Consider the following 43,767-nt stretch of genomic DNA (forward strand, 5'->3'; position numbering starts at 1 on the left):
GTAACCGAGTAGAGTGCATTTGCGATAACAACCATTTATCGCCCACTTTTGATACAACGGCACTTTCTAACCAATAAATATCAATACTTCTTTCGGTGTTTTTAATATTGGCTTTATTCCAGTAATTAATAAAAGCAACATCACCCACTACACGCGAATTTATAACACTAAAATAATTAGTTCTTATAAAGTCAGAAGGCTTAACAACATTTATAAAGTCATTAATAGTCCACACTTCACCGTGCTCTAAAAGTAAAAATGAATCATCAACGGCTGCACGCATTTGCGTGTGATCAACGTTAGAAACAGCCAAAAAAAGATCGCTCACCGGCGTGAATATGTTGTTATCTTTTGCATGTATCGATGTCGAAAATATCAGGAATGTAATAAAGGTAAGTACTTGTTTCATTGTTTTTATAATGTGTAGTTTGCTCAATAATAATGAGTGTATTTTAATAGAGCAGTATTAACAATTGAAATAAACCGAATGTAACTACCTAACAATGTTACCCATAGAGCAAAAAAGCACTCTATAAGAGTGCTTTAATTTAATTTTTTCAATCAAGCTATTCATCTAGCCAATCTATGGCTGCGGTAGCATTTTCAAAGTATTGAACCTCACCCGATATGAACCAGTTACCTATTTTTGCCATTCGAGCTTGCCACTCTTTATTACCGTAAATAGCTACTTTTTTAAATTCTTTAGAGTGCTTAACACCTAACTTTAAGTCATCCCACGCTGCGCGTAGTTCCCAGCCTTCAAGTTCGCTAACATCTATTAAGGCGTTCACGACTGGGTGCTTAACTTCGCCAAGAGCTGAGTTTATCATTGGGGTAATTATTTTGTAGTCGTCGTGAGTAAGCGTACCAACGGCTTTAAGTTTTAAAAAAAACTCTCTTCCTGCACGTTCAAGACCAATCGATAAACCATGTGTTGTGTGTACCATTACTGCTCTCCTTAAATAGGCTGAGTAGTAAAAGTACACCTTCTAAAATTAATTAGTCCTGAACTAGATCATTAAATAATCTCAAATAAACGACTCAATTACGCATTTTGTACGCGAGATATCTGGTTTTCTACATCAGTTAAATGGCCCGTTTTAAGCCATACTTTTGCACCATTACTTCCCGCTTTAACGTTAACAGAGCTGTTAATAGGCACTCTTAACCAACTGTTTTTTACAAAGGTATCGGCTTGCTCATCAAATGAGCCTTCAAGTACTAGCAGCTCTGCTCCTCCTTTTGCGTTTATAACCATGCAGGCGCTGGGCTTAAAGTCCAACAAGCTTACGTCTTCAAAGCTGTCTTTGTATAAAGGGGTTACGGCTACATTTTTAAAACTAGGGTGCGCCGTACTTTGCATCAAGTCCGTTTGTAAACGCACGTGGGTTCGATCATCTGGCTGAAACTGCCATAACTTTACAAATATAACGCAGCCATTTTCAGACCCCGGTTTGTGCTTTGATTGCGGTGGGTTACGGATATAAGAACCTGCCACAAAGTCACCATGTTCATCTTGAAATACCCCTTCAAGCACAACAAACTCTTCACCGCCTGTATGAACATGCGGCGAAAATTCACTGCCAGGTGCATAACGAACAATAGTCGTTGCGCGAGCAACTTCGTCGCCCACACGGTCCAGTACTCGTCTATCAACACCCGCCATTGGCGATGCAACCCACGGTAGCGTTTCGCTATGTACCACAACTCGTTTACTAAAATCGGCAGCAATTTTCATATTTGGCTCCTAACCGTAACTCCACTTAAATTTTAAACTAACAACCTAATTAAGCCGCAACACTTGGGCGTTTTGCTACTTTTTCTTGCCATGCAACTAAATGGGTTAACTCATTCGGGATTGCTATTTGTGCAAATCCAGCAAATACCAGACCAGCATACAATGTAATATCAGCAATACTAAACTGCTCACCAGCAACAAACGCCGATTGCGCTAGTACATCATTAAAATAGCTAAACCCTTGGCGTGCTTTTTCGCCTTGTTTTTCACCCCAAGCCACATTTTGATACGTTTCAAGCTCTGGACCTAAGCCATCAGTTGCATGATGAAAGTAAGTTGCCACAGCGTCAAGCACCATAGATTCTGCGCGTTTTTGCATCATGTTAATTACTGCACGCTCTTTTGCGGTTTCACCCATTAAAGATGGGCCTTCAAATGCGGTATCAATATACTCAGTAATAGCGGTACTTTCTGATATAAACGTGCCGTCATCTAGCTCTAATACGGGCACACCTGCTAATGGATTTTTAGCTAAGAAGGCTTCTGTTCTGTGCTCACCATTTAATAAATCAACAGGTACAAACTCAACATTTGCAGTGGCATTTTTTTCAGCTAAAGCGATACGAACACGAAGTGGGTTTGGAAAGTTTTCTACATCATAAATTTTCATAGCAATCTCTATCTTTATTGTTTAAAAGTGAATTAATGGCAGCAACCTACCTACCGATAGGTAACTTATAATATTAAACTAAATTTAAGTCAACGTTTAAATTTTTCTGATTTATAGGATTTAACTTAATTAATAATAAAATTAGGGGGTTGCTTAAAAATAAAAACGCTTGTAAATAACTACCTACTGGTCGATAATTTTGCTATACCAATTGCATTAAATAAGTGATCTATTATTGCGCTAAGAAAGTAGCGCAATAACAAGGCGAAAATTATGACATCTAGTTATTCTATATGAATAATTTTTAACGCAGTTAGTGAGTTGTTTAATGCGATACAATGATCATGTTTTAATAAAATTGGTATTACTGCAGATAGGAAAATATTAAAAGTGAGTAAAAAAGAAGCGTTATTAAAAGCAGCTGAAAACAAGGTGCGCCTTGGCGGGTACAGTAATTTTAGTTTTAGAGAGCTCGCCAGCGAAGTTGGAATTAAGAGCGCCAGTGTGCACTATCACTTTCCGACTAAGGCCGATTTAGGTGCTGAGCTTGCTCATCAATATACTAATTCTTTTTTAGCTGCGTTAGGCGAGCCAAGCGAGCTTAAAGCAAGCGGTAAAAATCCTATTGATGTGTACACTCAGCTTTTTAGAAGTGCATTAGTAACCGATAAAAAAATGTGTTTATGTGGTTTGCTAGGAGCCGAAAGCGATAGCCTTCCAGATAAAGTACGCCTTGAAGTAAAACGCTTTTTTAATCAAAATTTAACATGGCTTAGCGCTGCGCATTTAGCTAATGGTGAACTCAACCCTACTAAAGCGGCTATTCAAACAGTGAGCTTGCTTGAGGGCGCTATGATGATAAGCAAAACGCTCGACGATAACAGTTACTTTGAACTTGCAACTCAGTAATACCTAAATTTAGTACACAAAAAAAGCGGGCTATTCATAATGAATAGCCCGCTTTTTTAATGCTTGAAATAACTTATGTGATTATTAAACCGCTGTTGGTTTAACTTTATGCTTAGAGTGCACAATAGCTAAAACAATTAAGCCAATCACTGTTACTACAGCACCAATAGGTTTACCTAAATCACTTGATAAGTTAAGACCAATTGCGGCAGTACCAATATAAGAAACCGTTACCGCAGTTGCTATAACAGCAGGAACACTCGCAATCCAATGGAATGTACCACGGTCAAACAAGTACTTAGTGGCAAGCCATAATACGCTTGTAGAAAGCAGCATGTTTGAAAATGCAAAGTAGCGCCAAATTAATGAGAAATCGAGCTTCGTCATAAAGTAAGCAATAGTAAGTATAGGTACAGCCACTAATAAGCGGTTACGTAAACTTTGCGGAATATTAAACGCATCAACAACTGTTAAACGTAATGAGCGGAACGCTGTATCACCAGAAGTAATTGGGAAAACGGCTACTGCAATAATTGCCATTATACCGCCAAATACACCTAAGTAACTGTTAGCTACATGATTAACAACTAAACCTGGACCACCTTGGTCAAGCAACGCTTTTAAGCCCGCGTAACCATCTGGGAACGCTGCAATACCAGCAAGTGCCCATACACAACCTACAATACCTTCACACATCATAGCGCCGTAATAAACTGGACGTACGTATTTTTCGTTAGTTAAACAGCGCGCAATAATTGGCGCTTGAGTAGAGTGAAAACCACTAATAGCACCACAGGTAATTGTTATAAATAACAATGGCCATGTTGGTAATCCATCTGGATTTGGCTCTAAAAAGTCATGTGCGTGGTCAGCTTCAAAGTAAGCTAAAAAGTCACTTGGTACCGGTAAGTGCGGCGCATTAATTAGTAATGAAATAGCAATTGCCACTGTCATTACAATCATTAGCGCACCAAAAATTGGGTAAAACTTAGTAATAATTTTATCAATTGGTAGCAAGGTAGCTAAAAAGTAATACGCTAAAATAGCGAGTACCCAAAAGGTATTATTTGCCAGTATTGTACCTTCAAAGAAATCAAGGTTACTTAGCAAACCTGCAGGGCTCATAATAAATACTACACCTACAAAAAACAGTAGCATGGCAGTAAATACAAGCATAAAGCCTTTAAATACGACGTTGTAATAATGGCCTGCGATTTCTGGTAGGCTTTTACCGTCTTCTTTTATACTCATTACACCTGAGAAGAAGTCGTGTACAGCGCCACCTAAAACATTGCCAAGTACAATCCATACTAGTGCAACTGGTCCGTATAAAGCACCTAAAATTGGGCCAAATATTGGACCTACGCCAGCAATGTTTAAAAACTGAATTAAAAATGCTCGTACAGGGTGAATAGCTACGTAATCAACACCTTCGCTAAAGCGTTTTTGTGGTGTGTCAGCAGTTGAATCCAAACCGGCTTGTTTTTCAACAAATGGGCTATAAAACTTATAGCCCAGTATTAAAATAGTGAGGCAGATAAAAAAGATGATCATAAAGCACGTTTCTCTTTTTGTATTTTAGTTATAGAGCGCATTGTGTGTCGCCCCGCCTTTTCAATCCGTGAATAATCGACGAACAATAACAAAGCTTCAACCCTCAAACAATAAGACGTTTAGCTAATACAATAATCGATATAAGCCACTATTTACGCAACCTGCACACTTAACGCTCCACATTGAATATTTATTACACACGTCTTATTTTGGGCACAAAAAAAGCGGTTAAACTTTTACGTTATAACCGCTTTCACACACAATGTTTTTTAAAGTGGGTTCATAAACTCACTAATTTGTTGATGCGTTAAAGTAGGTGTTGCGCCAGAACTTTCGGCGACCATTGCTCCAACGGCACATGCAAAGTCAACGGCATATTGCGCGTCGTCGTTGCTACAAAGCTGATAAATTAACGAACCTAAAAACGAATCCCCTGCGCCAACAGTGTCAATTACGCTAATTAAATAACCTGAATTATAAAAATTTTCGCCTTTGATTGTTAATAAAGCACCGTGGCTACCTTTGGTTACACATAAGTAATCGGTATTTGTTTGCTGTGCTATAAACGCTAAATTTTGTTCAAGCGAATGAAACTTACAACCCATCGCTTTTGCTATTTCGTATAGCTCTTCATCGTTTAACTTAATAAAGTCTGCTTTATTCATTAAATCTACAAGTGTTTCTAGCTTGTAATGCGGTGCACGTAGATTTACGTCAAATACTTTAAAGTTTGCTACATCAACTAGTTGATTTAACGTTGCTAAAGACGCTTCGCTTCGGCCAATTAGGCTGCCAAATACAAATACATCGCTACTTTTAACTTTACTAAGCAACTCATCAGTAAGCGCTATATTATCCCACGCAGTGTCTGCCACTATTTCATAACTTGCAGAGCCACCACTGTCGAGCGTTACCTCAACCGTGCTAGTTTTTTTGTCACTATTAATAGCAATGTATTCGCAGCTTACGCCTTTGCTAGTAATTTCGCCTAGTAACTCAGCGCCTAACTCGTCGTTACCAACAGCGCTGATCATGTCGGCTTTAATGCCTAGTGAGTTAATACGCACACACATATTAAGTGGCGCGCCACCTAAGCGTTTACCTGAATCAAAACAATCCCACAGCACTTCGCCAAAGCAGCTAACACTTACGTTTTCGCCTGATTTATGATTAATTAAAATGCTCATAATTAGTTACTCTTTTGATCAAGTACAGCCTGCATAATGGCTTTAATTTTACTATTAGGTGCATACAATGCAGCAATCGACTTTTTATATTCAGCAGTAAACGTTTCGTTATGCTCAAGCTTACCAAACAAGCTCGTTAACTTTAAAAATGCAATCGGGCTAGCTTGAGTCTCTTGCGCGTAAGAATTAAGCTCTTTGTGCATCGCATCTTGAATTTCAAGCTTTTCGCCGTTTTCACTTAAACCCTTATCGCTGTATAAACACCAAGTTGCAATAACAAGCGTTGCCAGTGATACATCGCGACCTTGTACTAGGTTTTCGTTAATTGTGGCAATTAAAAACTTAGGCAGTTTAGCTGAGCTTTCACTACAGATACGCGCTAGGCTGTCTTTAATATTAGGATTAGCAAAACGCTCTATTAACGTATCTTTGTAGCTTTCAAGGTCAATGCCTTCAAGTGGTTCAAGATTTGGCGTTACTTCTTTATCCATAAAAGCACGCAGGTATGTGGCAAATAATTCATCAGATACCGTTTCGTCAATAGTGCCATAGCCATGGATTGAACCTAATAAACCAAGCACAGAATGCCCTGCATTAAGTAAGCGTATTTTCATGGTTTCATAAGGCGTTACATCAGTAACAAACTGTGCACCAACAACGTCCCAATTTGGGCGAGAGTCACTAAATGTGTCCTCTATTACCCATTGTGTAAACGACTCACAGGTAATTGGCCACTCGTCGCTAACACCATATGCATCAACCACGTAATCAATATCACTCTTTTTAGATACCGGTGTAATACGGTCAACCATCGCATTTGGAAACGATACGTTTTGCTCAATCCACTCACTTAGGTCTTTGTCTTGCTCTGTAGCAAAGGCTAAAAGCATTTTGCGTGTTACGTTACCGTTGTGCTGAATGTTATCGCACGACTGTACTGTAAATGCGCCTAAGCCTTGCTCTTTACGCAGTTTTAACGCAGCCGTAATGTAACCAAACGCTGTAATTGGGTCGTTCGGGTTATTAATGTCGTTAATAATATCTGGATTGCTGTAATCAAACTCGCCCGTTGCAGGGTTAAAGTTGTAGCCGCCTTCGGTAATAGTAAGCGACACAATTTTAGTATCGCTGTGCGCTAACTTATTAATTACCGCTTGTTTGTCCTCTGGAGCAAACAAAAAGTCGATCATTGAGCCAATTACTTTGTTATCTATTTTACCGTCTGGGTGTCTAACAGTAAGCGTATAAAGGTAATCTTGCTGCTTTAAAATATCACGCAGACCACGGTTACCCTCTAAAAGGCCAACACCACATATGCCCCATTGCTCAGAGCCTGGGGTTTTTAAAAGCTCGTTAACATATACCGCTTGATGAGCACGATGAAAACCGCCCACGCCAATATGAACAATACCGGCTTTAACTGCGCTACGGTCGTAGGTTGGTGTATCAACATGGCTTGGTAATTGAGCCAAGCTTTGTTGGTTTAGCCCTGTAACTAGAGCGTCAGTGTGTTGATGTTGCGTCATGGTGCGACCTTACTAAACAAAAATAAAATATAAATTACGATACTGTATTACGATAAGTAATTACGATGCTGTATTGAGTACTTTATGGCGTTTTAACGACCAGTACGCAGTAACAAAATAAATAACAGTACAAATAAAACAGGCTATTTCGAATTGCGATTTATTAGCGCTGTACATACTCATAGTTTCACTGAAAAACATCACCTGGCTGGCAAATATAAAAATAATAACCAGTGAAACTGTAGAAACCGCATTAAGTACTTTGGTAAATACAGAGCTGTCAATTACTGGCTTTGGAATGTCTTTAGCTTCAGCAGCTTGATATTCTTTAATATCACGTTGCTCTTGCTCTTCTGCTTCAATCTCTTGTGTGTAATCTTCACCGGCGCCGTATTTTTTAGCTAAAAGCGTATAAATAACGATTGTGAAAATCCACGTAGGAATAAACAAGTAGTAAAACGACATTACATCAATAGCATTTAAACCAAAGCCAAACACAAGTGCTAACGCCCAAGATGCTATAGCCGGTACGCTGCGGGTAATATTTTTATATTTAGCCCAGTAACGTGTTAGGCCAATTTTAGGAAATAACACATGTTCAGCAAACACAATACCGCCTACTGGCACAACTAATAAGCCTGCGTAGGTAAGTAGCGGAAGCATTTGTGAAAATACAAACGGGAAACACGCAATAATCACGGTTACAACACCTACAATAGCGGTTGTGCGTTCACGTGATTGATTAACAAATATAGATTGTGCTGCAAGACCTGCACGGTAAAGGTTTGCGTTAGCTGTAGTCCAACCGGCAATAATTACAATAACAAAGCCAGTCCAACCTAATGCATGGTATGCAACATCGCCCGGATCAAGTGATGAAATAGTTGTTTTAAGTAATACCGCAACACCTGCGCCCATAATACCGGCAGAGATCCACGCTAAGTAATGACCAAAAAACATGCCCACGCCAGAAAACAAGCCATAGCTTTTGCGTTTAGCAAATCTAAAAATAGCCATGTCGATTAAACCAAAGTGAGTAATTGAGTTAGCAGCCCATGCAAAGCCAATCACTTCTAATAGGCCAATGCCTTTTTCACCATCGGCATTGGTTCCCGTCCATATGGAGGAGTCGCCTATGGTCATAAAGTCGCTAAAGCTAGTTAAAGAGGTAGACCCTAATACGTGATTTGAAAGCTCAGGGAATAACGCGAACGAACCTGCAATAAATATAACAAATAGCCACGGCGCGCACAGTTTCGAAAAGTCAGCAACCGTAGAAAAGCCATACATCGCAACAAACACAACAATAGAGCCAACAGCTAAAACAATGGCTACAAACCAAAAGCTATTTGGATACCAATCAAGTTGCGCAGGTATATCAAACAAAAACCGCACGGCGGTGGAGGATACCGTGATCATGGCGGCCGATATAACACTAAAAATAACCACGTTAGCCCAGTTATAGAGCTTGGTCATTGAGTTACCAGCGATTTTGTTTAAGTAGTTATATAAACTTAAGCGGGTTTCTACTGCAATGGGTGCAGTAATCAGCCACCAAGAACACATTGCTAACAGGTTACCTATTAATAAACCCAGTAGAATGTCGATGGTTGAAGCGCCTAATGCAACAAACGTTGCACCAATAACAAATTCAGTAGCCGCAACATGTTCGCCGGCGTATAGCCCTGCAAAATGCTTCCAGCCGTGAAGCTTATTATTAGCAACAGGAAGTTGCTCTTCGTTTACATCTTTAAATGTTTGTGTGTGTGGACTCGTTGCCATGGTATTTCCTATTGTTAACAGCAAAGTACTTAATACCTAAATACTTCGCCTTTTATAATTTGGCTTATAAACGCATGATGTTTTGCCATGTTTTGTTTTATTTTTAGTAAAGCAAAACCATCTACATTTATATTTTGCGTTTGCTTGCCTGTCAGTGTGTAAGGCGAGCAAATCGCGTTTAAAACTTTGTTTATTTAAAAAGCTGCGTGTTTACTGCTTTTTAAGTGCAGGGTATGCACTAAAAAAATCTTGCCAATGCGTTAAATGATCAACATTTGGGTAAGCACTGTGTACATGATTAACAGAGCCTTGCATATGTTGCCCACCGCTGTAATGCAGTACTTGCATGTTGGCGTCAATTCCTGCATTTACGCCGGCTTTACTGTCTTCAATCACTAAACAATGCTCTGGCTTTACACCCATTTGTTTAGCTGCATGTAAAAATAAATCGGGTGCTGGTTTGCCACGCTTAACTTCGCTGCTGGTAAAAACCGTATCGCTAAAGTACTTACTTAAACTCACTACGCTCAACGCTTTTGCGGTGCGTGCTGGGCTGCTGCTAGTAGCTATACAAATAGGCACAGCTAAATTGTTAAGTACGTCTTTTATACCGTCAGTCGTGGTTAGCCCTGTTTCAAATTCGTTTAACAGTGCTTCGCGGTAGTCACCTTCAAAGCTTTCAGGAAGAGTGACATTAAATGCATCCGCTATTTTTTGGCTTACTGTTTTAAAATTGCAGCCTAAAAAGTGTTGCTGTACATAAGCACGGTCAATATCAACGCCTTTTTCAACAAGCATATTAATGAGTACTTGTGCGCTTAAAATTTCGCTATCAATAACAACGCCATCACAATCAAATATCACTAGCTCAATGTTAGTATTCATCTTGTCACCTTATTAAAACTGTTTGGTTTAGCTAATTTAAGTATAACGAGTTAAGCGCGATTAATATTGTGCAGCTTTTTAGTGCAACTCAATAATGAGCATAAGCCCATCGATTGAGCATATTCCCTTTATTGCACGAATATGTCAACACACTGTAAGTATAAAACGCACCAGCTTGGTGAAAATACACTCAGGTAAAACTAAAAACCTTTGTATTTAATCAACTTTATAAAAGCATATTGCGACCAAGGTCGTAGTAAAAAAATTCCGTTAACGTAAAAAGTGCTCCTGTTAATTTATTTCATCTATTTTACAAATCACATCAATCTAATTAATCAGTTTTACCGAAGTTAATGAAATCAATACTATCGTTAACAGATTAACAGCCTGCACCACTGCCGGCACTTTTAAATAGATGAGGTCGACAATGAATACTCAAATAAACAAAACAAAATTAACACTAACTGCACTAGCACTTGCAATGGCATTACCGGCAAGCGCAGCAACAACTCTTACTAAAGATAACGGCGCAGCTGTTGGCGACAACCAAAATTCAATTACTACGGGCGAACGTGGCAGTGTATTACTAGAAGACGTGCAACTAATTCAAAAGCTACAACGCTTTGCACGTGAGCGTATTCCTGAGCGTGTTGTGCATGCTCGTGGTACTGGCGCACACGGTGTGTTTGTAGCATCAAAAGAGCTAGACGATTTAACAATTGCAGCACCGTTTGCACAAGCAGGTAAAGAAACAGACGTATTTGTTCGCTTTTCATCTGTAATCCACTCTAAAGGTAGCCCAGAAACACTGCGTGACCCACGTGGCTTTGCAACTAAGTTTTACACAGACCAAGGTAACTGGGATTTAGTAGGTAATAACTTACCTGTGTTCTTTATTCGTGATGCAATCAAATTCCCAGACATGGTGCACTCTTTAAAGCCATCTCCGGTTGATAACATTCAAGATCCTAACCGTGTATTTGACTTTTTCTCACACGAACCAGGTTCTACACAAATGCTAACGTGGGTTTACAGTGACTACGGTACACCAGCAAGTCTTCGTAAAATGGACGGTTGGGGTGTACATGCATACAAAATGATTAATAAATCGGGTGATGTTAAATACGTTAAGTTTCATTGGGTAAGCCAGCAAGGCATTGATAACCTTGACGCAAAAGAAGTGGCAAAAGTACAAAGCCAAAACTTTCAACATTTAACACAAGATTTATACACTGAAATAAACAGAGGCAATTTCCCAAAATGGGATCTGTACATTAAAACGCTTGATCCATCGCAGCTTGATGACTTTGATTACAACCCGTTAGATGCAACAAAAATGTGGTTAGATATTAAAGAAACTAAAGTAGGAACAATGACCTTAAACCGTATGCCAACTAACTTCTTCCAATCTACGGAACAAGTAGCAATGGCACCGGCAAACATTATTCCAGGTATTGAGCCATCAGAAGACCGTTTATTACAAGGTCGTATGTTTTCTTACGCTGATACACAAATGTACCGCCTAGGTGCTAACCACCAGCAATTGCCAATTAACCGTGCAAAAGTTGAAGTGGTTAACTACAACCAAGACGGTGCAATGAACTACGGGAATACAACAAGCAATGTTAACTACCAGCCAAGCCAAGAAAACGTAGCTGAAAACCCAATTGCACGTAGAAGTAACACAGAGCTAAAAGGCTTTGTACAACAAGCCGCGATTAAAAAGCAGCAAAACTTCGCGCAAGCAGGTGTTATATACCGTGGTTTTAGCAAACAAGAACGTACAAACCTAATTAATAACCTAGCAGGCGATTTAGGCAAAGTGCAAAACAGCAGTGTTAAACACAAAATGCTTAGCCACTTTTACAAAGCAGATAGTGAGTACGGTACACGCTTAACTAAAGCTGTAAACGGCGACCTTAAAATGGTTAAACAACTAGCCGCTAACTTGTAAGTAGCTAGTTGTAATTAACTAGCTGTAAGTAATCAGTTGTAAAAATTAGTCCCAACTAAGCAAGCAGCTATATAAGCAACCACAATTATGAGGAAGGGATAACCCCCTTCCTCTTTTTATAAGAGACAATTGTTATGCGTAATTTATTAATTATAGTCGCTCTACTACTGAGCTTTACCAGTAGCGTTTACGCTCAAAATACCCCAAGTACACAAACACCCAGTACGCAAGTTGAAAGCCAACATTCTGCAAAAACACAATACCAAAGCTTATTTGCTTATTACTTTGCCGCAGCACGTACAAACGACACCGCTGTAATAGAGCAATTTGTAGATGCTGGTATTCCTATCGACAGCTACAACAATAAAGGCTACACCGCGTTAATGATTGCTACTTACCATGGTAATAAAAACACGGTTAACACACTTTTACACTTAGGCGCTAATGCCTGTCTAGAAGATAACCGTGGCAACACAGCGCTAATGGCCGCTATTTTTAGAGGTGAATTTAGTATAGCTAAAACACTCGTATCACTTGATTGCGACAACGCGCATCAAAACAAAGCCGGTCAAACAGCCGAGCAATTTGCACAAACATTTGGTCAACAAAAAGTTATAGAGTTACTAGCGCAGGTAAATAATGCAAAATAATCTGCACGCAACAAAAAGCCCTAAAATAATAGGGCTTTTGATTTACTAAATATATGTTCAAATTAAACGTACTTACTCTAAAAACAGTGTGTTTATTAAGCTTTCTTGTTCTTTTCCAGCTTCATGTTTTAATGCTCGTATAAAATCCATAGAATTGGCGGGACTGTTTGGATAACCATGATTTTTCCAAACCAACTTGAGCGCATTAATAATGGGTTCATCCCCAATAGCAGCGCGTAGCTTAGCAAAGACAATGGTTGCTCGCGAATATTGGTCAAAGCTTTGTGTAGCATCAACTAAGGCTGTTCGCTCCTTTATGTTCATCAGCATACTTTGCTCATAGCGTGTTGTTTCATACTCAACCAGCGCTTGCATTGTCGCTTTCCCATAACGCTGCTCTATAACAACAAGCTCAATATACTTTGCCATAGACTCCACTAAAAAAGCGCTATCTGAAAATACCCCATTACCAATATCATGGCCAAACCATTGATGCGCGGTTTCATGAACTGCACGGCGATAGCGTTGATCAAAGCCTGCATTAGCGCTTGGCTTTGATCTAAAACCAACACTGTCTTCAATAAGTATAAGTTGCGGCAATGCATAACCTGTAGCACCAACACTAGGCGAGCCTATTAAACTCAATTGTTTTGCTCTATAAGGGCTTATATTATTAAGCCATTTTATTGTATCTCCCATTGCGCTAAGGTTTACAGCTATAGACTCCGCTCGTGCTGGCTCGTTTTTATCTTTAGCAAACACGTTTAATATCACGCCATTTTGCTGTTTGGTAACAGGGGAATAAGGCACCGTGACCCAAGCTGGGATTGCATTTATGGGTGTACGAGTCTCAAAATGAAATATTTCGCGGTCATCTTTGCTGGTACGTGATATTTCCTCTCCTTGGGTTATAACCTGATAACCCCTTGTTGTACTCACTTTACTCGACATAGTAAGCCACTGGTAATGAGTACTTGCTTTCGCCGTTTTAGCAAATAGCTTCGTGGGTCTAATCACCGACTTCACTTTAAGTGCGTGTTGCTGACGAAGTATAGGATCGGTTAATTCATAATTATCTTGATAGCCAACAGTCGGCAATAAAGGCACTGATCGTATATAGCTAAATTCAGGGGTTATTATCTGATGGCCTCTTACTGGCCAAAGCTTAGCTTGATGAACATCAAACCGTGTAACTAGTTTACGTATTTCTCCTGGCTGCATTTCATTCTCAAACTTAAACACAGCTTGATTAAGCAAGGGAAAGCTTTTAGCCCTTTGCGCGCCATCGATTTCAATATCGGCCCATTTATAAAAACCAGAGCGCCCAACCAATATCTCTTTAATAGGGGCTTGATGGGTGTTTTTTAAGGTATATATTAAGGAAAAATGAGCTTGCTGCTGATGCGGATAAAAGCCTACATTAGCATCAATGTGCACAATGTTTGGCTGTGCTACATTGCGCCATTGTGAGAATGCTTTTTCGTATTGTGCTTTAAATGCCTCGCGTTTATGCGAGTTGGTTAAAGGCTTCTCCTCAACCAGTCTTAAATGTAATTGAGTAAATAGTGCCACAGTAATAAGTAAAGGTATAAGTAACCAAAAATGTTTAACCCCCATTACTCTTTGGCTCAACCCGGCACCTCGGTGATTAAAAATCCCCGTAATTATAACTAAACTTATACACGCCACTAACCAAACTGATATATAAGGCCAATAACTACTTATACTTGCACGATAACCCCAAAAGTTATCAGGTGCCTGCAAAGGCGTCCAACCAACACTCCACAATGTATGCGTGAGGCCAAGGCTAGTCATTATCGATGTAAATTTGATCAGTAAAATAACAGCAATTAACAAACCCGCAATAAGCTGCGAACGACACAAATTAAATACACACAAAAATACACACGCAATAATGGCAAGCACAATTGCCATCAAAAATAAAATGGTTAAATGTACTTCAAATTGATATGCACTGTGTAAAAACCACTGAGCTGCACTTGCCCCTAATAAGCTCATTGTTAAAAAAAACAATATCATAGTACCTAGGGCCAATAACTGACTGTTTAAAAAGTAATATGTTTTGAGCGGTGTGGCAGCGATCAGCTCAGCTATATTATAGTATTTAGCGAAACAGCTTACTTGCCAGCTCCACAAAGCCATTAATAAAGTGCCAAACAACAATTGCATATCAAATGCATAATAACTGATCGCATCAAGGCTTGTGGTGCTCATAACACTCATTGGTTCAACATAACCAGACGACGAGGCAACACTATTAAAAACTATCACCGGCCAAACAAAAATAATCATTAAAGTAACAGGGTGTGAAACCAAATTAACCAGCGTAATTTTGTATAAACTGGCCATCATCAAAAATGGTTTTTTTGTGACTTTCGCTGTTTTATATTCAGCGGGTTCTAACGTGTTGTAACGAATGTATTCGTTAGTATTTTCACTCTTTAATAATGTGTGTTTTTTATTTTTACTAAAAGTAATATAAAAAATACCAACAGCAAGCATACTCACAACAACGCGATTAATAGCAAATGAAGCTCCTAATGAATTGGTTAAACTGTTTATTACGGCTGTGTATGCAAAAGGGTCAAGCCAAACAAATAATGTATAAAATCGATTGCTTATAATACTACTTCCAGCAAGCATTGGATTTCCGGTAATACTTGCAAGCATTATGTAGCCTATCCACAACACTGTAAAAACAACATAATTGGGTAATGAATTAGCTGATTTATGGCAAACAAAAAAGGCAACAACAACTAAAAAGCAGCTATTTGGTAACAACACTAAAAAGCTATTAAATACAGTAAAAGAAACCATATTTGGTATATAGCCCAATTGCCTTACTTGCATGTATATCATTACTAAATCACTGATTAAACTAATAATAAAAACCAAGCAAATCAGTAAGCATACTCTTGCTAAACTGCGCTTAAATAAGCTAGTTTGCGTAGCATAAATAAGCTCCTGCATTGACGCGTGCTGATCTCGTAAAAATATAACGGGCGCCAATACTCCTACAAGCACAGGTAACTGCATCATTTGTAGCATTGTAATATTTAACTTAAATTGTTTTAACGAATTAACTTCAACTGCTGCAAGCCCAGAGGACAACATAACCGCAAATACCAAAGGGATAATAATGCACAGCCAAACAAGTGGTTGGCGCACTGCATATCGCCACTCATTAAAAATTAACATGTTTGACTTCCTTCATTGAGTGCAAAAAAGTACTTGTCTTGAAGCGTAGCGGGCGAGTTTATTGCATTTTGTGCAGGCGCTGTGTCTGCATAGACACGAAATGACGCTCTACCATAGCGATGGCTCTTACTTAATACATGCTGATTTGGTATGCCCGTAGGTAAACTTTCGAGCTGCCAAATCTTACCTTCTAAAGGAACTAGTAACTCTTTTACGTCACCGCTTTGTATGAGTGCTCCTTGATCTATAATGGCCACGTAGTGACATAAATTTTCTACATCTTCAACAATATGGGTCGATAACAATACCAACCTATTTTGACTAATACTAACGAGTAAATTATTTAAACTTTCTCGTTCCACAGGATCGAGCCCAGCAGTGGGTTCATCCATAATAATTAGCTTTGGGTTACCTAACAAAGCCTGAGCCACACCAAAACGCTGCTTCATTCCTCCCGAAAAATTAACGACCTTTTTATTAGCAAACTGAGTCAAATTGGTTAGCTCAAGTAAACTATTAATTTGGTTTTTGCGTGCATTACCATCTATGCCTTTTAATACGGCAATATGCTCAAGTAACGCCCGACAACTCATGTTGGGGTACACGCCAAAATATTGTGGTAAATAGCCTAGCTGCGATCTAAGCGCATCTGGTTGGCTAATCACATCAAGGCCATTAAAATTAATATGTCCGGAGTCGGCATTTTGTAAACACGCGAGTGTGCGCATAAGTGTTGATTTACCCGCTCCATTAGGGCCAAGTAGACCGACCATACCGGCGGGTAGAGTGATCGTCACATCATTCAAAGCCTGCGTACCATCTGCGTATTTTTTGTTGATATTTTTCAGTGTAAGCATTAGTTTCATCCTTAATTGGTATAGCACCAGCTTAAGAAAGCAAGTCAATACAAGCGAGAAAATAATGGTTAACGTATTGAAATAAATGATGAACATAAAAAAGTAACGTTGGTCATTTAAATATGACCTTTCATCATTTAAATAAACGGCCTAGTATGCTTAAAACGGTTACTAACCCTATGAAATAAAATAATTATTTTAAAAATAAATTATGATTGAAACAATTTTATGGATAAACTAGCGCGCTCAGCGTAGTGAATTGTGCAAAGGTAATGTTTAAAATAAAAAGACAATTTTATCTAAGCATATCTGCTCAGAAACTATAATAAAAACGGAGTCACATATGCAGCAAGCCAATACACCAATATGGCAACGCTTTAGCATTACCCAGCTAATAATTTTTTTACCGCTAATAGCCGCTATTATGCTCGACTCTCATATACGCTTTTTGTCATCACATATGGATTCAACTAGCCAATATCTGACTATTAATATTCAACTTTTTTTACAGTGTATTCCCTTTTTTATTGCCCATGCGTTTGCATATCGTTTATTACTTACACCCGCAATCATAGTTTGGCTGTTAGGCTTTTTAGCCTATCCATCTCTCTTGCTAGTATTTAATAACCAACTTCTTAACTTTTCGCAATGGCAATACCTTGATGCACAATGTTGGACACTGTGCGCATCTGCAAGTGGTATATGGCTTATTACTAAACGCACTAATAAAAATAACAATGTGTTGAGTAATAAATGGCTTAAATCCTTGTTTTCACTTGATACAGTCGTGTTTATAGTACTTTTAGGTTGGGCAATAGTTACATCAAGCATACTCAATACGCACACTGATCCTATGTTAAACCAGCCTATTGAGCCTGTTATTGATGTTTATAAAGTATTCACACAGTTTGATACTTTTTTGGGTTACCTTTGGCAAATTACTGTTTGTGCCGGATTAGTATATGGAGTGTATTTATTAAATAGATATTTATTAATACGCTACGTATTAACCTATCATGGCGTATTAATATTTTTGTTTGCAAGTTTAATAAGCCTCGTTGTACTTACACCTATATTAACATCGTGCTTGCTACTGTTACCTATTAACGATTTACCCTCAGGCATTGCTAACTTAACACCAGGCGGTAATGATAATATTTTCAGCCCTGAAAATTATCAGTTCGTATTTTTGTTTTTAGCTATAAGCACACCGATTATTTTAGCGTTTGAACGACAGCAACAACACGTTCAAATTAGCAACATTGCCCAGCAACAAACAAAAACAGAGCTAATGCTACTTCAGCAGCAAATTAACCCTCATTTTTTATTTAATACATTAAACAACCTTTACGCGCTGACATTAAAAAAAGCAGATAATGCACCAGATCTTGTTATGCAATTAGCTAATTTACTGCGTTACAGTGTTTATGAAGGCCAAAAAGCACAGGTGAGTTTAGAAAAAGAAATCAATTACTTAAAAGGTTTTATTGCATTACAGCGTTTGCGAAGCGCTGAGCGCTGCAACTTTGATGTGCAATGGCCTGAACATCAACAACACTATTTAATTTCGCCGCTACTGTTAATAATGATTTTAGAAAACGCGATAAAGCATGGTGTAGAGCCCACGTCACAAAAAGTAACGGTTGTGTTTAAAATCACCATGGCCGATAACATACTAACGCTATTTTCCTCTAACCCTATTTTACCTAATAACAATTCAGAGCATGGGATGGGACTTAACAATTTACGCCGTAGGCTAACTCTTTTATATCCAAATAAGCACACATTAATTATTAATGAAAATAAAAACCTTTGGCAAACCACACTTAAATTGGAGCTGGCTGCATGCTAAACACAATAATTGTTGATGACGAGCCGCTCGCGCATGACGTTATACTGCATCATTTAAGTGCCCATAAAGATATTAATATAAGCGGACAATACCTTAACGCTAAAGATGCATTATGTGCTTTAGCCACATCATCTATTGATTTGTTATTTTTAGACATAAACATGCCCGAACTATCAGGGATTGCATTACTAAAAGTGCTCGCGAATCGACCACAAGTGATTATTATTAGTGCGTATCAAGAATATGCTTTAGCCGGTTTTGAACTAGACGTAACTGACTACCTACTAAAACCAGTCTCTGCGCAACGCCTTGAACAAGCACTCAATAAAGTACGGAAAAAAAGAAAACACATAACGCTAAATCCCAAGGCACCTCTGACTATTACGCTTAAAATCGATCGTGAAAAACATAAAATTCAATTAAGCGATATAGACATGTTTGAAGCGTATGGTAATTACGTAAGAGTATGGCAAGGTGAAAAATCATTACTTGCAAGCAGTACTCTCAAATACATATTGCAGGAACTTGATACTTCATTTATTCAAGTCCACAAATCTTACGTGATTAACAAAAATAAAGTTGTTGCGTTAAGTAATGAAAGCGTTCGACTAGCATCAGGCGTGTCAGTTAAAATTGGCAAGTCATTTAAACAACAAGTGCGCGACATTATTTAATTTAAGCTCGGTTAAAGTTCCCCCTTTATTTAAAAGCCCTAATGCTTTAGGACTTTAGGACTTTAGGACTTTAGGACTTTAGGGCTTTAAATTATTTTACCTTTAAAAAGTAGCGTTACAATTTCCAATTCATTATTTTAGAAGCACGTTAAAAACGATACGTTACTGAAGCACCTAACGTTTGAGGATTCACTACCGCAACATAACCCGTTGGGTAGGGACCACTTGCAGGCTCAACTGACGTAAATGCTTCTTCATCTAATGCATTATTAATAAAAGCACTCACCAACCAATGATCGCTGTTATAGCTTATTGTTGCACGCGTAATTGTATAACCTCCGGCAACACGCTCTTCTGTATTAGTTAAATCGCCATAGTAATCGTCTACATAATTAGCGCTCACATTTAACTTTAAGCTATCAGTAAACCAATGCGATAAACCTAAACTTGCAGTTAGCTCTGGTGCTGAGTTTAATTCGTTACCCACTGCATCTGAATAAGTCGCTGATTCATCTATTTTAGTTTTTAATAAACCTAGCCCTGCATGTAACTGCCATTGCTCACCTAGCATGCTATATGCTTCAAGTTCTAAGCCATAGCTATGCGCATCGTCAATATTAGTGATTTTTCGACTTGAGCTTAAGGCTTGATAACCATTAAAGTTATTGTAAAAAATATTAGCACTAATATTTAAATCACCATTATTTAGTACGCTACGCGAGCCTACTTCATAGGTATTTACTGATTCTTGCTCGTAGTAATAGTATTCTTGTGCAGCAAAATCTAAGGCACCACCACCAGCGTTATAACCACGACGAGCACTTGCCGATAAGGTAGTGTTATTAGTTACTTTATATTGAACAGCTACCGTAGGTAGTTTTATCGTATTAGAATTATCTAATTGCTCAACTAATCTGCTGCCACCAAAAGCCATATCAAAATTACGAAGTTGTTCTTCACGCTCAACTCGCAGCCCAGCTGTTAACGTAAGCTCATTTGTTAACTCAAAGCTTGTTTCGCCATAAATTGCTTTAGAGTCACTACTATCGTCACCAAAATAATTGGTTGCACCAACGCTTTTAAAGTCTTGTTCACGGTCAAAATAAGCAATACCTACAAAACCCGAATAAAAATCACTATTTAAGCCAAAATTTAATTTACTATCAATTGTGATATTTTTTTCATCCATAGAAATATCAGACTCCGCACTGGCAAGTGCCTCATATGCATCAAAGCCCCAGTCATAATCCATATAAGCGAGTAATATATCGAACGAAAAGTTATCATTTATTTTATAATCAATATTTACCTGAGTCGTGTCTGATTGGGTATCCATATCGCGCTGAAATAACGGTACATAATCAAACGGTTCATCACCTTCAAAGTACTTACGGCCTGTATTACCCTCTTCACTGTAGGTAGAGTAAGTTAGCTGTACAGCTAAATCTGTTGTTGGGGTATACAGTAATTTTGCACGCGTACTACTGGTATTAAGCTTATTTAAGTTTTTATCTGTTGGATTGGTTTCATGTATCGTTGGATTGCTAAAGGTTTCACCATTTACATATTGAGTAGACAAACGAAATGCTAGTACATCCTCAATTAAAGCCCCTGAAACAACCGCGGCTGTATCAAGATAACTATCTTGATTTCTATACCCAACGCGTACAGCACCTTCAAAATCTTGTGTTGGTGCTTTGGTTGTCATATAAACTGCACCACCAATGCTATTACGACCATTGCTAGTTGACTGCGGTCCACGGTATACCGCTATTTGATCTATATCCCACAAACCTGTATCACCGGTTAAATCAGCTACAAACGGCTGACTTACACCATCAACAAGCGTTGATACTCTTGCTTTAGAGCCACCACTAAATGAGTTAAAACCTGTTGCACCACCATTACCCGACACACCGCGCATGTCTGGCACGGCTCCAGTAAGTACCACTACATTTGCCATTTCTGCCAAAGCTTCTGAAACAGAACCTAGTTGTCCATTTTCTAATAGTGACTTATCTACCACGGCAACCGATGTAATCGTATCTTTGAGTGACCTTTCGATTTTTTCGCCTGTTACAATAATTGTATCTATTGATTCTCGACTTGTTTCATCAGCAAATGCATTGCTTTGAGCCAATAACAAAGAGCTTGTAATCAGTAGTGAAAGTTTATTAGGCTTAAATGAAGCTACCACAGTTATTTCCTTTTATGGATAGTTGTTTTATTTTTCGAAAAAATAGCACAAACGCACACTTGTTGCAATTGAGTTTAGTTATCATTTAGAATGGCAACATCATTAATAAGTGTTTTAATTTATGTTGCAACTTACCCTTTCTCTTATTTTATTTACTGCTACATCCCTGTTTTATCTTAGTAACCGCCACCAACGACTTCTAAGCAAACCCATTAACAAAAGCTGGCGCAAGCTCGCATTTATCCTTTTTATTATTGCAATACCATTAGCCTTATATGCTTTTTCTAATGCGGCAGCCGTATTTTTTATCATTTTAATGATAATGCTCGCTTTAATAATAATTCCGCTCGTAAGCCTGATTAAACACAAGGAAGTAAAATAATGTCATCTGCACAAAGGCAAAAAATAAAACCAACTTGGCTTGGTAAAAGTTTGGCTGGTTGTTTTTTAGGGCTAGCGCTAGCGTTTATTCTCGTTGCTTTTTTTGCATGGTACGGAGCGGGAGGCATAGATGCGCCCGACAAAGTGCAATTTAATATGTGGATGATACCCATTTTATGGTTAACTATTTTTAGCTTCACCTACCTGTTTAGTTCAGCAAAAAATGCTTGGCTGACACTTGGGGGCTTAAATATAACGCTATATAGTTTATTTATAATTTTAAGTAATTGGCTATGAGAGTAAGAGCCGATATTTTGCGTACCTACCAAGGCGTGCATACATGGACTGGAATAATTGCAGGTTTAGTACTTTTTATAGGTTTTTATGCTGGTAGTTTAACCATGTTTAAACACGAATTAGCACAGTGGGCAAACCCCGCCAGTGCACCAGTGACTAAACCACACACTAACAATCACCAAACATTAGTTGATCAAGCAATAGCTAAGTACCCTGAGCAAATGGGTAATGGTTTTTCTCTCGATTTATTAACAAATCAAGCGCCACTATCTTGGTATAGCCAAGGTAAAGAGCGCGGAATGAAACTTGATAATCAATTACAGGTACTCTATCTAAACCAGCAAAATGATCTTGTAATACAGCAACAAAGTGAGAATAAGCTTGCAGATTTAATAGATTACTTACATCGAACCGCAGGGTTTGCAGGCGAAATTGGGCACGACCAATCAGGCGTATATATACTTGGTATAGCATCTGCGCTGTACTTTTTAGCATTGGTGTCTGGCGTAATTATTTTACTACCTACGCTTGTAAAAACCTTTTTTGCGATTCGAAAAGAAAAAGGTGCCAGTCGCTTTTGGCTCGATAGTCATAATTTAGTTGGGATCGCCAGCTTGCCTTTTCATTTAATTATAGCGTTTACTGTGGTGGTATTTGCATTTCATGATCTGGTTTATGATGGTCTATCAGCATTTTATGACGATAAATCCTTTTTTCAACGTCCTGCCCCAGCAGCACATAATTATCATATTGCAAACTTACCAAGCATAAATAAGCAGCTCCTAGCGGCAAAAAACTACGCCCCAGGTTATGAGCCAATTCACATTACATTTAGTCGTTTAAATACAAACAGTCCGACAGCAACATTAAAAATGAGTAATAGCAGCGCTGTCGTTCGCGGACCTGATACCGACTACTTATTCTTACACCCCTATACATTAGAAGTACTTAACTCAAGCTATCCGCAAGGAGATGATGGTGTTTGGGGTAATATAGTAGGAAGTTTCTTTTCACTTCACTTTGGTACTTATGGAGGTGAATGGGGACGTTGGGGGTATTTTGTTATGGGACTACTTGGCGCATTCTTATTTTACTCTGGTAACTTATTATGGCTAGACAAGCGCTTTAAACAAGATGCCAACAAACGAAGTACACGATTTATGGCAAATTTAACAATTGGTGTTTGCTTAGGGTCAATGATTGCAGTGGTTGCCACTTTATTACAAGCTAAATGGACTAACCAATATATGGGTAACGCAAATTACAGTTATCTCTATAGTTACTATTTGGTATTTTTTGCCTTTGTTGCTTATACCTTTTTTAAAGGAACTCACCACGCTAGCTATTGGGGCTTAATGGGTATTGCATTTTTATCTGCTGGTATGGGAGTTTCAACACTTATACAGGCTTTATTAGCTGATGATTTTTTAAAATATTATCAAAGCGGTTTTGTTGATATTAGCGCTGCAGTATTTGCATTAATATTTTATTATTGTGCAAAAAAAGTTAGAAATAAATCAGTAAGCTATGCAGTTATACCTGCAAAATTATAAAGAAAAACTTAATGAGGCGTATTGCACGCCTCATTAAAGGTATAAATTTAGATTTAAAATATAAAAACATTAACTAACGTAGATTAGTTTACTGTGCGTTTAGGCTTTTCTCGCGTTACAAAGTAGCAAATTAGCGAGCCCACTGTTACCAGTACAACCCCTTGCCAAAACGAAGCACTCAGCGTAATAGATAAATACAACGCCGAAATAATACTAGAAAATACCGGTGTAAAGTACGAAAGCGTACCCAAAAGCATTAAGTTACCGCCAATAATAGCTTGATTCCACAGTGCATAACCGCTCCCTACGACTACACCAGCTAATAATAACGTCATGCTTGAGCTGAGTGAAAACGTTAATGGCGCTTCATTACTAAAACCATATTGCGCCCACAAACTCATTGCCGTAACAGTAAAAAATAACGTAATGGCATTTTTACCATTACTCAGCTTTTGGGTAACTACGCAATAAATAGCCCATATAAACGCTGCAGCTAATGCCATTAGGTAAGTAGCAGGATTATCAGCAAAGTTAGTAACAAGCGTATCGAGTGACATTTCTTGATCGCCCGTAATACACCAAGCAACCCCTAAAAAAGCAATAATCATGCTTGGGTAAACCCAGTAACTTACTTTTTTACGACCAATAATAATAGAGAGCAGTATTGTTAGCGTGGGCCATAAATAATTAATAACCGCCATTTCCATTGCCTGATGACGACTATTTGCCATACCAATAGAAAGCGCCAAGCAAATTTCGTACGATACAAATAATAAAGTACCTACTACCAAGTAGCGTTTCGAAAAACCACTAAACTTGGGCACTCCCATAACCAAAATTAAAAATATCGCACTGACAGAATACATGGCCGCAGCACCACCAATGGGGCTAAACAACTCAGAAATATCCCGTAGTAATGCAACTAAGCAACTCCACAGTAATATTGCAGCGACTCCATATAGTGTATATTTATTTTTGCTTATAAAATCCATTTGCCAACCCAAAAGTACTACTCGTAAATTTGAAACTAAACTAACAGTAATTATTTAATTAAACAATCAACGTTAATAGCTTAAACCTCTCGCCTGTTTTTAACATTCACCCTTTTTAGTAATTGACCTTTTGGTCAGTGAAGCTACAATCAATCAATACGTTAAACACGCAAACTCTATAATGACCACACAAATAAAGCCAAATAAAAAAGAAGTTACACGCGAGAAAAACCAAAAATTAATTTTAGATGCCGCCGAGCAATTGTTTTCGCAATTAGGTTACGACGGAGCAAGTATGAGCATGGTTGCTAAAGAAGCGCAGGTGCCAAAAGCTAATATTTTGTATTACTTTAAAAGTAAAGATGGTCTGTACGAATCTGTGATCGACCGCATAATAGCTAATTGGAACTTGGGGCTTGATAACGTCACAATTAACGACGATCCAGCTACCGTGCTTTATAACTATATTAAAAGCAAAGTAATACTCGCCGTAAATCAGCCAATGCAATCTCGCTTATTTGCCAGTGAAATACTGCGCGGTGCCCCTTATTTACAAAACTACTTTAGAACCAATACCCGCCCTTGGGTTAAACAAAAGGTTGATGTACTTCAAGCATGGATGGATGCAGATAAAATGGATAAGGTTGATCCCTACCATTTACTTTTTACTATTTGGTCTACCACGCAATATTACGCCGACTTTCAGGCTGAGGTTTTACTCGTAATGAACAAATTAGAGTACGACGAAACCGATGTGGCACAGATTACGCAATCAATTGCCCACATAATTTTAAAAGGTATTGGTCTTAAAATACCTGAGCAAAGTGAGACTTAACCCATGACCCCCTTTACTACACCCGATTTATTTGACGATCATCGCGATAAAGTACAAGTAGCAGACAGCGGCCTTTATCACTTTGGTAAAAAAACCACGTTTTATGGCAAAGTAGTTACCGTTACCTGCCCAGAAGACAACTCTTTTGCCGCCGATATATTGCATGAAAATGGTGAAGGTAAAGTATTAGTTATAAACGGGTTTGCGAGCAAACGCTTTGCGTTTATAGGCGATATTATGGCTGAGCGTGCCTTAAGCAATGGCTGGGAAGGCGTAATAATAAATGGCTGCTGCCGAGATATAGAAATACTTGCCACGATGAACTTACCTGTAATGGCGCTAGGCTCTACACCTCGTAGTACCTTAAAGCGCGGCTTTGGTGATAAAAACCAAGCTATTACCATGCTTAGCACCACCATAGAACCTAACGATTGGGTTTACGCCGATATTAACGGTTTAATCATCAGTAAAACGGCCCTTATTTAGCACTCACAACCATATAAATAAAGACCAACTTGGTGCACCTTCGCACCAAATTGGTTTGTTTTAACTCATTTTAATGTCACTATTTCTACAGCCCACATTTACAAATCTCATACAACCCAACAAAACCTGACCAGTTGGACAAGATTTTAATTTATGGCATTCCTCTTGCTTAGTCTAAGCACTATAAAATCAAAACTACCGATTAAAAAGCGGAGCTTTAGCAATTGCATTAAATTAGTGATCTATTATAACGCGAAGAAAATAGCGCAATAACAAGGCAAAAATTATGACATATAGTTGTTCTCTATGAATAATTTTTAACGAAGTAAGTGCGCTATTTAATCCGATAGAATGATCATTTTTTTAATAAAATTGGTATTAAAATAATAATAACCAGCCCGCTTTTTAATCACTCTTAACTTAATAAGTAAGTACTTGGTCAGTTTTATAATAATGAGCTGCAAATGAGTGATAAAAAAAACAACAAAAGTATATTTTGCAATCACGGTCCTACCCTGTGGCAAACAAACCACTCTGGTCTACTTGCAGACAGTCGCTTAGCCGTAAAAGATGTATTTGCAGTAAAGGGTGAGCGTAACAGCGCAGGCAACCCACACTGGTTTAAAACAGCTAAACCGGCTCAAAATACGGCAAGCTCGGTTAATAAGCTCATGACCGCTGGTTGTAACTTTATAGGCTTTACCCACACAGACGAACTGGCTTATAGCTTAGAGGGTAATAATATACATTATGGCGCTGCGCAAAACCCAAAATTAAAAGGGTATGCTTGCGGTGGTTCGAGTATGGGGTCTGCTGCATCCGTTGCTGCAAACTTAGCTGATATTGGCTTAGGCACCGACACCGGCGGCTCAATTAGAATACCCGCCAGCTATTGTGGTTTATATGGCATAAGGCCAAGCCATAACGTGATTGAAAAAGACGGCCTAATACCGTTGGCTCCCCCTTTTGATACCATAGGTTGGCTTACCCAAAGCGGTGAGCTATTAAGCGATGTAGGTAATGTACTGCTACCAAATCAAGCTATTAATAACGTTGATACCTTAGTTATTTGCGAGCCGTTATTTGAACTCGTTGACCCTGCTTTACAAGCCCCACTTAAACAATTGCTTGAGAAAACCAAGCCTAATTTTAAGCATCATATCGATTTTAAGCTCCCCAAAAGCAACTTATTAAGCGAACTGGCTGATAGTTTTAGAGTACTGCAAGGGCGAGCAATCGCTAAAACGCACCGAGACTGGCTTGAACTCCCAGATCAGCTTTCTCATTTTGCGCCAGCAATTGCGGCTCGTTTTAAAATGGCATTAGCTTTAACCGAGCAAGAAGAACAAGAGGCGTTAAAAATACAGCACGAGTGGCAAGCAATCGTCGCTAAAAACTTAAACGAACACAGCTGCTTATTTTTACCCACCACCCCTACAACTGCACCTAAATTAGGCGCCGACACAAGCGCCTTACGCATGCAAATTATTACGCTTTCGGCAATTGCAGGGCTTAGTGGCTCAGCGCAAGTGCATTTACCGCTGGCTGATTTAGCAAATGATCATCCGTATGGTTTTTCATTAATGATGACCCACGGTAACGATAAAAGCCTACTTGCTTGCGTTACACACCTAGCTGCACACTTTAAACAAGGCACAACGGCATGACCACACACAATATTGCATTTACCGCGTCTCATTTTTCAGCAACAGAGGCGGGTATAAATATACTAAAACAAGGCGGTACAGCTACCGAGGCTATGGTAGCGGCTGCCGCTGCTATTAGCGTTGTATATCCACATATGAACTCAATTGGTGGCGACAGCTTTTGGCTTATCGATAACCCAAACCAAAAAACGCCTACCGCTATTGACGCCTGCGGCCGCGCAGCAACTAATACAACGGCGTATAACTCGCTCACGCAAATACCAGAGCGCGGCGGATTAAGCGCACTAACTCAAGCGGGCACAATACGCGGCTGGCAAAAAGCGCTTGAACTAGATGAGCATGCAGCACTACCACTGCCAAAAATTTTAGCACCCGCTATTGAGCTTGCGCGCGAGGGCTTTACCGTAACAAAAAGCTTGCAAGCAGGCTGCGAAAAACTAGCCGCTGCTAACAATACCAATGAGGCGTTTAAAAGCCTCTACATACCCAATGGTAACCCCTTGCAAGCAGGTCAACATTTTAAAAACCCTAAACTTGCAGCAACGTTTGAATACCTAGCAAAACATGGCTTAAACGCATTTTATGAAGGCGCACTTGCCAACTCATTTGCCGCCGACTTAGCAAAAGCAGGCAGCTCAATTACCGCAAGTGACATTGCAAATACAAAAGCTGAGGTAGTTACTGCGCTAAATGCAAACCTCAGTGGTATTAATTGCTACAACTTACCCGCGCCAACACAAGGCGTGCATTCACTACAAATAATTGGTGCCGTAAATAAGTTAAAGCATTTAGCTAAAACCGATGCCGACTGGACGCACTTAATTGTTGAGGCAACTAAACAAAGCTTTACGCATCGCCCTACCCTTTGGGCTGATCCTGAAGTATTAGGGGACGATTATAAAAACGCACTAACCGATGTTCGCTTAAGCGAACTTGCTAACAATATTGATATGAGTAAAGCCAAAAAATGGCCATTTAACGCAGAGCCTGGCGATACTGTGTGGATGGCTGCCAGAGATAAAAACGGGCAATTAGTCAGCTTTATTCAAAGTATTTATTGGGAATTTGGCAGCGGAATATTAATGAGCGAAGGCGGCTTTGTGTGGAATAACCGAGGTTTAAGCTTTAGTTTAAACAATGAAGATATTGATGCGAGTAACAATATTAACGCCCTTGCGCCAAATAAAAAGCCGGCTCATACACTTAACCCAGCAATGGCAAAGTTTAGCGATGGTCGTCGACTTGCTTACGGAACAATGGGCGGTGAAGGGCAACCACAAACCCAAGCCGCTGTTTTTGCAGGCTACGCATGGCGAAATAAATCAATAAAACAAGCAATTAGCGACCCTCGTTGGTTACTTGGACGTACATGGGGCGATACAAGTACAAATTTAAAAATTGAAAAAGAGTTAGTTTTTCATATAGAACATGAATTAAATCAACGTGACCACGATTGGGTAACCGTTGATAATAATAACGAAATGATGGGGCACGCTGGGGCTATTTTAGATACACCTACAAGCCTTGAAGCTGCAACAGATCCTCGTTCAGATGGACGTGCAACAGTAACTACAGCAGGAACACAATGTCAGAAATAATAAACCAATGGCCAATAGTTGCGGCCTTAATTGCAACCGGTATTTTTGCCGGAATTTTAGCAGGACTTTTTGGTGTAGGCGGCGGTATTGTTATCGTACCTGTGCTGTATTTTTTACTGCAAGGTTTTGGCGTAAGCCCAGAGTCGGCAATGATGATAGCCACCGCCACATCACTTGCAACCATAGTACCTACTTCGCTTTCATCTATTCGCTCGCATCATAGCAAAGGAAATATTGACCTTGCGCTAATAAAATACTGGGCACCGTTTATATTAGTTATGGCGGTAGTCGGTAGTATTATTGCTCATACCGTTCGCGGTAACGCATTAGTGCTCATGTTTGCCTGCATTGCTATTTTAGTCAGTTTAAACATGTTATTTAGAGCCGGCGCACCCGCGCTTGTAAAACAACTGCCAGGTAAATTTGGTCAAGGCGTTATGGCAAGTATTGTAGGTGGTTTGTCGGTAATGATTGGCATAGGTGGCGGTACTATTGGCGTACCTATGCTAAACGCATTTAATGTACGCGCCCATGTTGCAGTAGGTACTGCGGCCGTTTTTGGTTTATTGATTGCGCTACCAGGTGTTATTACCTTATTAAGTATTGGCACAACGCCAACCGATGCTCCCCTAGGTACGTGGGGGTTAGTTAACCTCCCTGCCTTTTTTCTTATTATTCCGCTGACTATTTTATTTGCGCCTATTGGCGTAAAAATTGGTAGCAAGCTGGATCAAAAACAACTAAAACGCGCTTTTGCCGTTGTCTTAATGATAACCGGCATTCGCATGCTCATTCAGACTCTGGGAGCCTAAGATATGTTTAATAACACGCAAGTTCAAACCTTAAACCCACCACAGCGTTTATTAATGGGACCAGGTCCAATTAATGCAGATCCTCGTGTTTTACGTGCTATGTCGGCGCAACTTATAGGTCAATACGACCCAGTAATGACCGGTTTTATGAACGAAACCATGGCGCGTTACCGAGAAATTTTTAAAACTAAAAACGAATGGACCATGCTAATAGATGGCACATCGCGCGCAGGTATTGAAGCCGTATTATGCTCAATTTTACGCCCTGGCGATAAAGTACTAGTGCCAATTATGGGGCGCTTTGGCCACCTACTTGCTGAAATAGCAGAACGCGTTGGCGCAAAGGTGCACACAATAGAAGTACCGTGGGGCGAAGTGTTTACGCCAGAGCAAATCGAAAAAGCCATTGTTGATGTAAAACCCCATGTACTTGCTATGGTACAAGGCGATACATCCACCACCATGAACCAACCTCTTGAGCATATTGGCGATATTTGCCAAAAGCACGATGTACTATTTTATTGCGACGCCACCGCTTCAATTGTGGGTAACGAACTTCCTGCCGATGAGTGGAAACTCGATGCGCTTTCTGTTGGCCTACAAAAGTGTTTAGGCGGTCCTTCTGGGTCAGCGCCATTAACACTAAGCGACAAATGCGCCGAGTGGATCCAAAAACGTAAAAAGGTAGAAGCAGGTATCCGCACTGCCGATCATATCGACGGCACAGAGCCCTTTGTGCGCTCTAACTATTTTGATTTAGGTATGATCATGAATTACTGGGGAGAGGAGCGCCTAAATCATCATACCGAAGCCACCAGCATGCTGTATTGCGCCTCAGAATGCGCCCGCATAGTCATTGAAGAAGGCGTGGATAACTGCATAGCGCGCCACAAATTACATGGCGATGCCATGCTAACGGGCATTCAAGCGCTCGGCTTAAATGTATTTGGCGATTTAACGCATAAAATGAACAACGTACTGGGTGTTTATATACCCGAGGGCATTAATGCCGATCACGTACGCGGACAAATGCTAACCGATTTTGGAATAGAAATTGGCACCTCATTTGGACCACTGCATGGCAAAATTTGGCGTATTGGCACTATGGGCTACAACGCCCGAAAAGATACCGTACTACAAACTCTTGCTAGCCTAGACGCTTGCTTGCATGCTAATGGCTACAAAGGCCCTAAAGGCGAAGCCGCTATTGCCGCCCTTGCTCACTATAAATAAAAAAAGGATTTAGCATGACGATTGTAAGCCCACAACACAGCCCTTTATTAGATAAAGAACTTGCTGATGAATACGCAACACGCGCTTTATCTCGCTGTAAAACCCTCAGCGCACTATCGCAAATGCAAGATGGTATTCACCGCGTGTACTTATCAAAAGAGCACAAAGAGTGTAACGCCGTTACTGCATCATGGATGGAAGAGGCAGGCATGCAGTCGTGGCAAGACGAAGTGGGTAACCTTTGGGGGCGACTAAAGTCGTCAAACCCCCATGCTAAACGTTTAATTATAGGATCGCACCTAGACACCGTGCCAAACGCTGGTGCGTTTGATGGTATTTTAGGTGTACTACTGGGGATAGAAATTGCAGCGCTTGCATATAAGTTAAAGCTCGACCTGCCCTTTCATTTAGACGTAGTGGGCTTTTGCGATGAAGAAGGCACTCGCTTTGCCACAACTTTAATTGGCTCAAAAGCCCTCGCTAACGAATTTGACCCACAGTGGCTAAACATTAAAGACACAAACGGCATAACTATGCGCCAAGCCATGCTGGACTTTGGTTTAAACCCCAACGACTATGCAAAGGCCGCACTAAACAAAAACGAATTACTAGGTTACTGGGAAACTCATATTGAACAAGGCCCGGTGCTCGAATCGGTTAATCAGGCGCTCGGAGTAGTAACGGCTATAGCAGGTGCTAAACGCGCTATGCTTACCCTAACAGGGCAAAGCGGTCATGCGGGTACAACGCCAATGAACTTGAGGCAGGACTCACTAGCGGGCTGCGCTGAATTAGTAACCGAAATTGAAAAACTAGCAAGTAATGCTAAAAATGGCGAAGTTGCCACCGTAGGGCAAATACAGTCTCGCCCTGGGGCTACAAACGTGATTGCAGGCAAAACAACCATAAGCCTAGATGCACGCGCACAGAGCGACACCGATCTCGCTAACTTACTAAGCGCCATACAAAGCAGCGCTCAATCTATAGCAAGCAAACGCAATTTAACACTCGATTGGCAATGGACTCATGCCGCCGGTGCCGTTGCGTGCGATACTCAAATTCAGCATTTATTTACCAGCGCATGCAAACTCAATAACCAAGCATCGCCTTCACTTGCCTCAGGCGCAGGGCACGATGCAATGGCAATCGCTCCAATTTGCCCCGTTGGCATGTTGTTTATACTCAGCCCTGGCGGTATAAGCCATCACCCAGCAGAAGCGGTTATCGACAGCGATGTAACAAAGGCACTCAGTGTAATGTACAGCGCGCTTTTACTGTATGTGAAAGAGCTTGAGTGATTTTAAAGGAATCGAGTAAACCAAATAGATTAACTTGGTATGCTTAGGAATTTAAACCTCCTCAAAGTCATTTGGAGGTTATTACTGAAGGCAGGTAAATGCAGGAAAACGCAGGAATATACGTTATTTAAAGTAGCTTTATCGAGCTGCCCTTTGCTCTTTTAGGCTAAGGCGTTTATGTGAGCTATATACATGTTGAATGTTTGTACCATTGACCAAATATGCATCCATTTCAACGGTAATTAGCCCCGATAATGGCTTAATTTCAAGAATACCCAACTCACCTAAATTTGCAGATAGTAAAGTATTATTCCTAAAAGCGAACAAAGTCTTGTCAGTATCTCGTAAGTCACCATTCACATATAATTTAGCACCACTAAACCAAGAGTTAATTATTTTAATTTTGATTGACTTAACGGTAAATTCAAAGGGTTTTCTCATCAGATCTCCATACCCAGAAAATGTAATTATTATACTTTATGTTCTTATGTGTTTGGCGCACAAACACTTTCTTTTAGCACCCGCTTAGTCGATGCTGGGTAATTTTTTAGTGCAGCCAAAGGGCGAATTGGCCGTTGAACCAAATTACCTGAGCAGTTTGGGCACACGTTATTTAACAGCGTTTGAGCACAGCCAGAACAAAACGTGCATTCAAATGAACAAATAAAAGCCTCACTGGACTGTGCAGGTAGATCCTTATCACAACATTCACAATTAGGTCTTAAATCTAGCATTTAGAGCTCCTTTTTATCCACCCGATACTGAGTAAATATCTATTACCTTTTATAACTTTTGATACCTGATGCTCACTTACATCAGGGCGGAATAGCTTAACCCGCTTTGTTTCAAATATCGGATTACTACAAATAAACTCACCACCCAAATCTGCTTTTTTAAGCACTATATTCAATCGATAGTGTTTACCAGATTCAACTTTGTCTGTGTGTGGTGCTATTTCACTTCCTTGTGGGAATTTAAGCAAATATGTATCAAATTTAATTGGCCACGTAGCACCACAAATCAACATTTTATCGTAGCCTGACTTTTGCCTACCTCGCTCCCAACAAAATAATTTACTCAAAAAAAACATGCAATCCCGCGAAACAGCTAACAAGCAGCAGGTAAACTCGTTTTTTATTTATTTTTATTGGTAAATAAACCATAGCCGAGTTCATATTTTGGTTCAATCGTTTACTGTATTTTACGTAAAATACAAAAAGTGTTCGGTGTTGTTTAAATTAGTATTTTAGAAGGGAACACTGGTGTTTGAGTGACTTTATTGAGGTACTAAGGGCTTATCTTTCTTAATACATCGCGTTTTGCAGCTTTTCTACATTATGAACAAGGCAATACAGTTGCCGCAGCGTAAAGAAACAGCTAAACAGGACAGCCATTCTAACTTAATGAAAAAACTTAGGCTGGCGTCACTGTTAATTCATCAAAAATTGAACATGTTTTCCAGAGCCGCCTCTAAAGACATGGGCATATGACGTTTATTCATAATTCGGTTGTTAAGCTCTTCTTTAAGTGATTTAACCGTAGTGCAATACTCTAAACGTTTAGCAATTTCATCACATTCATTATTTAGCGCCGCTAAATGGTTTACAAAATTATCTTTAATTTGCGCTTTACTACGACCATTAAACTTACGCCACACAATTGTATATTGGTCATTACTTTCTTTTTGTTGCCGATGCTGTTCATTTAGCTCGATTATTTTATTTTGCAGTAACGGAATTAAGTTTGCTTTGGTTTCTTCGTCAAAATCGACATCGTCGTCAAAATGGCTTATGTAAAGTTGTAATAAAGTAAAACCGTCTTTCTCTTTTCGAGCTTGTACTAACTGTTGCATTAGTTCGTGTTTTTCTGCTTTTTTTGCAAGATCAGATTCTTTATCTGGATGCAACTTAGATGCTAAACGTTTATACATTTTGTTTAGCTGCGAGCCTTTAAATAACTTTTCTAATTTTGAGTTGTTTTTTTGTTGTTTAATTTCATCGCGATCAAATCGCTCGTGTTGGTCAAAAAAGTCATCCCAATCTTCATCTTGTTCATAGTGCATATTATCTGCACTAAACGCTTCATCATCTTTCTCCTCACCAAAACCTTGCTCGTCAAGGTGCTTATAAAGCAATGAAGGATCAGCTGTTATTTCTCTCAGTTCGTCATCTGTTAATTCTAAACCGGGGAAATCTTGCTGTAACATATTACGTAATATGTTTAACTCTGAAGAAGGGATTGTACTAACCGTATCTTGGTTATACTTATTTAAGTAAGATTGAAAAACTTGAGACACTTCCTCAACATTCAACTCGCCAATGAATGGATGTTCTGACAAATAATCTAAATCTTCATTTATCCAATCCACAAGTTCATTACGCTGTTCAATAGTTAAGCTTTTACGTTGGATAAACTTACTAAAATGAATAATTTGTTCTGCAATCATTTGAGCTTGAATTTGCTCATGGTGCTCTACTTGTTCTTGAAATTGAGAAAACAGGATCTGCTTTTTAATATCAAAGTTTGCGTTACGCTTAGTATGTTTTTCAATTCGCTGCCATAAACGCTCTAATTCAGAAGGCGTTTTAGTCGCCGCTTGTTGCTTTACATTTTTTAAAAATGTCATATTAAGTTCCACTAAAATTTGTATCCATTACTTTTTATGCACGTAATTTGTATGCTTGAATTATAAATTTAATTAAAGCATACATAAAGCCAAGCATTAAAAAGAACAAGGATAAAAAGCGCCTGAGTTCATTTAAGAACAATATGCTAAACAGTTATTTTAAGGTCTTATTTAATCGTTACCTTTGCATCACTTACCCATGTTTCAGTTATAGCTTGATCATTTTTATCAACTAAATACGCGCGTATGTTCACCGGATTGTTGTTAGCTTGTTTGTAGTCAAACGCTAATCGCCATTGGTTTGTACCAACTACCGGATAAACTCCAATAGGTTCTAGTATTTCACCGTTGCTGGCTTCAACAATCGGCTTTATACCACTTTTGTTATCTAAGCCTTTAAATACTGGACCTTCAAAATCAATCACCATCTTGTTAACGCCTTCAGGAATAGGCTGGCCGGGAATTCCGCCTAAGCCTTGGCGAGTATTTACAACGCTTGCAAGCGTTTTTGATTTTGGATCGAGTGGACGCCATTCAATATCATAAGAAAAGGTAAACTCATCACCTTTGCGCGCCTCTTTTTCGGGCACCCAGTAGGCAACAATATTGTCGAACGTTTCATCTTTTGTAGGAATTTCGATTAACTGTACTGCGCCTTTGCCCCAATCGTCAGTAGGTTTTATCCACGCTGATGAACGCTTATTGTAAAATACGCCGTCGTCCTGGTAGTTATTAAAGTCACGATCTCTTTGGATTAAGCCAAACCCTTTTGGGTTCTCATCAATAAAGCTATTGGTCGACACCGACTGAGGATTATTTAATGGGCGCCAAATGTATTGACCCGCTCCCGTATGAATAGCCAGCCCATCACTGTCGTGAATTTCTGGGCGCCAATCTTTAGCGGTTGTTTTATCTTTTTGTGAGTACCAATACATACTCGTTAATGGCGCTACGCCTAAGCGTTCAACATCGGCACGCATATACAAATTAGCCGTTACAGAGGTAATATGGCCTTTGGTTTCTTTGTTATCTTTACTTAAACCAAATCGATAAGCACCAGTGACAGAAGGCCCTTCAAGCAATGCCCAAACAGACACACTTTCACCTTTTTTCTCTGCAGGACCAATCCAAAATGCAGAAAAGCGCGGAAATTCTTCTGGTTGATTCATGCCCGTATTAATCGCGATACCTCGAGCCGACAGTCCATATTGCCCCTCTGGCCCATCAGTACGAAAATAAGACGCACCTAAAAAAGATATCCAATCTGGTTTCATATCTAGGCGCATTATTCTAAAGCCTGCAAATCCAAACCCTTCTGGGAGATCGTGAGCTGGGCTGTCATCAGGCATATCAAAAACATCATTACTAAAAGGTACATTTTGTACCTGATTTTTATCGTCTCTGATGTAAATACTTACTGGCTCAGGAAAATATCGCCCAGGATAAAATAATTGTACAGGTGCCTTTTTTCCACTTGGGTATAAGGTTTCATCTTCTTTAAAGCGTATTTTCCAGTGTTCGTCATACGTAATTTTATCGATTAACTCCGGCGCTGGCACCTTGGTTTCTGTATAGGGCTTTTCGGCTGAGGCTTTTGCCAGCGCTTTTAAGTCTTCGAATGAAAACTGCGTTTTATCTACTGCTTCTGTCGCGTAAGACGACATCGAAGTGCTAAAAATAATTGCGATAAATAACTTTAATTTCATAAAATGAATGTCCAATAAATTGAGTCAAATAAAAATGGGAACGCTGCACGAACGTATGTTTAACTTAAAGTTCTGTATGGATATTACGTGACGTAATATGAACTAGCGTTTACTAAGGTATTGTTATTTGATTACAGAACCTCCCATAATTAATTTGTTTTTACGGGAATTGGTTTTAAGGGAAATTGCGCGCGTTTAATGATATCGCTGAAGTGAAAACAAGCGGAGATAGCGCAGTTTATTGGACGAAGCCCTCAAGAGGTATGGATATATTTAGGTTTTAGTTGCCCACTTTTCTAAGGAAAAAATTTGTAGAGTGGCTGGTTTTTCTAATCGTTATAGGTGCATAGTTGATTTTTGGCTAAAGCTTATTATAAGCAGTAAAAAGTGAAGGGTAAGCCTATATAGAACTCTGGTATTTAAATCGATAAGGATTACATTTAAGTGTTGAAAAACAAAGAGGCTCACCACTTTTAAAATTTGCAATTAATAGCTAAATTTGACTAGTCGTCCACCTCAGGGCGTGTTGTTACGTGTTTGATACATATAAAATTATATGTGATTTAACTCTATACCAAACAGCTAAGCCACCTATTTGCGAATAATCAAATGGTTGCCCATTTAGATTTTCTAAATTAACTATGATACCACCAACAAAACTTAAATCTAACACCTCAAATTTGTGAGGTTTAACAAACCATTCTGGCGATGCTATACCGTGTGAAAATGCATTACGAGTAGCGGATATTAGTGATTTTATAATTTTTATTTCACTATCATCAGATTTCACTTTCTCTAAAATACAATCTAAACAAATAGCCGTTGCGCCAAAAGCTGTACTTACTGCCATTTGAGATGCACGAACAATGCTATCTTGATTTTTAAATTCACCAGAAGAATAAGAAACATTTTCTTCATCGAGGTTCAATTGAAGATCTTGTCCAAATAAGTCAGCATCAATTTCTCCTAACTCTGCGTAACACATGTTTCTTATTGAGTACTCAAGTAATTTGAAAGATAGTTCGGTATCTTCAATTAAATTATTCACCACAACTCCAGAAACACATGACGAGCCTGTAGATTAACTCGTTTTTAATTTGTTTTTATTGATAAATAAACCATAGCTGAGTTCCTATTTTGTTCAATCAGTTACTCAGTTATACATAAACTTTCAAAAGCGGCTCTGGTAATAATTCAAAAGCCTGTCATCTCAATTCGATATATCGGCATTATTTTTTGTTTGATTTATACCAATAAGGATTTTCTCCAAATAAGTAAAAATAAGCATTATTGCTAACTGTAGGCAAACAAAAATAATAATGGAGAACGGTGAACTCGATAGCATGCTTTGTGTTGTTTTTCCCGAAGTGTCGGCCAAATAAAAATCAACACAGGTCAAAAGTAAAAATAGACCCGAAACATAAAGTACAACTTTAACTTTTGCACTGCGTAGCTTTGAAACCACTTCATCATTAGTCATTCAAAACGCCTTTAACTGTATTATTTTTTTAAGACGTTTTTTAATGACCTTTTGCTCGCAATAAAGCCCGATAAAACCACCAACAGCAATTGAAGCCACAACCAACAACCAATATAAAGAGCTGTTAGATTCCTGAATACCCGAAATATAAAGGTATAAGTTGAACGGGATAATAAAAAATAAGCTACCTAGTACTTTAATGAATTCCCTAAAAAGCTCTGTATCAGACTTTGCTTTGTCGATATGAGAGTTAATAGTTTCATTTGATATCTCATTTAGCTCTGGGTATGTTTTTTGTAACCAATTTAAATAATTCAATTATGCATCCTTGTATTTTTATATCTAGTACTGCCTTAAATAGGCAAAATATATTTGCTAAAGTAAGCTACATAGCAGTAAAAACCAGATTTTTTTTGTTCTGCTTTACGACTTGTTATACGTTTTTACTACTCACTATCAGATTACAAGCTATCACCACACCACATCAGATCGGTAATACTCTACAATTTCAGCTAACTCTTTATCTGATTTAACTAAGAACTCAGCGGAACATCTTTCTCTAACATGAATTAAAGGTAAATGATCTGTATCAGATGAAATTACACCAAATACATGAAACTCAGTATTCCAGCATTGACCATACTTTTTATTTCCAATTTGACAAAGATTCATAACTATATTTAAGTAATCATCATCGCTTTCAAGTAATTTGGTAGCAAGTATAATTGCATCATCAAACATTTTATTTACACCGAGCTTTAGAAGCGTATAACGAGGCTGTAGAATAGCTCTAACAGCCAAATAATAGTAAGTTAAAATAGAGACGCAGAAAAATGTTATTTGTCCTAGTTTATTACTTGTTATAAACCATTAACTACCAAATTCTCGGCTAACAATTGCTGCGGGGACAATATCTTCTGGTAGATCACTAGAAGCCTTTTGAGCAAAGTCACCAGCCATACCAAATACTTTGTCAACTGGATCGACTTTCACTCCGTTTTCGACAGCTAACTCCAGAAGTTTCTTGCCGATATCGTTACAAGAACTAACCCAGTTTTTTGGTAATTTCCCCACAGTGATTTTAGGCTGACAAACTAGTTTAAAAGTTTCTTTACCTTCTTGTATTTGAATTGAAACATCAACGAACCCACTTTTATATGGGTTAGCGAATACACTAGAACTAACCAGAATTATTGCTCCGACAAATATTTTTTTCATGACACTTCCTTATGGTTTATAACGGGCCTATAGATTGGCTCGTTTTTTATTTGTTTTTATTGATAAACAAACCATAGCTGAGTTCCTATTTTGGTTCAATCTTTTACTGTATTTTACGTGGAATATTAAAAGAGTTTGGTGTTGTTTTAATTGACGTTTTGGAAGGAATTACTGGAAAATTTAGTGTAGTTGGCTTTTTTACTCTTTCAAGAATGGGCAGGATTACCTGTGCGTTATTTATCTTGGGCTAAAGCACCGTTAATTGACCACGATAGTTGGCAGCAAGAAGCCATAGGAAAGCCTCATAATACCATCATCAGATCATTGGCATTTAAGTGGATACGAATCCTATTTAGGTGCTGGAAAACACATACGCCCTACGATGAATCAACTTACTTAACGGCATTGAAAAGTAAGGGATCACCGCTGTTAAAATTTGCGGTGGAAAGTGAGCTTTAGCGCTTGCTGTCCACCTCAGGGCGTGTTGTTAGCTGCTGCCGTAACCATTTAAAGATTGAACAACCACTTTTCTATTTTGCTAGAGTCTTCTTTATTAAAAACCATTAAGCTTGAATGAGCACGATTTTCAAAAATAAGTTTTGTTAATTGCTTATTTTTAACAGGTAAAAAGTAACTTATCGGTGAAACTGAATCAATATTTGAATTTACTAATAAAACCGGCTTATTACTTTCATTTAAATTAATTAATATATCTGTTTCTTTTAGCGTAACTGAAGCGTCTTCCATTGCATGAGTTACAATATTATCTATGTGTTTAGAAAAAAAACGACTTAACAAAGGAGATTTATTTGGTAGGTATTCTTTTGCAGCAAGATCGAATCTCATCATAGGAGCTAGCAAAATAGCCGCATCTACATATTCAGATGACAGAAGATTACTTGCCGTTAGAGTTCCCATTGAGTGTCCGACAACAACTATTAATTCTTTATTTTCCTTTTTATCTGTCATTTGACGGATAAGTTGAAAGAGTAGATGATGCTCTCGAGAGCCAAAGGCAAACTTTTCATTTGATTCACCATGACCAAATAAATCAGGAATCACCACATTCATGCCAAGTGCCCTAAAATAGATCGCAGTAGCCATCATTACTTCTTTATTCCCGCCATATCCATGCAGTATAACGGCTGTGCCGTTAATACGGTTAAAAGTATCCGGTGTCATCGTGTGAGATATTGTATTTTCTACTCCACTGCCTATTGCATGAAGGTTGTAATAAACAGAGCTACCTGTTGGGAAATCTTCAGAGAAATACGGAGGCGCAGTTAAATATGGAATACACACCTTTTTCTGTGAGCAAAACTCATGTTTTGTGAAACCAATTTCTTCAGGCTCAGCTTTGATAAATTCTGCCTCTGACAAATAAATATCAGGGTTTGATATGATGTAACTACCAACCGAAGTACAGCCAGACGCCAAAGCAGCGAAAATAATATAAAAAACTAATTTAATTATGTTATTCCTTTTTAGCGATTTGTTAGGTGTTTGTTTTTAACCATGAAATTGCGTTATTACTAATTGTTCCGTTGTGTGTAAGAACGGCATTATATTTAGCATAACCATAGTCTTTAATGATCAGGTAGCTGTCACAAGATATATGGTTTAATTTATTGTCTACAGCGTCAGTTTTTAATGCGACTATTGGATCGCCTTCAGATTTTACGGATGTATACATAATTCCATCAATATCTTCTCCTTCAGAGAAAATAGAAAACAAACGTGAAGTAACCTTATATAAGTTGCCACTTTCTTTTCGTCGCAGGATATCAGATAAAAACATGTCGCAAAGTAAGTGCGCAAGAAAAACACTTTCTGTAAACTTTGCTTCTTGATACTCATAAATGGCCTTAAAGTAGTCAAACATGTTTTGTGGCATGAATCTAGGTTTACATTGCCTATGGACGTAATCATAGATACCAACATAATATACATTCACATCACTATTTGCCGTTGATCGTAATATATTTACGCTATCACTAACCTCAGTATTCGATTCAGAGAAAGCGACATTAACCCCACTTTTGCCGTTAAAATATATACAGCCGTAATAAACAGGTTGTTTCTCTTGGTTCAAGCGTCCTAAAGTTGCCTTATCACTCAATTCTTTAGGGATATATGACAGTTTGGAAACGTCAGTTTCTAGGTGATTTACTTTGTAAGTTCTAGCTCTTAAAAATTTAGTTTCAGCTTCAAGAGGAATATGTAATGACGTAGTGAAAAAACCAATAATTTCAGTCAATATTTCATCGAGAGTATTTTCAGATAAGTCTCTATTCTCCGCGATAAAGTCATTTAGAATTGCTATTTTCTTGGAAACATAGCTTGCTAAATCATCTTGAGAGTTTAGATCTCTGGCTTTGTTATCGATCAGATTTTTTACTTCGTTATTTAACATGAACACCAAACCTAAAAACACCTAACGAGCCTGTAGATTAACTCGTTTTTAAATTTGTTTTTATTGATAAACAAACCATAGCTGAGTTCCTATTTTGGTTCAATTGATTACTGTATTTTTATGCAGAATATAGAAGTGTTTGATATCGTTTTAATTGGCGTTTTGGAAGGGATTAAGGGTGGTTGAGTGGCTTTTATTTAGGGTAAAAGGGCTTACCCTCCTTAATGCATCGTGTTTTGCAGCTTTTCTATATTATGAACAAGACAGTACAGTTGCCATTGCGCATTCACTTTCATTTGACCCCGTAAGGTCAATTTATTCATGCCTTTATTCACCGTAATATTCCCGAACACCGGTTCGATACACCCGAGTCGTTTGCTGTATTGTCGTCGACCTATGGGGCTGTCTATTTTTACTTTCATTTTGTCGATATAGCTTAGCTTTTTGCGTGATTCATTATTTATAAACTGTACTTGTCGCCCCGTTTTAATGGGTGGCTTTCGCANCTGCTGTAGCGGGCACGTTTTACAGTCTTTTAAATAACCGCAGAATCGCGTGTATTGCTGGTTGTGGCTTTTTACATTGATACCACTTCGCCACATGGCATTGCCTGCGGGGCAGCGGCAAGTTTGGGTTGCTTCATTATAATGAAAATCATCTGAGGTAAATAATCGTGGCTAGCCTTTGCTGCGTTTTAGTCGGCGCTTTTCTTGCTCCGTTTCGTATGTTTCGCTGGCTTTAAACAGCGGATTTCGTTTTCTAAATTGGTTATCCGCAATGTACGTATCGAACCCACTTTGCGCCATAAATTCAAGATTTACTTCGCTGTTAAACCCACTGTCTGCGGTGAATTTGATGGTATGCTCATCTGCCATTTTTTCTGTATTGAGTTTAGCGAGTTGCTGTTTTAATTGTGCAACGGCTGGCTGTAAAGTTTGTTGCTCGCCTACTGAGCCCCACGCTTGTGCTTGCAGGATAATTTGGTGTTTATCATCGTTTATCGCTATGCCGTTGTAACCTTGGATTGTGCCTTTTGAGGTCGTCATTTTTGCACTATCTGGATCAGTGATATTACTTTTAACAGGCTTGCCTTTACTGCCTGTTTTCTCTTCGTGAGTGGCTAAAAACTCGGTGATTTTATCTGCACTTTTATCTAGCTTTTCTTTTTGTTTTAAATCCTGAGTTATCAATTCTTCGCCCAGTCCATCTTGTGATTGGTGGCGTTCAATAATACGTTTGCTTGCGCGTTCTAGTTTTGCTTTTTTGCGACCTAACTCATCGAATGTGCCACTCCACTCTTTACTCGCATTGGACTTTAATTTACACCCATCAATGGCAAACATGTTGCGGCCTATCAAGTCTTCCTCATCACATATCATCAGCACTTGCGTAAAAATCGGCTCAATCTGTTCATGCATTTTAGCAACGAAGCCTGCTATTGATGTGTAATGCGGCTGGATATCTCCCGACACACTCATAAATAAAATGTTCGTCTCACACGCTTTAGCAATTCGACGG

At 38.8% G+C, this 43,767-nt stretch carries 40 protein-coding genes and 2 pseudogenes (1 of these 42 running past the window's edge); 15 read left to right on the top strand and 27 right to left on the bottom strand.

The features are described 5' to 3' along the window. From GQR45_RS02700 to GQR45_RS02715, 4 genes are all read right to left on the bottom strand, one after another. Positions 1-313, bottom strand: the 5' portion of a protein-coding gene (locus GQR45_RS02700) for a nuclear transport factor 2 family protein (protein WP_231616876.1). Its footprint begins 44 nt before the window's first position; only the first 313 of its 357 coding nucleotides appear in the window; the start codon lies at positions 311-313; its stop codon lies off the left edge, out of view. A gap of 253 nt (positions 314-566) precedes the next feature. Then, on the bottom strand, positions 567-947 hold the full coding sequence (locus tag GQR45_RS02705; RefSeq protein ID WP_165725064.1) for an STAS/SEC14 domain-containing protein: 381 nt from the start codon (positions 945-947) through the stop codon (positions 567-569). A gap of 98 nt (positions 948-1,045) precedes the next feature. Continuing rightward, on the bottom strand, positions 1,046-1,738 hold the full coding sequence (locus tag GQR45_RS02710; RefSeq protein WP_165725065.1) for a cupin domain-containing protein: 693 nt from the start codon (positions 1,736-1,738) through the stop codon (positions 1,046-1,048). A gap of 49 nt (positions 1,739-1,787) precedes the next feature. After that, positions 1,788-2,408, bottom strand: coding sequence for a glutathione S-transferase (locus GQR45_RS02715; RefSeq protein ID WP_024593260.1), 621 nt, complete (start codon positions 2,406-2,408; stop codon positions 1,788-1,790). A 390-nt stretch (positions 2,409-2,798) separates the two neighbouring features. Here GQR45_RS02715 and GQR45_RS02720 point away from each other — a divergent pair, with 390 nt between their 5' ends. Further along, positions 2,799-3,317: a TetR/AcrR family transcriptional regulator gene (locus GQR45_RS02720; protein ID WP_007584304.1), complete on the top strand. Its 519-nt coding sequence runs from the start codon at positions 2,799-2,801 to the stop codon at positions 3,315-3,317. Positions 3,318-3,401: 84 nt separating this feature from the next. Here the strand turns inward: GQR45_RS02720 and GQR45_RS02725 are convergent, their stop codons facing one another. From GQR45_RS02725 to GQR45_RS02745, 5 genes are all read right to left on the bottom strand, one after another. After that, positions 3,402-4,871 carry a carbon starvation CstA family protein gene (locus GQR45_RS02725; RefSeq protein WP_010553606.1) on the bottom strand — a complete coding sequence of 490 codons (1,470 nt, stop codon included), beginning with the start codon at positions 4,869-4,871 and terminating at the stop codon, positions 3,402-3,404. 269 nt (positions 4,872-5,140) lie between these two features. Further along, complete coding sequence (locus tag GQR45_RS02730) at positions 5,141-6,058, bottom strand: carbohydrate kinase (protein ID WP_007584308.1); 918 nt, start codon at positions 6,056-6,058, stop codon at positions 5,141-5,143. Between the two features lie 2 nt (positions 6,059-6,060). Beyond that, the gene (locus tag GQR45_RS02735) at positions 6,061-7,584 is read right to left on the bottom strand and encodes a mannitol dehydrogenase family protein (RefSeq protein ID WP_165725066.1); all 1,524 of its coding nucleotides are present in this window, start codon (positions 7,582-7,584) and stop codon (positions 6,061-6,063) included. A gap of 60 nt (positions 7,585-7,644) precedes the next feature. Beyond that, positions 7,645-9,366 carry a membrane protein gene (locus GQR45_RS02740; protein WP_024591939.1) on the bottom strand — a complete coding sequence of 574 codons (1,722 nt, stop codon included), beginning with the start codon at positions 9,364-9,366 and terminating at the stop codon, positions 7,645-7,647. A 210-nt stretch (positions 9,367-9,576) separates the two neighbouring features. Then, the gene (locus tag GQR45_RS02745; RefSeq protein WP_024591940.1) at positions 9,577-10,251 is read right to left on the bottom strand and encodes an HAD family hydrolase; all 675 of its coding nucleotides are present in this window, start codon (positions 10,249-10,251) and stop codon (positions 9,577-9,579) included. A gap of 427 nt (positions 10,252-10,678) precedes the next feature. Here GQR45_RS02745 and GQR45_RS02750 point away from each other — a divergent pair, with 427 nt between their 5' ends. After that, on the top strand, positions 10,679-12,205 hold the full coding sequence (locus GQR45_RS02750) for a catalase (RefSeq protein WP_165725067.1): 1,527 nt from the start codon (positions 10,679-10,681) through the stop codon (positions 12,203-12,205). Positions 12,206-12,339: 134 nt separating this feature from the next. Beyond that, a complete protein-coding gene (locus GQR45_RS02755; RefSeq protein ID WP_024591942.1) occupies positions 12,340-12,855 on the top strand; it encodes an ankyrin repeat domain-containing protein in 516 nt (171 codons plus the stop codon). Between the two features lie 72 nt (positions 12,856-12,927). Here GQR45_RS02755 and GQR45_RS02760 read toward each other — a convergent pair whose 3' ends face one another. Then, the gene (locus GQR45_RS02760; RefSeq protein ID WP_165725068.1) at positions 12,928-16,074 is read right to left on the bottom strand and encodes a M1 family metallopeptidase; all 3,147 of its coding nucleotides are present in this window, start codon (positions 16,072-16,074) and stop codon (positions 12,928-12,930) included. Continuing rightward, positions 16,068-16,931 (bottom strand): ABC transporter ATP-binding protein, encoded by an 864-nt coding sequence (locus GQR45_RS02765; RefSeq protein ID WP_024593255.1) that lies wholly within the window; start codon positions 16,929-16,931, stop codon positions 16,068-16,070. Before GQR45_RS02765 ends, GQR45_RS02760 begins: the two co-directional genes overlap by 7 nt. A 343-nt stretch (positions 16,932-17,274) precedes the next feature. Here GQR45_RS02765 and GQR45_RS02770 point away from each other — a divergent pair, with 343 nt between their 5' ends. Next, on the top strand, positions 17,275-18,783 hold the full coding sequence (locus tag GQR45_RS02770) for a sensor histidine kinase (RefSeq protein WP_165721709.1): 1,509 nt from the start codon (positions 17,275-17,277) through the stop codon (positions 18,781-18,783). Further along, complete coding sequence (locus GQR45_RS02775; protein WP_165725069.1) at positions 18,777-19,457, top strand: LytTR family DNA-binding domain-containing protein; 681 nt, start codon at positions 18,777-18,779, stop codon at positions 19,455-19,457. Before GQR45_RS02770 ends, GQR45_RS02775 begins: the two co-directional genes overlap by 7 nt. Positions 19,458-19,605: 148 nt before the next feature. On the opposite strand, the gene GQR45_RS02780 is transcribed toward GQR45_RS02775, so the two are convergent. Continuing rightward, positions 19,606-21,654 (bottom strand): TonB-dependent receptor, encoded by a 2,049-nt coding sequence (locus GQR45_RS02780; protein ID WP_165725070.1) that lies wholly within the window; start codon positions 21,652-21,654, stop codon positions 19,606-19,608. A 381-nt stretch (positions 21,655-22,035) separates the two neighbouring features. Between GQR45_RS02780 and GQR45_RS02785 the strand changes: the two genes are divergently transcribed. Continuing rightward, positions 22,036-22,332 (top strand): hypothetical protein, encoded by a 297-nt coding sequence (locus GQR45_RS02785; RefSeq protein WP_206008504.1) that lies wholly within the window; start codon positions 22,036-22,038, stop codon positions 22,330-22,332. Continuing rightward, positions 22,329-23,885 carry a PepSY-associated TM helix domain-containing protein gene (locus GQR45_RS02790; protein WP_165725071.1) on the top strand — a complete coding sequence of 519 codons (1,557 nt, stop codon included), beginning with the start codon at positions 22,329-22,331 and terminating at the stop codon, positions 23,883-23,885. Before GQR45_RS02785 ends, GQR45_RS02790 begins: the two co-directional genes overlap by 4 nt. Before the next feature lie 83 nt (positions 23,886-23,968). Here the strand turns inward: GQR45_RS02790 and yddG are convergent, their stop codons facing one another. Continuing rightward, a complete protein-coding gene (gene yddG / locus GQR45_RS02795; RefSeq protein ID WP_165725072.1) occupies positions 23,969-24,877 on the bottom strand; it encodes an aromatic amino acid DMT transporter YddG in 909 nt (302 codons plus the stop codon). A gap of 181 nt (positions 24,878-25,058) precedes the next feature. Between yddG and GQR45_RS02800 the strand changes: the two genes are divergently transcribed. The 7 genes from GQR45_RS02800 (at position 25,059) to GQR45_RS02830 (ending at position 32,806) form a co-directional block, all read left to right on the top strand. Beyond that, positions 25,059-25,712 (top strand): TetR/AcrR family transcriptional regulator, encoded by a 654-nt coding sequence (locus GQR45_RS02800; RefSeq protein WP_004334664.1) that lies wholly within the window; start codon positions 25,059-25,061, stop codon positions 25,710-25,712. A 3-nt stretch (positions 25,713-25,715) separates the two neighbouring features. After that, a complete protein-coding gene (locus GQR45_RS02805; RefSeq protein WP_165725073.1) occupies positions 25,716-26,198 on the top strand; it encodes a putative 4-hydroxy-4-methyl-2-oxoglutarate aldolase in 483 nt (160 codons plus the stop codon). Positions 26,199-26,662: 464 nt separating this feature from the next. Next, positions 26,663-27,865, top strand: coding sequence for an amidase family protein (locus GQR45_RS02810; protein WP_165725074.1), 1,203 nt, complete (start codon positions 26,663-26,665; stop codon positions 27,863-27,865). Next, the gene (locus GQR45_RS02815) at positions 27,862-29,463 is read left to right on the top strand and encodes a gamma-glutamyltransferase (protein WP_165725075.1); all 1,602 of its coding nucleotides are present in this window, start codon (positions 27,862-27,864) and stop codon (positions 29,461-29,463) included. The genes GQR45_RS02810 and GQR45_RS02815 overlap by 4 nt, the downstream gene beginning before the upstream one ends. After that, a complete protein-coding gene (locus tag GQR45_RS02820) occupies positions 29,451-30,275 on the top strand; it encodes a sulfite exporter TauE/SafE family protein (RefSeq protein WP_024593246.1) in 825 nt (274 codons plus the stop codon). The genes GQR45_RS02815 and GQR45_RS02820 overlap by 13 nt, the downstream gene beginning before the upstream one ends. A 3-nt stretch (positions 30,276-30,278) precedes the next feature. Beyond that, positions 30,279-31,508 carry an alanine--glyoxylate aminotransferase family protein gene (locus tag GQR45_RS02825; protein ID WP_165725076.1) on the top strand — a complete coding sequence of 410 codons (1,230 nt, stop codon included), beginning with the start codon at positions 30,279-30,281 and terminating at the stop codon, positions 31,506-31,508. A gap of 14 nt (positions 31,509-31,522) precedes the next feature. Beyond that, positions 31,523-32,806, top strand: a complete 1,284-nt coding sequence (locus tag GQR45_RS02830) for an allantoate amidohydrolase (RefSeq protein ID WP_165725077.1) — start codon at positions 31,523-31,525, stop codon at positions 32,804-32,806. A 138-nt stretch (positions 32,807-32,944) separates the two neighbouring features. Here GQR45_RS02830 and GQR45_RS02835 read toward each other — a convergent pair whose 3' ends face one another. The 10 genes from GQR45_RS02835 to GQR45_RS02880 all read right to left on the bottom strand — a co-directional run bounded on the left by GQR45_RS02835 (position 32,945) and on the right by GQR45_RS02880 (position 39,836). After that, positions 32,945-33,247 carry a hypothetical protein gene (locus GQR45_RS02835; protein ID WP_165725078.1) on the bottom strand — a complete coding sequence of 101 codons (303 nt, stop codon included), beginning with the start codon at positions 33,245-33,247 and terminating at the stop codon, positions 32,945-32,947. Between the two features lie 44 nt (positions 33,248-33,291). Next, on the bottom strand, positions 33,292-33,540 hold the full coding sequence (locus tag GQR45_RS02840; protein WP_165725079.1) for a DUF1272 domain-containing protein: 249 nt from the start codon (positions 33,538-33,540) through the stop codon (positions 33,292-33,294). Next, a complete protein-coding gene (locus GQR45_RS02845; RefSeq protein WP_024607240.1) occupies positions 33,534-33,896 on the bottom strand; it encodes a 2OG-Fe(II) oxygenase in 363 nt (120 codons plus the stop codon). Before GQR45_RS02845 ends, GQR45_RS02840 begins: the two co-directional genes overlap by 7 nt. Before the next feature lie 348 nt (positions 33,897-34,244). Further along, positions 34,245-35,432, bottom strand: a complete 1,188-nt coding sequence (locus GQR45_RS02850) for a hypothetical protein (RefSeq protein WP_010553585.1) — start codon at positions 35,430-35,432, stop codon at positions 34,245-34,247. Between the two features lie 167 nt (positions 35,433-35,599). After that, complete coding sequence (locus GQR45_RS02855; RefSeq protein ID WP_165725080.1) at positions 35,600-37,138, bottom strand: glucan biosynthesis protein; 1,539 nt, start codon at positions 37,136-37,138, stop codon at positions 35,600-35,602. Between the two features lie 529 nt (positions 37,139-37,667). Further along, positions 37,668-38,186, bottom strand: coding sequence for a hypothetical protein (locus tag GQR45_RS02860; protein ID WP_165725081.1), 519 nt, complete (start codon positions 38,184-38,186; stop codon positions 37,668-37,670). 162 nt (positions 38,187-38,348) lie between these two features. Further along, entirely contained in the window at positions 38,349-38,618 is a 270-nt protein-coding gene (locus GQR45_RS02865) for a hypothetical protein (RefSeq protein ID WP_165725082.1), read from the bottom strand. Beyond that, positions 38,619-38,936, bottom strand: a complete 318-nt coding sequence (locus GQR45_RS02870) for a hypothetical protein (protein WP_165721719.1) — start codon at positions 38,934-38,936, stop codon at positions 38,619-38,621. Positions 38,937-39,089: 153 nt separating this feature from the next. After that, on the bottom strand, positions 39,090-39,359 hold the full coding sequence (locus GQR45_RS02875; protein ID WP_165725083.1) for a hypothetical protein: 270 nt from the start codon (positions 39,357-39,359) through the stop codon (positions 39,090-39,092). Between the two features lie 129 nt (positions 39,360-39,488). Beyond that, positions 39,489-39,836 carry a hypothetical protein gene (locus tag GQR45_RS02880; protein ID WP_165725084.1) on the bottom strand — a complete coding sequence of 116 codons (348 nt, stop codon included), beginning with the start codon at positions 39,834-39,836 and terminating at the stop codon, positions 39,489-39,491. A gap of 315 nt (positions 39,837-40,151) precedes the next feature. On the opposite strand from GQR45_RS02880, the pseudogene GQR45_RS21295 reads away from it, so the two are divergent. Further along, positions 40,152-40,295 (top strand): annotated as a pseudogene (locus tag GQR45_RS21295) (IS110 family transposase); the annotation flags it as partial. Positions 40,296-40,343: 48 nt separating this feature from the next. Here the strand turns inward: GQR45_RS21295 and GQR45_RS02890 are convergent. The 4 genes and pseudogenes from GQR45_RS02890 to GQR45_RS21305 all read right to left on the bottom strand — a co-directional run. Further along, positions 40,344-41,216: an alpha/beta fold hydrolase gene (locus tag GQR45_RS02890; protein WP_240920118.1), complete on the bottom strand. Its 873-nt coding sequence runs from the start codon at positions 41,214-41,216 to the stop codon at positions 40,344-40,346. A 115-nt stretch (positions 41,217-41,331) separates the two neighbouring features. Next, complete coding sequence (locus GQR45_RS02895) at positions 41,332-42,249, bottom strand: hypothetical protein (protein ID WP_165725086.1); 918 nt, start codon at positions 42,247-42,249, stop codon at positions 41,332-41,334. A gap of 221 nt (positions 42,250-42,470) precedes the next feature. After that, positions 42,471-42,851 (bottom strand): transposase, encoded by a 381-nt coding sequence (locus GQR45_RS21300; protein ID WP_240920120.1) that lies wholly within the window; start codon positions 42,849-42,851, stop codon positions 42,471-42,473. A 75-nt stretch (positions 42,852-42,926) separates the two neighbouring features. Then, positions 42,927-43,767, bottom strand: a pseudogene (locus GQR45_RS21305) (transposase); the annotation flags it as partial.

It is taken from the genome of Pseudoalteromonas sp. SA25, assembly GCF_011378705.1.
GTDB lineage: Bacteria > Pseudomonadota > Gammaproteobacteria > Enterobacterales > Alteromonadaceae > Pseudoalteromonas > Pseudoalteromonas arctica.

Excerpts from the sequence above, each read along its gene's own strand:
- GQR45_RS02705 (WP_165725064.1), bottom strand. The coding sequence starts at position 947 with ATGGTACACACAACACATGGTTTATCGATTGGTCTTGAACGTGCAGGA.
- GQR45_RS02710 (WP_165725065.1), bottom strand. The coding sequence starts at position 1,738 with ATGAAAATTGCTGCCGATTTTAGTAAACGAGTTGTGGTACATAGCGAA.
- GQR45_RS02715 (WP_024593260.1), bottom strand. The coding sequence starts at position 2,408 with ATGAAAATTTATGATGTAGAAAACTTTCCAAACCCACTTCGTGTTCGT.
- GQR45_RS02725 (WP_010553606.1), bottom strand. The coding sequence starts at position 4,871 with ATGATCATCTTTTTTATCTGCCTCACTATTTTAATACTGGGCTATAAG.
- GQR45_RS02730 (WP_007584308.1), bottom strand. The coding sequence starts at position 6,058 with ATGAGCATTTTAATTAATCATAAATCAGGCGAAAACGTAAGTGTTAGC.
- GQR45_RS02735 (WP_165725066.1), bottom strand. The coding sequence starts at position 7,584 with ATGACGCAACATCAACACACTGACGCTCTAGTTACAGGGCTAAACCAA.
- GQR45_RS02740 (WP_024591939.1), bottom strand. The coding sequence starts at position 9,366 with ATGGCAACGAGTCCACACACACAAACATTTAAAGATGTAAACGAAGAG.
- GQR45_RS02745 (WP_024591940.1), bottom strand. The coding sequence starts at position 10,251 with ATGAATACTAACATTGAGCTAGTGATATTTGATTGTGATGGCGTTGTT.
- GQR45_RS02750 (WP_165725067.1), top strand. The coding sequence starts at position 10,679 with ATGAATACTCAAATAAACAAAACAAAATTAACACTAACTGCACTAGCA.
- GQR45_RS02755 (WP_024591942.1), top strand. The coding sequence starts at position 12,340 with ATGCGTAATTTATTAATTATAGTCGCTCTACTACTGAGCTTTACCAGT.
- GQR45_RS02760 (WP_165725068.1), bottom strand. The coding sequence starts at position 16,074 with ATGTTAATTTTTAATGAGTGGCGATATGCAGTGCGCCAACCACTTGTT.
- GQR45_RS02765 (WP_024593255.1), bottom strand. The coding sequence starts at position 16,931 with ATGCTTACACTGAAAAATATCAACAAAAAATACGCAGATGGTACGCAG.
- GQR45_RS02770 (WP_165721709.1), top strand. The coding sequence starts at position 17,275 with ATGCAGCAAGCCAATACACCAATATGGCAACGCTTTAGCATTACCCAG.
- GQR45_RS02775 (WP_165725069.1), top strand. The coding sequence starts at position 18,777 with ATGCTAAACACAATAATTGTTGATGACGAGCCGCTCGCGCATGACGTT.
- GQR45_RS02785 (WP_206008504.1), top strand. The coding sequence starts at position 22,036 with ATGTCATCTGCACAAAGGCAAAAAATAAAACCAACTTGGCTTGGTAAA.
- GQR45_RS02790 (WP_165725071.1), top strand. The coding sequence starts at position 22,329 with ATGAGAGTAAGAGCCGATATTTTGCGTACCTACCAAGGCGTGCATACA.
- yddG (WP_165725072.1), bottom strand. The coding sequence starts at position 24,877 with ATGGATTTTATAAGCAAAAATAAATATACACTATATGGAGTCGCTGCA.
- GQR45_RS02800 (WP_004334664.1), top strand. The coding sequence starts at position 25,059 with ATGACCACACAAATAAAGCCAAATAAAAAAGAAGTTACACGCGAGAAA.
- GQR45_RS02805 (WP_165725073.1), top strand. The coding sequence starts at position 25,716 with ATGACCCCCTTTACTACACCCGATTTATTTGACGATCATCGCGATAAA.
- GQR45_RS02810 (WP_165725074.1), top strand. The coding sequence starts at position 26,663 with ATGAGTGATAAAAAAAACAACAAAAGTATATTTTGCAATCACGGTCCT.
- GQR45_RS02815 (WP_165725075.1), top strand. The coding sequence starts at position 27,862 with ATGACCACACACAATATTGCATTTACCGCGTCTCATTTTTCAGCAACA.
- GQR45_RS02820 (WP_024593246.1), top strand. The coding sequence starts at position 29,451 with ATGTCAGAAATAATAAACCAATGGCCAATAGTTGCGGCCTTAATTGCA.
- GQR45_RS02825 (WP_165725076.1), top strand. The coding sequence starts at position 30,279 with ATGTTTAATAACACGCAAGTTCAAACCTTAAACCCACCACAGCGTTTA.
- GQR45_RS02830 (WP_165725077.1), top strand. The coding sequence starts at position 31,523 with ATGACGATTGTAAGCCCACAACACAGCCCTTTATTAGATAAAGAACTT.
- GQR45_RS02835 (WP_165725078.1), bottom strand. The coding sequence starts at position 33,247 with ATGAGAAAACCCTTTGAATTTACCGTTAAGTCAATCAAAATTAAAATA.
- GQR45_RS02840 (WP_165725079.1), bottom strand. The coding sequence starts at position 33,540 with ATGCTAGATTTAAGACCTAATTGTGAATGTTGTGATAAGGATCTACCT.
- GQR45_RS02845 (WP_024607240.1), bottom strand. The coding sequence starts at position 33,896 with ATGTTTTTTTTGAGTAAATTATTTTGTTGGGAGCGAGGTAGGCAAAAG.
- GQR45_RS02850 (WP_010553585.1), bottom strand. The coding sequence starts at position 35,432 with ATGACATTTTTAAAAAATGTAAAGCAACAAGCGGCGACTAAAACGCCT.
- GQR45_RS02855 (WP_165725080.1), bottom strand. The coding sequence starts at position 37,138 with ATGAAATTAAAGTTATTTATCGCAATTATTTTTAGCACTTCGATGTCG.
- GQR45_RS02865 (WP_165725082.1), bottom strand. The coding sequence starts at position 38,618 with ATGACTAATGATGAAGTGGTTTCAAAGCTACGCAGTGCAAAAGTTAAA.
- GQR45_RS02875 (WP_165725083.1), bottom strand. The coding sequence starts at position 39,359 with ATGTTTGATGATGCAATTATACTTGCTACCAAATTACTTGAAAGCGAT.
- GQR45_RS02880 (WP_165725084.1), bottom strand. The coding sequence starts at position 39,836 with ATGAAAAAAATATTTGTCGGAGCAATAATTCTGGTTAGTTCTAGTGTA.
- GQR45_RS02895 (WP_165725086.1), bottom strand. The coding sequence starts at position 42,249 with ATGTTAAATAACGAAGTAAAAAATCTGATCGATAACAAAGCCAGAGAT.